45 protein-coding genes and 8 pseudogenes are annotated in these 57,671 nt (G+C 44.6%); 26 read left to right on the top strand and 27 right to left on the bottom strand.

All coding sequences use genetic code 11. From position 1 onward, the window contains the following. Positions 1 to 471: 471 nt before the first annotated feature. Positions 472 to 819: a hypothetical protein gene (locus M1E86_RS20025; RefSeq protein WP_094963218.1), complete on the top strand. Its 348-nt coding sequence runs from the start codon at positions 472 to 474 to the stop codon at positions 817 to 819. A 44-nt stretch (positions 820 to 863) separates the two neighbouring features. Here M1E86_RS20025 and M1E86_RS20020 read toward each other — a convergent pair. Then, positions 864 to 2,876: pseudogene (locus M1E86_RS20020) on the bottom strand (transposase); the annotation flags it as partial. 65 nt (positions 2,877 to 2,941) lie between these two features. Between M1E86_RS20020 and M1E86_RS20015 the strand changes: the two are divergent. Genes M1E86_RS20015 through M1E86_RS20005 form a run of 3 tightly spaced genes read left to right on the top strand, consistent with a single transcriptional unit; the run spans position 2,942 to position 4,919 of the window. Continuing rightward, on the top strand, positions 2,942 to 3,646 hold the full coding sequence (locus M1E86_RS20015; protein ID WP_001067855.1) for an IS6-like element IS26 family transposase: 705 nt from the start codon (positions 2,942 to 2,944) through the stop codon (positions 3,644 to 3,646). Between the two features lie 5 nt (positions 3,647 to 3,651). After that, positions 3,652 to 4,431, top strand: coding sequence for a hypothetical protein (locus M1E86_RS20010; protein ID WP_223307992.1), 780 nt, complete (start codon positions 3,652 to 3,654; stop codon positions 4,429 to 4,431). Between the two features lie 50 nt (positions 4,432 to 4,481). Then, entirely contained in the window at positions 4,482 to 4,919 is a 438-nt protein-coding gene (locus M1E86_RS20005) for a hypothetical protein (protein ID WP_000030933.1), read from the top strand. 84 nt (positions 4,920 to 5,003) lie between these two features. On the opposite strand, the gene M1E86_RS20000 is transcribed toward M1E86_RS20005, so the two are convergent. Beyond that, entirely contained in the window at positions 5,004 to 5,708 is a 705-nt protein-coding gene (locus M1E86_RS20000) for an IS6-like element IS1006 family transposase (protein WP_001067784.1), read from the bottom strand. Between the two features lie 63 nt (positions 5,709 to 5,771). Here M1E86_RS20000 and M1E86_RS19995 point away from each other — a divergent pair. The 4 genes and pseudogenes from M1E86_RS19995 to M1E86_RS19980 form a co-directional block, all read left to right on the top strand. After that, positions 5,772 to 7,622: pseudogene (locus M1E86_RS19995) on the top strand (transposase); the annotation flags it as partial. A gap of 342 nt (positions 7,623 to 7,964) precedes the next feature. Beyond that, positions 7,965 to 9,179 (top strand): chloramphenicol/florfenicol efflux MFS transporter FloR, encoded by a 1,215-nt coding sequence (gene floR, locus M1E86_RS19990; protein ID WP_000214122.1) that lies wholly within the window; start codon positions 7,965 to 7,967, stop codon positions 9,177 to 9,179. Positions 9,180 to 9,206: 27 nt separating this feature from the next. Continuing rightward, a complete protein-coding gene (locus tag M1E86_RS19985) occupies positions 9,207 to 9,512 on the top strand; it encodes a LysR family transcriptional regulator (protein WP_001255015.1) in 306 nt (101 codons plus the stop codon). Positions 9,513 to 9,623: 111 nt separating this feature from the next. Then, a pseudogene (locus M1E86_RS19980) lies at positions 9,624 to 10,028 on the top strand (IS91 family transposase); the annotation flags it as partial. Positions 10,029 to 10,134: 106 nt separating this feature from the next. On the opposite strand, the gene M1E86_RS19975 reads toward M1E86_RS19980, so the two are convergent. The 3 genes from M1E86_RS19975 to sul2 are packed head-to-tail and all read right to left on the bottom strand — an operon-like array spanning position 10,135 to position 12,650. Then, on the bottom strand, positions 10,135 to 10,971 hold the full coding sequence (locus M1E86_RS19975; protein ID WP_000480968.1) for an aminoglycoside O-phosphotransferase APH(6)-Id: 837 nt from the start codon (positions 10,969 to 10,971) through the stop codon (positions 10,135 to 10,137). Beyond that, the gene (gene aph(3'')-Ib / locus M1E86_RS19970) at positions 10,971 to 11,774 is read right to left on the bottom strand and encodes an aminoglycoside O-phosphotransferase APH(3'')-Ib (RefSeq protein ID WP_001082319.1); all 804 of its coding nucleotides are present in this window, start codon (positions 11,772 to 11,774) and stop codon (positions 10,971 to 10,973) included. Before aph(3'')-Ib ends, M1E86_RS19975 begins: the two co-directional genes overlap by 1 nt. Before the next feature lie 60 nt (positions 11,775 to 11,834). Continuing rightward, entirely contained in the window at positions 11,835 to 12,650 is an 816-nt protein-coding gene (gene sul2 / locus M1E86_RS19965; RefSeq protein WP_001043260.1) for a sulfonamide-resistant dihydropteroate synthase Sul2, read from the bottom strand. Positions 12,651 to 12,979: 329 nt separating this feature from the next. On the opposite strand from sul2, the pseudogene M1E86_RS19960 reads away from it, so the two are divergent. Beyond that, positions 12,980 to 13,084 (top strand): annotated as a pseudogene (locus tag M1E86_RS19960) (Arm DNA-binding domain-containing protein); the annotation flags it as partial. Between the two features lie 253 nt (positions 13,085 to 13,337). On the opposite strand, the gene M1E86_RS19955 reads toward M1E86_RS19960, so the two are convergent. The 3 genes and pseudogenes from M1E86_RS19955 to M1E86_RS19945 form a co-directional block, all read right to left on the bottom strand. Beyond that, positions 13,338 to 14,342, bottom strand: a complete 1,005-nt coding sequence (locus M1E86_RS19955; protein ID WP_000427619.1) for an IS110-like element IS5075 family transposase — start codon at positions 14,340 to 14,342, stop codon at positions 13,338 to 13,340. A 78-nt stretch (positions 14,343 to 14,420) separates the two neighbouring features. Next, positions 14,421 to 17,171 (bottom strand): annotated as a pseudogene (locus M1E86_RS19950) (Tn3 family transposase); the annotation flags it as partial. A 41-nt stretch (positions 17,172 to 17,212) separates the two neighbouring features. Further along, positions 17,213 to 17,917 carry an IS6-like element IS26 family transposase gene (locus tag M1E86_RS19945; RefSeq protein WP_001067855.1) on the bottom strand — a complete coding sequence of 235 codons (705 nt, stop codon included), beginning with the start codon at positions 17,915 to 17,917 and terminating at the stop codon, positions 17,213 to 17,215. 137 nt (positions 17,918 to 18,054) lie between these two features. On the opposite strand from M1E86_RS19945, the gene M1E86_RS19940 reads away from it, so the two are divergent. From M1E86_RS19940 to M1E86_RS19910, 7 genes and pseudogenes are all read left to right on the top strand, one after another. After that, positions 18,055 to 19,059, top strand: coding sequence for an IS110-like element IS4321 family transposase (locus M1E86_RS19940; protein ID WP_000427623.1), 1,005 nt, complete (start codon positions 18,055 to 18,057; stop codon positions 19,057 to 19,059). A 277-nt stretch (positions 19,060 to 19,336) separates the two neighbouring features. After that, a pseudogene (locus tag M1E86_RS19935) lies at positions 19,337 to 20,173 on the top strand (Tn3 family transposase); the annotation flags it as partial. Between the two features lie 37 nt (positions 20,174 to 20,210). Next, a complete protein-coding gene (locus tag M1E86_RS19930) occupies positions 20,211 to 20,957 on the top strand; it encodes a patatin-like phospholipase family protein (RefSeq protein ID WP_191901244.1) in 747 nt (248 codons plus the stop codon). Between the two features lie 37 nt (positions 20,958 to 20,994). Next, positions 20,995 to 22,221: an MFS transporter gene (locus M1E86_RS19925; protein WP_024008859.1), complete on the top strand. Its 1,227-nt coding sequence runs from the start codon at positions 20,995 to 20,997 to the stop codon at positions 22,219 to 22,221. 355 nt (positions 22,222 to 22,576) lie between these two features. Continuing rightward, entirely contained in the window at positions 22,577 to 24,064 is a 1,488-nt protein-coding gene (locus M1E86_RS19920) for a SulP family inorganic anion transporter (protein ID WP_024008860.1), read from the top strand. Positions 24,065 to 24,074: 10 nt separating this feature from the next. Next, a complete protein-coding gene (locus tag M1E86_RS19915; RefSeq protein ID WP_024008861.1) occupies positions 24,075 to 24,926 on the top strand; it encodes a universal stress protein in 852 nt (283 codons plus the stop codon). A 607-nt stretch (positions 24,927 to 25,533) separates the two neighbouring features. Then, a pseudogene (locus M1E86_RS19910) lies at positions 25,534 to 26,124 on the top strand (translesion error-prone DNA polymerase V subunit UmuC); the annotation flags it as partial. Between the two features lie 9 nt (positions 26,125 to 26,133). Here M1E86_RS19910 and M1E86_RS19905 read toward each other — a convergent pair. Then, positions 26,134 to 27,302, bottom strand: a protein-coding gene (locus tag M1E86_RS19905) for an IS3 family transposase (RefSeq protein WP_094963256.1) whose coding sequence is annotated in 2 segments (ribosomal slippage) — positions 26,134 to 27,053 and positions 27,053 to 27,302 — 1,170 coding nt in all. Because the reading frame shifts where the segments join, the coding sequence is not laid out codon by codon here. A 71-nt stretch (positions 27,303 to 27,373) separates the two neighbouring features. Between M1E86_RS19905 and M1E86_RS19900 the strand changes: the two are divergent. Beyond that, positions 27,374 to 27,913: pseudogene (locus tag M1E86_RS19900) on the top strand (molybdopterin dinucleotide binding domain-containing protein); the annotation flags it as partial. Further along, positions 27,914 to 28,549: a molecular chaperone TorD gene (gene torD / locus M1E86_RS19895; protein WP_094963254.1), complete on the top strand. Its 636-nt coding sequence runs from the start codon at positions 27,914 to 27,916 to the stop codon at positions 28,547 to 28,549. 54 nt (positions 28,550 to 28,603) lie between these two features. On the opposite strand, the gene M1E86_RS19890 is transcribed toward torD, so the two are convergent. Both M1E86_RS19890 and M1E86_RS19885 read right to left on the bottom strand, forming a co-directional pair. Then, positions 28,604 to 28,846, bottom strand: coding sequence for a hypothetical protein (locus tag M1E86_RS19890; protein ID WP_166268366.1), 243 nt, complete (start codon positions 28,844 to 28,846; stop codon positions 28,604 to 28,606). 109 nt (positions 28,847 to 28,955) lie between these two features. Beyond that, a complete protein-coding gene (locus M1E86_RS19885) occupies positions 28,956 to 29,942 on the bottom strand; it encodes an Rpn family recombination-promoting nuclease/putative transposase (RefSeq protein WP_191901242.1) in 987 nt (328 codons plus the stop codon). Positions 29,943 to 30,256: 314 nt separating this feature from the next. On the opposite strand from M1E86_RS19885, the gene M1E86_RS19880 reads away from it, so the two are divergent. From M1E86_RS19880 to M1E86_RS19870, 3 genes are read left to right on the top strand one after another with little or no spacing between them, the layout of a single operon-like run. Further along, positions 30,257 to 31,036: a class I SAM-dependent methyltransferase gene (locus M1E86_RS19880; RefSeq protein WP_094963186.1), complete on the top strand. Its 780-nt coding sequence runs from the start codon at positions 30,257 to 30,259 to the stop codon at positions 31,034 to 31,036. A 38-nt stretch (positions 31,037 to 31,074) separates the two neighbouring features. Further along, complete coding sequence (locus M1E86_RS19875) at positions 31,075 to 31,611, top strand: GNAT family N-acetyltransferase (RefSeq protein WP_094963187.1); 537 nt, start codon at positions 31,075 to 31,077, stop codon at positions 31,609 to 31,611. Positions 31,612 to 31,649: 38 nt separating this feature from the next. Further along, positions 31,650 to 32,381, top strand: coding sequence for a class I SAM-dependent methyltransferase (locus M1E86_RS19870; RefSeq protein ID WP_172412311.1), 732 nt, complete (start codon positions 31,650 to 31,652; stop codon positions 32,379 to 32,381). A 144-nt stretch (positions 32,382 to 32,525) separates the two neighbouring features. Here the strand turns inward: M1E86_RS19870 and malQ are convergent, their stop codons facing one another. Next, positions 32,526 to 34,613 carry a 4-alpha-glucanotransferase gene (gene malQ, locus M1E86_RS19865; RefSeq protein ID WP_094963189.1) on the bottom strand — a complete coding sequence of 696 codons (2,088 nt, stop codon included), beginning with the start codon at positions 34,611 to 34,613 and terminating at the stop codon, positions 32,526 to 32,528. Between the two features lie 8 nt (positions 34,614 to 34,621). Next, on the bottom strand, positions 34,622 to 37,030 hold the full coding sequence (malP, locus tag M1E86_RS19860) for a maltodextrin phosphorylase (protein ID WP_094963190.1): 2,409 nt from the start codon (positions 37,028 to 37,030) through the stop codon (positions 34,622 to 34,624). A gap of 421 nt (positions 37,031 to 37,451) precedes the next feature. Between malP and malT the strand changes: the two genes are divergently transcribed. Continuing rightward, positions 37,452 to 40,160 carry an HTH-type transcriptional regulator MalT gene (malT, locus tag M1E86_RS19855; RefSeq protein WP_094963191.1) on the top strand — a complete coding sequence of 903 codons (2,709 nt, stop codon included), beginning with the start codon at positions 37,452 to 37,454 and terminating at the stop codon, positions 40,158 to 40,160. Positions 40,161 to 40,410: 250 nt separating this feature from the next. Here the strand turns inward: malT and M1E86_RS19850 are convergent, their stop codons facing one another. From M1E86_RS19850 to malK, 4 genes are all read right to left on the bottom strand, one after another. Continuing rightward, positions 40,411 to 40,743, bottom strand: a complete 333-nt coding sequence (locus M1E86_RS19850) for a DUF2628 domain-containing protein (RefSeq protein ID WP_094963192.1) — start codon at positions 40,741 to 40,743, stop codon at positions 40,411 to 40,413. A 268-nt stretch (positions 40,744 to 41,011) separates the two neighbouring features. After that, positions 41,012 to 41,914 (bottom strand): maltose operon protein MalM, encoded by a 903-nt coding sequence (gene malM / locus M1E86_RS19845; protein ID WP_094963193.1) that lies wholly within the window; start codon positions 41,912 to 41,914, stop codon positions 41,012 to 41,014. A 64-nt stretch (positions 41,915 to 41,978) separates the two neighbouring features. Continuing rightward, complete coding sequence (locus tag M1E86_RS19840) at positions 41,979 to 43,280, bottom strand: maltoporin (protein WP_094963194.1); 1,302 nt, start codon at positions 43,278 to 43,280, stop codon at positions 41,979 to 41,981. A gap of 41 nt (positions 43,281 to 43,321) precedes the next feature. Beyond that, on the bottom strand, positions 43,322 to 44,431 hold the full coding sequence (malK, locus tag M1E86_RS19835) for a maltose/maltodextrin ABC transporter ATP-binding protein MalK (protein WP_094963195.1): 1,110 nt from the start codon (positions 44,429 to 44,431) through the stop codon (positions 43,322 to 43,324). Positions 44,432 to 44,785: 354 nt separating this feature from the next. Between malK and malE the strand changes: the two genes are divergently transcribed. From malE to malG, 3 genes are all read left to right on the top strand, one after another. Then, complete coding sequence (gene malE / locus M1E86_RS19830) at positions 44,786 to 45,976, top strand: maltose/maltodextrin ABC transporter substrate-binding protein MalE (protein ID WP_094963196.1); 1,191 nt, start codon at positions 44,786 to 44,788, stop codon at positions 45,974 to 45,976. A 66-nt stretch (positions 45,977 to 46,042) separates the two neighbouring features. Beyond that, entirely contained in the window at positions 46,043 to 47,581 is a 1,539-nt protein-coding gene (gene malF, locus M1E86_RS19825; protein ID WP_094963197.1) for a maltose ABC transporter permease MalF, read from the top strand. 15 nt (positions 47,582 to 47,596) lie between these two features. Continuing rightward, positions 47,597 to 48,487, top strand: coding sequence for a maltose ABC transporter permease MalG (malG, locus tag M1E86_RS19820; protein ID WP_094963198.1), 891 nt, complete (start codon positions 47,597 to 47,599; stop codon positions 48,485 to 48,487). 300 nt (positions 48,488 to 48,787) lie between these two features. On the opposite strand, the gene arsC is transcribed toward malG, so the two are convergent. From arsC to M1E86_RS19795, 5 genes are read right to left on the bottom strand one after another with little or no spacing between them, the layout of a single operon-like run. Beyond that, positions 48,788 to 49,204, bottom strand: a complete 417-nt coding sequence (arsC, locus tag M1E86_RS19815) for a glutaredoxin-dependent arsenate reductase (protein ID WP_094963199.1) — start codon at positions 49,202 to 49,204, stop codon at positions 48,788 to 48,790. A 10-nt stretch (positions 49,205 to 49,214) separates the two neighbouring features. Further along, a complete protein-coding gene (locus M1E86_RS19810; protein ID WP_166267946.1) occupies positions 49,215 to 50,504 on the bottom strand; it encodes an arsenic transporter in 1,290 nt (429 codons plus the stop codon). Positions 50,505 to 50,558: 54 nt separating this feature from the next. Continuing rightward, the gene (arsA, locus tag M1E86_RS19805; protein ID WP_191901270.1) at positions 50,559 to 52,310 is read right to left on the bottom strand and encodes an arsenical pump-driving ATPase; all 1,752 of its coding nucleotides are present in this window, start codon (positions 52,308 to 52,310) and stop codon (positions 50,559 to 50,561) included. Between the two features lie 13 nt (positions 52,311 to 52,323). Further along, positions 52,324 to 52,689 carry an arsenite efflux transporter metallochaperone ArsD gene (arsD, locus tag M1E86_RS19800; protein ID WP_042847034.1) on the bottom strand — a complete coding sequence of 122 codons (366 nt, stop codon included), beginning with the start codon at positions 52,687 to 52,689 and terminating at the stop codon, positions 52,324 to 52,326. 47 nt (positions 52,690 to 52,736) lie between these two features. Continuing rightward, a complete protein-coding gene (locus M1E86_RS19795) occupies positions 52,737 to 53,072 on the bottom strand; it encodes a metalloregulator ArsR/SmtB family transcription factor (protein ID WP_042847035.1) in 336 nt (111 codons plus the stop codon). Between the two features lie 162 nt (positions 53,073 to 53,234). Between M1E86_RS19795 and M1E86_RS19790 the strand changes: the two genes are divergently transcribed. Beyond that, positions 53,235 to 53,894 (top strand): tetratricopeptide repeat-containing protein, encoded by a 660-nt coding sequence (locus M1E86_RS19790; protein ID WP_206086749.1) that lies wholly within the window; start codon positions 53,235 to 53,237, stop codon positions 53,892 to 53,894. A gap of 162 nt (positions 53,895 to 54,056) precedes the next feature. Here the strand turns inward: M1E86_RS19790 and M1E86_RS19785 are convergent, their stop codons facing one another. The 5 genes from M1E86_RS19785 to M1E86_RS19765 form a co-directional block, all read right to left on the bottom strand. Next, positions 54,057 to 54,428, bottom strand: coding sequence for a hypothetical protein (locus M1E86_RS19785; protein ID WP_042847037.1), 372 nt, complete (start codon positions 54,426 to 54,428; stop codon positions 54,057 to 54,059). Positions 54,429 to 54,486: 58 nt separating this feature from the next. Then, positions 54,487 to 54,969 carry a hypothetical protein gene (locus tag M1E86_RS19780; RefSeq protein WP_042847038.1) on the bottom strand — a complete coding sequence of 161 codons (483 nt, stop codon included), beginning with the start codon at positions 54,967 to 54,969 and terminating at the stop codon, positions 54,487 to 54,489. A 185-nt stretch (positions 54,970 to 55,154) separates the two neighbouring features. Continuing rightward, on the bottom strand, positions 55,155 to 55,586 hold the full coding sequence (locus M1E86_RS19775) for a hypothetical protein (protein WP_144138807.1): 432 nt from the start codon (positions 55,584 to 55,586) through the stop codon (positions 55,155 to 55,157). 62 nt (positions 55,587 to 55,648) lie between these two features. Further along, positions 55,649 to 56,134 carry a hypothetical protein gene (locus M1E86_RS19770; protein ID WP_226617273.1) on the bottom strand — a complete coding sequence of 162 codons (486 nt, stop codon included), beginning with the start codon at positions 56,132 to 56,134 and terminating at the stop codon, positions 55,649 to 55,651. 518 nt (positions 56,135 to 56,652) lie between these two features. After that, the gene (locus M1E86_RS19765; RefSeq protein WP_052219406.1) at positions 56,653 to 57,525 is read right to left on the bottom strand and encodes a RepB family plasmid replication initiator protein; all 873 of its coding nucleotides are present in this window, start codon (positions 57,523 to 57,525) and stop codon (positions 56,653 to 56,655) included. Positions 57,526 to 57,671 lie beyond the last annotated feature (146 nt).

The following is a 57,671-nucleotide window of genomic DNA, read 5'->3' as shown; positions in this document are numbered from 1 at the left end:
TGCTTTTTCCTATGCATGAGAAATTTACCCTGTTGAAATACGCCATGCCATAACCGATATCAGTTCCAACATTACAAATCTAGACCAACATACAATATGATTTAATTAACCCACCGCTGCCACACTGAAGACCTTCTTTACCTACTTTATCGCTGAATTTACCGAATCCCCCGCCTCTTATTTTTTCTCTTTTTTTCTCTCTTTTATCTCTTCTTTTCTCGCGTCTGTCATTCAGGAAGAACTTGCCGATTCCAAATAATGACACCGAACCCAAGCGGGCTTTCATATTATCGCGGAACAATGAGGATAGAGCTCGGGCTGGGTTTTGCCCCAAGCGGAGCGCCGGGGCATGGGGTTATACCCTTTATTGTATGTTGGTCTAGATATTAGGTTATTAAACCTTCTTAATATGACTTTAATTAAAACTGCATTATCATTACTTAAAAATGACAACCTCATCAGGAATAGCAAATGGAACTATTAAAATCAGAAATACCATTCACAATTCATGATAGTGAAATTAGTCAGGGGCCATTTCCAGCAAATGGTTTCCTACCATTATTTGAAACTGATTTTGGCAACGGCGATTACTATGGTTTGTACTGGCCTATCGGTCTTGAAAATGAACGCCTTATAGTTTGCGAACTATTTCACGATGAATGGCGTCTCGCCCCCGTTTTTTCAAATGCGTTAATATTGGCGGAGTGCCTGGAAATGGATAATGACTGTCAGGATGATGATTCAGTGATTGACGATCCCCTGCTTGGGGTTGTGTGCCCATTTCATCGAAAAGTCCAAAGTTTGCTTGTAGCCCTTTGATATCAAGGACTACAGCCGATATATAGTTTAATAATATTAATAGACTATGCCGCTAAGCTTAACGACTCTTCTGAAATAAGAGGATCTAAATTCTCCAGTAATCTTTCCAGTACAATATTATCTTTTTTAAGGCCAAAGGTGTAATTACCGGCCAGCTGTATATGCTGCCATGCGACAGGTGATAACTCAGCTATCATATTCACCGCTTCTTGATTATTTTCACGCGCAAATTTTTCAATCAAACTGGATAATAATGCAGAATTATAATAAATAATGCAGTTAGCAATGATACGAGCACAATCATTCCATTGTTCTATCTGGTAATCATCGCCACCTCTGAATTGATTACCATTAATTGACGCAATTGCACGCCGTAATTGATGGTAAGCCTCACCCCGATTAAGTGCTTGTTGGACAAACTGCCTGAGCATTTTGTCATCAACATAATCGAGAACGTATAAACACTTAATTATTCGGTCATATTCACGAAGAGCCGCTAAGGTGCGATTGTTTTTCTTACTGTTAGAAAGCTTAGTAATCACCGTGCTTTGTGTCGTCGTTTTACGGCTTAATGAACAAATTATCCATTGAATATTTTCCCACTCTTCTTGAATGAGTGATAAGTTGAGCGATTTTTTAAGTTTCAGGGAAAGGATTTCATCATACTCGATCTCAAACAATTCATTAAAAACGTGTTTAAATTTTGCATATCGCGGGGCAAACTGATACCCAAAGAGATCAAGGATAGCAAAGTTTACATTGTTAACGCCATGCGTGTCTGTTGCTAATGTTTTGGGCTGAATATGGCTGGTATTATTATAGAGTAAATCGAATGCGTGGTGAGCCTCATATTCATTGGCTGAAATCACTTTCGTATTTATTGGTACATGATTTGAAACTAATGTGAGTGCTGATACGCCTTTCCTTTTTCGGAAATATTTAGCAGAAAAACGGGCTTTAAATGTATTGATTCGGCAACCATGTTTTTGGCCATCAATACTACCAAATGGGGCACTTTCGTTAATCGTATAATATTTGAAAATGGGGAGTTTTGCTAAAGCATCAGCTATCATATCATTAGCTTCACTCGTTGTTTCAGGCCTAATATAACCATCATTGACGGCTCTAAGCACACCGATGGCTCTAGCTGATATTGATGACATATGATGAACACCATAGTTTGAGCCATTTCCAAATATGCAAGCGAGTAAATCGCCCTCTTTGGCCTTAGTGTTTTTCTTTTTTGATGCGATATTTTTAAATGCATCTAAGTAACCCGTTTTTTGATGAACATAGTCCATAATTTCAATGATCCCCATATGTTGGAGCTGGTTATATATGGGATTATCAATGTCATCTTTCCAGCGTTTATTCGCCAGTTTCCATGTTAACTGATTTGAACGCGGTTGAAGTGTCACGAAATCATTGGCTCCATCATGGATATTGCGACCAATTCGCTCCATTTGGTCTCTCAGTTTTTGCGTTAATTCCGAAAGCGTTTGTTGTATCGGTGTATTGAGCCGAGTTAATCCTGTTTTTTGAATGATGACATGGCTTTTTTTCCACTCGGTGGCTGAAATCAGATCATCGTCTAAACGCTTGTTGCTGGCGCTTTCATTGATGTAAATATTGTTACTCTCAATCATCCGAGCCACTTTTTGGTATAAATAGTATTCAAATCGTTGAGTATTAACCTGTTCATCTATCAGGATAAAAGGTTTATCGTTTTTTAACAGTAACCGCTGATCGACGGTAGAAATGTGCTTATCTTTTTGAAGTTCTGATTTTGCTGTTAATAATTGGGAAGATAGTAGTTGTAATCCTGGTTCGCACTCGATATCAATCGCGAGAAAGAGTGACCTCATTGTATTCGCAATTTTTCTGTATTGTGTATCAATGTATAGCCACTCATAATGGGTTTTATCAAAACTATTCTTATTAAGATGTTGACTTATTAACTGAATTTCATCTTTAGACATCATTGCAAATGCATTTTGGCGAATATCACCAAATTGCGTATTGTCACTGACGTTTTCATCAACAAAGAGGTGTAAAATATGGCACTGTTGCAAATAGTCGGTGGTGATAAACTTATCATCCCCTTTTGCTGATGGAGCTGCACATGAACCCATTCAAAGGCCGGCATTTTCAGCGTGACATCATTCTGTGGGCCGTACGCTGGTACTGCAAATACGGCATCAGTTACCGTGAGCTGCAGGAGATGCTGGCTGAACGCGGAGTGAATGTCGATCACTCCACGATTTACCGCTGGGTTCAGCGTTATGCGCCTGAAATGGAAAAACGGCTGCGCTGGTACTGGCGTAACCCTTCCGATCTTTGCCCGTGGCACATGGATGAAACCTACGTGAAGGTCAATGGCCGCTGGGCGTATCTGTACCGGGCCGTCGACAGCCGGGGCCGCACTGTCGATTTTTATCTCTCCTCCCGTCGTAACAGCAAAGCTGCATACCGGTTTCTAGGTAAAATCCTCAACAACGTGAAGAAGTGGCAGATCCCGCGATTCATCAACACGGATAAAGCGCCCGCCTATGGTCGCGCGCTTGCTCTGCTCAAACGCGAAGGCCGGTGCCCGTCTGACGTTGAACACCGACAGATTAAGTACCGGAACAACGTGATTGAATGCGATCATGGCAAACTGAAACGGATAATCGGCGCCACGCTGGGATTTAAATCCATGAAGACGGCTTACGCCACCATCAAAGGTATTGAGGTGATGCGTGCACTACGCAAAGGCCAGGCCTCAGCATTTTATTATGGTGATCCCCTGGGCGAAATGCGCCTGGTAAGCAGAGTTTTTGAAATGTAAGGCCTTTGAATAAGACAAAAGGCTGCCTCATCGCTAACTTTGCAACAGTGCCGAAAATCTCATATGATCAGAATTACAATCCTGTTGAAAAAGAAGTTACACCTTTTGAAAACTTCAAAAAAGTTCTAGGACGATCAGAAAAGAAAGAATTTTCTACAGACTTCACTTTAGTAGACAAGCAAGAAAAATTGATCAAAGCATATCTGCAAGATCACCGCCACCATATTGAAGATAAGCGGGAGATATACGGAATTAACTCGAAGATACATGCTTTAACTTCAGAGAATCGTACATTCACGAAGGAAGAAATTGTTACCGAGGTTCGTGCGAATCTTAAATCTAAATCTATTTTAGGTGATGAGATCGGTAGCATTAGAGGTATGAAAATTGCAAAAGGTGAGCTTCTCAAACTTGAGGAAGGGTTACAGATCAAGACTGGATTCTTTAAGAAAGAAACCTTTGAGAAGGGAACAGAATTAAAGGTTCTTGATGCCTACAAGATGAAAGATAAACCAATGATTAAAGCTCGAATCAATGATATGGAATATGAGATTCCATTTGAAAAACTTTCTGTTAAGTATTCAGATCGGTACTTCACAGAGTTTAAAGATCAGAGCGCACACCGTTTTACTGCCCGCAATAAAACTGAAGTTTATAGCGAGTACCGTGAGCAGTTATTGAAGCAAAAGATTACTGCACCGGAAGAAAATTTGAATGCTCCTAATCACAAGATGAAGCTGCAAAGCAATCTTAATACTACCCCTAGAAATACACCTAGAATCTAACTTCACCTGGCATAAGCAAGTGAAAATAACAAACCATAAAAGACTTTTTAATGAGTAAAGATGATCATGATAAATTTGTATTATTCCTGATAGTTGTAGGCTTTATCGTGTTAGTTGTTTGCGGTCTTGCGTGGCAGGGAGCAGGCATCTTTAACTTGCCTTTCACAGTGATGCTATGGACTATCATTAGATTAATTATCGTGGTATCGCTTGTATTTATTACTGGAAAATTCGGTCTATCAAGAGAGTTTACTTTCCCCGCAGCAGCAGTAGGTTTAGCTTTTAGTTTATTCCCTGTCCTTGATCATATTGCGTTAGGTTATTCTGCTAAAAATTTCTATGAAACCACTAATTTTATGGGGCAAACGGTTCGGGAATTTGGTGCCAGTAAAATTACGGTCTGGTGGGGTTCGATTTATGCCAAAATAGCCTATGCTAGCCTTGCAGGTTTAATTGGATATGGTGTTAAGGTCGCCACTGATGATTAAAAAAGAAAAACCAACTTGAAGTTGGTTTTTTTGGCACTGTTGCAAATAGAGATTTGAGTCGATGATGTTCCCTTTAAAAAGTACTTAGAGACCGAAAACCCTGTTGATTAGACACACTTCACCCTGAGGCTGACCATAATAAAATGACGATGCTTGTCCTTTACGTAGTGCACGCATGACTTCAATACCTTTAATTGTGGCATAAGCCGTCTTCATAGATTTGAATCCTAATGTGGCCCTGATGATCCGCTTTAGCTTGCCATGATCACATTCAATCACGTTATTTTTATACTTAATCTGCCTGTGCTCAAGGTCTGGTGGACATTTACCTTCCCGTTTTAACCGTGATAAAGCACGTCCATATGTGGGTGCTTTATCCGTGTTGATCACTTGTGGAATTTGCCACTTCTTCACATTATTTAAAATTTTTCCAAGAAAACAATATGCTGATTTGGTATTACGTCTAGAAGAAAGATAAAAATCAATGGTATCGCCACGTTGATCGACTGCACGATACAGATAAGACCATCGTCCATTCACTTTTACATAGGTTTCATCAATATGCCACGAGCTCAGATCTGTAGGATTACGCCAATACCAGCGTAAACGTTTTTCTATTTCAGGAGCATAACGTTGAACCCAACGGTAAATAGTCGTGTGATCAACATTCACACCCCGTTCGGCCAGCATTTCCTGCAGTTCACGATAGCTAATGCCATATTTACAATACCAGCGCACAGCCCAAAGAATGATTTCGCCCTGAAAATGCCGACCATGGAAAGGATTCATATGCTGCACCTTTAGCTAAAACAGTCTTCAGCTTACCATTCGTGGTTATTTGCAACAGTGCCATATATTGATAGTCATCACCTTAAGGTCGCAAATTCAATCAGAAAGCTTTTTATGGCTATTGATATTGTCTATGACAAAGAAACGTCGGTTATTGGACAGCAGATGACTACAAGTAGGAATGATCTTAAGGGTAAGGGTAAGCTCGATACTAAAGATCTAAGAGTAATATACCCATCTGAGAAAAACTACATTGTGAAGGAAGGCATTGTTAATTCGCAACGCTTCGAGTTCCATATGTACAATCGGGTATCCAATAATCTAGAAAATGGCCTTTTTTACTCGTCAGAAAGTGAGCAAAATAAACGACTAGAAGATGATTTAATAGAGCTTAGGGAATGGAATGAGAATAAATCAAGTTTGATAGAAAAAACAGGGCTTGAACGACTGATTAGCCCAATAGAGCAGACTTTAGCTAATTTAGATATAGATTTTAATACAAAGCTGAGTCATGTTAGCCTCAACATAAATTCAGATGCGAATGACTTTGTCAAAAAGCAGCCACAGTCAAATCGGTTACAATGGAGTTTAGCCAGTAAAAAGTGGAAGACCAGCATTGATAATCCGATTTACCGGCAAATAAAAAACACTGGAATAATTGATATCATGAAGTTTGTGAACAATGAAACGGGTTTTTTGTCTGTTTTTAATGCTGTCTCATCCAGAAAAAACACTCTAGAAGCCGATAATAATGATCTTCTTGCTTGTATCTTTGGTAACGGTGCAAACTATGGAGTTCACCGAATAGCGTCTGCGTCAGACCGAAGTATTGGCATACTACGTGACGTCAATGATATGTTTATTCGACCAGATACGACTGAAAAAGCCAATACAGTCATCTCGGATGCTATTGCTGACCTTTCTATTTTTAACTATTGGACGATAAACGAAAAATCACCATTTGGAAGTGTAGATGGGCAAAAGCATACTTGCCGAATCAATACATTCAAAGCACGTTTTTCAGCTAAATACTTTAGAAAGGGAAAAGGGGTTTCCGCAATGACTCTTGTATCTAATCATGTTCCATTAGCAACGACGATCATTTCACCTAACGAGTATGAAGGTCATTTTGCATTTGACCTGTTGTACAATAATGCCAGTGAAATACAACCAAAATCACTCGCAACAGATAATCATGGTATCAATAACGTCAATTTTGCAATATTGGATATATTTGGGTATCAATTTTCCCCACGTTATGCAAAATTCAAAAAAATATTTGATGGTTTGTTTGAAGTGGAACTGGAAGATGAGCAATTAATGATTAGGCTTAAAAAACAGTTTAACTTTAATCTCATTATGCAAGAATGGGAATGCATACAGCACATTATTTGTTCTTTAAGTCGAAAAACAACAGTGCAAAGTACAGTAATAAAAAAATTATCTAATTCAAAACGTAATAATAAGACATTAGCTGCACTTAGAGAATATGATCGAATCATCAAATGCATTTACATTCTCGATTATGTTGATAATAAAACGCTAAGACAATTTGTTCAGCAGGCCCTGAACAGAGGGGAAGCTTATCATCAGTTGAGAAGAGCCATTGCATCTGTTAATGGAAATCAATTCCGAGGTGGGGATGATTATCAAATAGATCAATGGAATGACTGTGCAAGATTAATAGCAAATTGCGTTATTTACTATAATTCAGCACTATTATCAGGCTTAGTTGATAAATTCGAAAAAGAAAATAATCAAAAAGCCATTGATATTCTGACTAATCTGTCACCAGTAGCATGGGGGCACATCCTGCTAGGCGGTAATTATTCGTTTGAAGATAAGGCAGCTATCACAAATTTAAATAACCTTTTAGACGATGTCGACTTACTAAGTGATGATGACGAGATTTGATACTAAAACGTTATCAATCGCGTAAGTGAAGATAAAAAAAAGTATTCGTTTTATTCTGTCTAAATGAATGCTTTTTTATTTTAAATTCAATTAGATAATTATGATTGGTGGGAAGTTTGGGTGAAATGGGCGCAAAACCCCATTGCGAAGCAAAAGATAATCGGATAAAATGTAGCAATTCATATTCGTAAGCGTGGAGTAATCAGATGGGAAATTCCAAGTCAGCAGACAAGTAAGCCGCAACAACCAGTATTGTTGTTGCGGCGCTCTGTAAGGCTAGTCTCATCTGATTGCTGACGAGCAGACGTCGCCCGGTATTCCTTAATCGAGGGTTGATTCGTCATGACCACCACACGCCCCGCGTGGGCCTATACGCTGCCGGCAGCACTGCTGCTGATGGCTCCTTTCGACATCCTCGCTTCACTGGCGATGGATATTTATCTCCCTGTCGTTCCAGCGATGCCCGGCATCCTGAACACGACGCCCGCTATGATCCAACTCACGTTGAGCCTCTATATGGTGATGCTCGGCGTGGGCCAGGTGATTTTTGGTCCGCTCTCAGACAGAATCGGGCGACGGCCAATTCTACTTGCGGGCGCAACGGCTTTCGTCATTGCGTCTCTGGGAGCAGCTTGGTCTTCAACTGCACCGGCCTTTGTCGCTTTCCGTCTACTTCAAGCAGTGGGCGCGTCGGCCATGCTGGTGGCGACGTTCGCGACGGTTCGCGACGTTTATGCCAACCGTCCTGAGGGTGTCGTCATCTACGGCCTTTTCAGTTCGATGCTGGCGTTCGTGCCTGCGCTCGGCCCTATCGCCGGAGTATTGATCGGCGAGTTCTTGGGATGGCAGGCGATATTCATTACTTTGGCTATACTGGCGATGCTCGCACTCCTAAATGCGGGTTTCAGGTGGCACGAAACCCGCCCTCTGGATCAAGTCAAGACGCGCCGATCTGTCTTGCCGATCTTCGCGAGTCCGGCTTTTTGGGTTTACACTGTCGGCTTTAGCGCCGGTATGGGCACCTACTTCGTCTTCTTCTCGACGGCTCCCCGTGTGCTCATAGGCCAAGCGGAATATTCCGAGATCGGATTCAGCTTTGCCTTCGCCACTGTCGCGCTTGTAATGATCGTGACAACCCGTTTCGCGAAGTCCTTTGTCGCCAGATGGGGCATCGCAGGATGCGTGGCGCGTGGGATGGCGTTGCTTGTTTGCGGAGCGGTCCTGTTGGGGATCGGCGAACTTTACGGCTCGCCGTCATTCCTCACCTTCATCCTACCGATGTGGGTTGTCGCGGTCGGTATTGTCTTCACGGTGTCCGTTACCGCGAACGGCGCTTTGGCAGAGTTCGACGACATCGCGGGATCAGCGGTCGCGTTCTACTTCTGCGTTCAAAGCCTGATAGTCAGCATTGTCGGGACATTGGCGGTGGCACTTTTAAACGGTGACACAGCGTGGCCCGTGATCTGTTACGCCACGGCGATGGCGGTACTGGTTTCGTTGGGGCTGGTGCTCCTTCGGCTCCGTGGGGCTGCCACCGAGAAGTCGCCAGTCGTCTAACCGACGACTGGTAGCAGGCCCGCTCCGATGCGGCGCACTAACCATCGAAACCTCGTGAATGTCGGTATCCTGTCTGGCAGGATACCGCTCATTTCCCTTGTTCAGTTCATCGCCGTCGCCGAGCATCTGAATTTTCGGCATGCGGCCAAGGCACTTGGTATCAGCCAGTCGAGCGTCAGCGCGCGTGTGAAAGCGCTGGAGGATAACCTTGGTGTCCTGCTATTTGAGCGCCATGCGCGGGGCGTTCGGCTAACAGACGCAGGCAGGCACTTCATGGAGCGTGTCACGGCGGGTGTCGATCAACTCGATCACGCAGTGAAGACCGCGGAGTGACGGGCACTGGCTGGCAATGTCTAGCAACGGCAGGCATTTCGGCTGAGGGTAAAAGAACTTTCCGCTAAGCGATAGACTGTATGTAAACACAGTATTGCAAGGACGCGGAACATGCCTCATGTGGCGGCCAGGACGGCCAGCCGGGATCGGGATACTGGTCGTTACCAGAGCCACCGACCCGAGCAAACCCTTCTCTATCAGATCGTTGACGAGTATTACCCGGCATTCGCTGCGCTTATGGCAGAGCAGGGAAAGGAATTGCCGGGCTATGTGCAACGGGAATTTGAAGAATTTCTCCAATGCGGGCGGCTGGAGCATGGCTTTCTACGGGTTCGCTGCGAGTCTTGCCACGCCGAGCACCTGGTCGCTTTCAGCTGTAAGCGTCGCGGTTTCTGCCCGAGCTGTGGGGCGCGGCGGATGGCCGAAAGTGCCGCCTTGCTGGTTGATGAAGTACTGCCTGAACAACCCATGCGTCAGTGGGTGTTGAGCTTCCCGTTTCAGCTGCGTTTCCTGTTTGGGGTCGTTTGCGGGAAGGGGCGGAATCCTACGCTAAGGCTTTGGCCAGCGATATTCTCCGGTGAGATTGATGTGTTCCCAGGGGATAGGAGAAGTCGCTTGATATCTAGTATGACGTCTGTCGCACCTGCTTGATCGCGGCCGCGATAGCTAGATCGCGTTGCTCCTCTTCTCCATCCGCGTTCCAAGCTGCGGAAAGGCACCCATAAGCGTACGCCTGGTCGAGCAGGCGACGCGGATCGACGTCCAGCGCACGAGAGAATGCGTCCGCCATCTGTGCAATGCGTCTAGGATCGAGACAAAGGTCGTCTCTGTCAGCCGGATCGTAGAACATATTGGCGGCGCCAAAGCCCACTTCACCGACCAGACCGACGGGATCTATCACCAGCCAGCCGCGACTGGAGAACATGATGTTTTCATGATGCAGATCGCCATGTAGCCCACGCAGTTCCGAGGCATTGCTCATCATTTGATCGGCTATAATCGCCGCGTGGACGTAGTCAGTTTGACAACCTGCGTTTTGATCATCGCGCGCCCGCTGAAACAAAGCTGCAAAGCGATCCCGGATCGGGAGAAGGGCAGAAGGCAGGGGTTCCTCAGATGCGGCATACAGCTTCGCCATTAGTTCCGCTGCAATTTCGGTCGCCTGGTAGTCGCCGTGCTCGGCAACGATGTGAGAGAGCATTCGCTCCCCGGCATATTCGAGCAACATCAGATTGTTCTCACGACCGAGCAACCGGACTGCTCCCCTCCCATTGCGCCATACCAGATAGTCGGCCCCGCGCAGTTCATCAGCAATGTCTTCTATAGGTTTCAATCCCTTGACGATTGCAGGAGTCCCGTCTGGCAATGAAACTTTCCAAACGAGGCTGGAAAAGGTGTCCGCAATGAGAACAGGTTGCGAAACGTGCCAATGAGCAGGAAAAACAGGCGGCATGAACATCAACCCCAAGTCAGAGGGTCCAATCGCAGATAGAAGGCAAGGCGTTCGCGGTCGGGGGCTTCGATCCCCAATACATTGAATAGGACAGCGAAGGCGCGCTCTGCTTCATCTGGCGCTGCCCAGTTCTCTTCGGCGTTAGCAATCATGAGTGCCAAATCGGCATAGCGATCTGCTGTTCCGAGCCGCCCAAGGTCGATCAGACCCGTGCATTGAAGAGTTTTAGGGTCCACCATGAAGTTCGGCATGCAGGGATCACCATGGCAAACAACCATATCGGTGCGCTCTTGGTCGAGCCGCACCGGTAGCTCTCGTTCGACACGAGCCAAAAGATCGAGCTGCGGCGTACTCTTGTCCTCGTCCGGTAAGAAGTCGGGATTGACGGCATTGCGGGACACCACATCAACGGCGCGTCCGAACATTCGCGACAGCCTGCGCTCAAACGGACATTGATCAACCGATAGGCTGTGAACAGCGCCAAGTTGCTGCCCCATTGACGGCCACGCTTTGAGCAAATCCGCTCCAGACAGATCAGCCGCCGGTACTCCCGGAATTGCCGTTATCACCAAGCATGCACCCTCCTGTTCCTCCTGCCAGTTGATGACCTCGGGGCAAGCCACACCTCGACCTTTGAGCCAAATGAGGCGGTCACGCTCTCCAGCGAGCTCACCGCGGCGGGAAGCAGGTGCGATTTTCGCGAAGGCATGCCCGTCACCACGTCGAAAAACAAAATCACCAGATTCTCCGCCTCTGACAGGCAACCAGTCAGAATGCGATTCACCAAAAAAAATATTAGTTCGATTCAATGGAGGTTCCTTCAGTTTTCTGATGAAGCGCGAATATAGAGAAATATCCCGAATGTGCAGTTAACGAATTCTTGCGGTTTCTTTCAGCGCCGCCAATACCGCCAGCCCGTCGCGCAAGGGGCGCGGCTCGTGTGTGCGGATGAAGTCAGCTCCACCTGCGGCGGCGGCAAGCTCTGCAGCGAGTGTCGCGGCCCCGACATCCCCCGGACCACGGCCTGTGAGCGCGCGCAGAAAGGATTTGCGCGAAACAGACAGAAGCACCGGCAAATCGAAGCGCAGCCGCAATTCATCGAACCGCGCCAGCACCGAGAGCGAGGTTTCGGGAGCAGCCCCCAGAAAAAACCCCATGCCGGGATCAAGGACAAGGCGGTTGCGTTTGATACCGGCACCCGTCAGCGCCGCGATGCGCGCGTCAAAGAACGCCGCAATGTGATCCATGATGTCGCCAGCGGGTGCCTCGCGCCGATCTGCCTGCCCGTCTTGCACCGAATGCATAACGACGAGTTTGGCAGATGATTTCGCCAATTGCGGATAGAACGCAGCGTCTGGAAAACCGCGAATATCATTGAGATAGGCCACACCACGCGACAAGGCATAGGCTTGCGTCGCGGGTTGATAACTGTCGAGCGAGACGGGAATGCCATCTGCCTTGAGCGCGTCCAGCACCGGCGCGATACGCGCGATTTCTGTGTCGGACGAAACAGGCGCGGCGTCGGGATTGCTGGATGCCGGACCGAGGTCGATCACATCTGCCCCCTCGGCCATCAGCTTACGCGCCTGCGCAATGGCTGCGTCTGGCGCCAGATACCGGCCTCCATCGGAGAAACTGTCCGAGGTTATGTTGACGATGCCGAAAATGATGAGCGATTTATTCATGGGGGCTTCTATAATAATAATAATCGAGCATGAGTCTCATACGGATGCTCGGGTCGAAAGGGAATCCCCAGGCGAGTAACCTGTTTGCGGTGATCCATTAGCTGCAGGAGCAGAATAGCATACATCTGGAAGCAAAGCCAGGAAAGCGGCCTATGGAGCTGTGCGGCAGCGCTCAGTAGGCAATTTTTCAAAATATTGTTAAGCCTTTTCTGAGCATGGTATTTTTCATGGTATTACCAATTAGCAGGAAAATAAGCCATTGAATATAAAAGATAAAAATGTCTTGTTTACAATAGAGTGGGTATCGGAGACGAAGAAGGACAAGGTACATGCTGACCGATACCAAGCTGCGCAATCTCAAGCCCAGGGACAAACTCTACAAAGTGAATGACCGGGAAGGTCTCTATGTGGGGGTCGCCTCAGAAAACGGAATCTATGGTCACTCCCGTTTTTGCAACACCGATTTTGACGACAAGTTGGCTTGCTTGAATCTATCCGGCGTCTGAATGGGATTTTATTCCCGCGCCTCGATGAGTTCCGCGCCTGATGAACCTCCAGAAAATATACGGCTTCAATGAGCCTTTCCGTTTTACAGGTTCCTCAACAGGCCGGTGGGCCGTTAGTATCATCAATATCAGTATTCGCAAAACCAGATGAATGATTGTTTAAACTGGTGTATTTCTGCCTTTATGCTTCGTAAGTTTGCTGTCGCGCCGTCAGTGCCCAGGCTATTCTGGCCAGCTTGTTTGCCAGAGCACAGGTGACGACAAAGTTGCTTTTCCGACACAACAACTCCCTGACCCAGTCGGCCAACTTGCCAGACTGGTGTTCCAGTTTTTGTATGAATACCCTGGCACACTGAACCAACAAAGTTCGGATCTTTTTGTTGCCCCGCTTGCTAATCCCTAACAATGTCGTCCGACCTCCCGTGCTGTACTGTCGGGGTACCAGCCCTGTTGCCGCCGCAAAGTCACGGCTGCTGGCGTACTGCTTCCCGTCGCCAATCTCAGTTGAAATAGTACTGGCAGTCAGCGTTCCAACGCAGGGAATACTCAGCAAGCGCTGTCCAACCTCATCTTCGTCCAACTTTCGTTTCAACTGAGATTCCAGATCTTTAATCTGCTCAACAAGATAGTGATAATGCTGTTGTAATTTCAGCAGTAACTGGCTGAGATAAAGAGGCAAACTACTGTCCTCAAGAAGGGTACTCAGTCGACTAATAACGGCAGCACCTCGCGGAACGCTGATACCAAATTCCAGCAGAAAAGCATGCATCTGATTAGTTGTTTTCACCTTATCCTGAACCAGGGATTCACGGACACGATGCAGAGCTCGCATTGCCTGCTGAGATTCGGTTCTGGGCTGCACGAAACGCATAGATGGACGTGATGCTGCTTCACAGATAGCTTCAGCATCAACGAAGTCATTTTTGTTGCTTTTAACGAATGGGCGGACAAATTGCGGTGATATCAGCTTTGGAAAATGCCCTAACTCTTCCAGCTTGCGTGCCATAAAGTGAGAACCGCCACAGGCTTCCATCGCGATGGTTGTTGCCGGGCATGTCGCCAGAAATTCGATTAGCTTTGGTCGGGTGAATTTTTTACGGTAAACGGCCTTCCCACGATGATCCTGACAATGAATATGGAAAGAGTTCTTACCCAGATCGATACCAATAAGCGCAATGTTTTCCATGATGGTTCTCCGAATGAAAGCCTGTCCTCAGCATAGTACTGGGAAGGAGGGAGTGACCATCTCATTAAATAAAGCACGCTAAGCCGGTTGCAGCGGTCGTAGCGGCCTGAACTTGCCCGCGCCGATCTTGGCGCTGCTGCGCCAGAGGTAATCGCCGGTGAGGTTGATGTGCTCCCAACCGAGCGGCGACAGGTACTGCAACAGCGCGTCATCAACGGCATGGCCGTTGCCACGCAGCGCGTGCGCAGCCCGTTCCAGATAGACCGTGTTCCACAACACGACGGCAGCCGTTACCAGATTGAGGCCGCTAGCCCGGTAGCGCTGCTGCTCGAAACTGCGGTCGCGGATTTCACCCAGGCGGTTGAAAAACACTGCCCTGGCCAGCGCATTGCGCGCCTCGCCCTTGTTCAGGCCGGCATGCACGCGGCGGCGCAGTTCCACGCTTTGCAGCCAGTCCAGGATGAACAGCGTGCGCTCGATGCGGCCCAGCTCGCGGAGCGCCACGGCCAGGCCGTTCTGGCGTGGGTAGCTGCCGAGCTTTCGGAGCATCAGGGAGGCCGTCACCGTGCCCTGCTTGATCGAGGTGGCCAGCCGCAGGATTTCGTCCCAATGGGCGCGGACGTGCTTGATGTTGAGCGTGCCGCCGATCATGGGTTTCAGCGCGTCATAGGCGGCGTCGCCCTTCGGGATGTAGAGCTTGGTGTCGCCCAGGTCGCGGATGCGCGGCGCGAAGCGGAAGCCCAGGAGGTGCATCAGGGCGAAGACGTGATCGGTGAAGCCCGCCGTGTCGGTGTAATGCTCCTCGATCCGCAAGTCGGACTCGTGGTACAGCAGGCCGTCGAGCACGTAGGTCGAATCGCGCACGCCGACGTTCACGACCTTGGTGTGAAATGGCGCGTACTGGTCAGAAATGTGGGTGTAGAACGTCCGCCCTGGGCTGCTCCCGTATTTCGGGTTGATGTGGCCGGTGCTCTCGGCCTTGCTGCCGGTGCGGAAGTTCTGGCCGTCCGACGATGAGGTGGTGCCGTCGCCCCAGTGCTCGGCGAAGGGATGGCGGAACTGTGCGTTGACCAGATCGGCCAGCGCCGCCCCGTAGGTTTCGTCGCGGATGTGCCAGGCTTGCAGCCAAGCCAGCTTGGCGTAGGTCGTGCCGGGGCAAGACTCCGCCATCTTGGTCAGGCCCAGGTTGATCGCGTCGGCGAGGATCGTGGTCAGCAACAGGTTCTTGTCTTTGGCCGGGTCGCCCGATTTCAGATGCGCGAAATGCCGAGTGAAGCCCGTCCATTCGTCCACCTCCAGCAGCAGTTCGGTGATCTTGACGTGCGGCAGGATCATTGCCGTCTGGTCGATCAGCGCTTGGGCGGTGTCGGGTACCGCCGCGTCGAGCGGCGTGATCTTCAAGCCTGACTCGGTGATGATGGCGTCCGGCAGCTCGTTGGCCGTCGCCATACGGTTGACGGTGGCAAGCTGTGTTTCCAGCAGCGTCAGCCGGTCGTTCAGGTACCGGTTGCAGTCGGTGGCCACGGCCAGCGGCAATTCGCTGGCCTGCTTGAGGCTGGCGAATTTCGCGGGCGGCACCAGGTAGTCCTCGAAGTCCTTGAACTGGCGCGACCCCTGCACCCAGATGTCGCCGGAACGCAACGCGTTCTTCATCTCCGACAGCGCGCACAGTTCGTAGTAGCGCCGGTCGATGCCGGTGTCGGTCATGACCAGCTTCTGCCAGCGCGGCTTGATGAACTCGGTCGGCGCGTCGGCGGGCACCTTGCGGGCGTTGTCGCTGTTCATGCCGCGCAGCACCTCGATGGCGTCGAGCACGTCCTTCGCGGCGGGAGCGGCCCGCAGCTTGAGCACGGCAAGGAATTCCGGCGCGTAGCGGCGCAGCGTGGCGTAGCTTTCGCCGATGCGGTGCAGGAAATCGAAGTCCTCGGGCTGCGCAAGCTTCTGCGCTTCGGTGACGCTCTCGGCGAAGGCATCCCAGGACATGACGGCCTCGATGGCGGCGAACGGATCGCGGCCCGCCTGCTTGGCCTCGATCAGCGCCTGGCCGATGCGGCCGAACAGCCGCACCTTGGCGTTGATCGCCTTGCCGGACGCCTGGAATTGCTGCTGATGCTTGTTCTTGGCGGCGTTGAACAGCTTGCCCAGGATGCGGTCGTGCAGGTCGATGATTTCGTCGGTGACGGTGGCCATGCCCTCGATGGCAAGCGCCACCAGGGTGGCATAGCGTCGCTGCGCCTCGAACTTGGCCAGGTCGGCGGGCGTCATCTGGCCACCCTCACGGGCGATCTTGAGCAGGCGGTTCTGGTGCACCGACCGCTCGATGCCAGAAGGCAGGTCGAGCGCCTGCCACGCTTTGAGGCGTTCGATGTGTTCCAGCATGTGCCGCGAATTCGGTTTGACGGGCGATTGGCGCAGCCAGGCCAGCCAGGTCGTTTTGCCGTTGTCCCGACGCTTGAGCAGATCGTCGAGGCGGCGGCGATGCGCGTCCGACAGCGGTTCGGCCAAGGCATCGTAGATGCGCCGGTTGGCGCGGGTGATTGCTTCGGCGCTCGCCCGCTCGACGGCGTTGAGGGCAGGCAGAATGACCGACTGCTGCCGCAGGTGCTCGATCAAGGTGCTGGCCAGCACGATGCCCTTGTCGGTCTGCAAGGCCATCTCGGTCAGCAACTGGACGGCCTGCCGGTAGTGGCCCATGGTAAAGGGCTGGAAGCCGAACACCGTTTGCAGTTCGACCAGGTGCTCGCGCCGGGTCTGCTCCCGCTGCCCGTATTCGTCCCAGCTTTCGACGCTGACCTTGAGCTGGTCGGCGACCAGTTTCGGCACTGTTGCAAAGTTAGCGATGAGGCAGCCTTTTGTCTTATTCAAAGGCCTTACATTTCAAAAACTCTGCTTACCAGGCGCATTTCGCCCAGGGGATCACCATAATAAAATGCTGAGGCCTGGCCTTTGCGTAGTGCACGCATCACCTCAATACCTTTGATGGTGGCGTAAGCCGTCTTCATGGATTTAAATCCCAGCGTGGCGCCGATTATCCGTTTCAGTTTGCCATGATCGCATTCAATCACGTTGTTCCGGTACTTAATCTGTCGGTGTTCAACGTCAGACGGGCACCGGCCTTCGCGTTTGAGCAGAGCAAGCGCGCGACCATAGGCGGGCGCTTTATCCGTGTTGATGAATCGCGGGATCTGCCACTTCTTCACGTTGTTGAGGATTTTACCTAGAAACCGGTATGCAGCTTTGCTGTTACGACGGGAGGAGAGATAAAAATCGACAGTGCGGCCCCGGCTGTCGACGGCCCGGTACAGATACGCCCAGCGGCCATTGACCTTCACGTAGGTTTCATCCATGTGCCACGGGCAAAGATCGGAAGGGTTACGCCAGTACCAGCGCAGCCGTTTTTCCATTTCAGGCGCATAACGCTGAACCCAGCGGTAAATCGTGGAGTGATCGACATTCACTCCGCGTTCAGCCAGCATCTCCTGCAGCTCACGGTAACTGATGCCGTATTTGCAGTACCAGCGTACGGCCCACAGAATGATGTCACGCTGAAAATGCCGGCCTTTGAATGGGTTCATGTGCAGCTCCATCAGCAAAAGGGGATGATAAGTTTATCACCACCGACTATTTGCAACAGTGCCCTTTATTTAATGAGATGGTCACTCCCTCCTTCCCGGTACTATGCTGAGGACAGGCTTTCATTCGGAGAACTATCATGGAAAACATTGCGCTCATTGGTATCGATCTGGGTAAAAACTCTTTCCATATTCATTGCCAGGATCGTCGCGGGAAGGCTGTTTACCGTAAAAAATTTACCCGGCCAAAGTTGATCGAATTTTTGGCGACATGCCCCGCTACAACCATCGCAATGGAAGCCTGTGGCGGTTCTCACTTTATGGCACGCAAGTTGGAAGAGTTGGGGCATTCCCCAAAGCTGATATCACCACAATTTGTCCGCCCGTTCGTTAAAAGCAATAAAAACGACTTTGTCGACGCCGAAGCTATTTGTGAAGCTGCATCGCGTCCGTCTATGCGTTTTGTGCAGCCCAGAACGGAATCTCAGCAGGCAATGCGGGCTCTGCATCGTGTCCGTGAATCCCTGGTTCAGGATAAGGTAAAAACAACCAATCAAATGCATGCTTTTCTGCTGGAATTTGGCATTAGCGTTCCCCGAGGAGCTGCCGTTATTAGCCGACTGAGTACCATTCTTGAGGATAATAGTTTGCCTCTTTACCTCAGCCAGTTATTGCTGAAATTACAACAGCATTATCACTATCTTGTTGAGCAGATTAAAGATTTGGAATCCCAGTTGAAACGAAAGTTGGACGAAGATGAGGTTGGACAGCGCTTGCTGAGCATTCCCTGCGTCGGAACACTGACAGCGAGTACTATTTCAACTGAGATTGGCGACGGGAAGCAGTACGCCAGCAGCCGTGACTTTGCGGCGGCAACAGGGCTTGTACCTCGGCAGTACAGCACGGGAGGTAGGACGACATTGCTGGGAATTAGTAAGCGAGGTAATAAAAAGATCCGAACTTTGTTGGTTCAATGTGCCAGGGTATTCATACAAAAACTGGAACACCAGTCTGGCAAATTGGCCGATTGGGTCAGGGATTTACTGTGCCGGAAAAGCAACTTTGTCGTCACTTGTGCTCTGGCAAACAAGCTGGCCAGAATAGCCTGGGCCCTAACGGCACGACAGCAAACTTATGTAGCATAACGGCAGAAATACACCGGTTTAAAGAATTACTGATCTGGTTTTGCGAATACTGATATTGATGATACTAACGGCCCACCGGCCTGTTGAGGAACCTGTAAAACGGAAAGGCTCATTGAAGCCGTATATTTTCTGGAGGTTCATCAGGCGCGGAACTCATCAAGGCGCGGGAATAAAATCCCATTCAGACGCCGGATAGATTCAAGCAAGCCAACTTGTCGTCAAAATCGGTGTTGCAAAAACGGGAGTGACCATAGATTCCGTTTTCTGAGGCGACCCCCAGTATTCCGGCTTTCACGGCATCGTTATCCCCGGTACGTTGCGTGACTCTATCTTTGTGCTGGAAGGGCTTCTGGAGCAGCAGACGGGGCTGAATCCGGTGGAGATTATGACGGACACTGGAGGGTCCAGCGACATTATCTTTGGCCTGTTCTGGCTGCTGGGCTACCAGTTTTCGCCCCGCCTGGCAGATGCCGGTGAGGCGGTATTTTGGCGTGCAGATAAAAATGCGAACTACGGGGTACTGGATGAGCTGGCGCGGGGATGCGTTGAACTGTCAAAGATAGAAACCCAATGGGATGAAATGATGAGGGTTTCCGGTTCTCTGAAGCTGGGTACAGTCCACGCCTCAGAACTTGTGGGCTCGCTTTTAAAAAGTTCCCGTCCGTCAGGGCTGGCGCAGGCGATTATGGAGGTGGGACGGGTCAACAAGACGCTGTACCTCCTCAACTACATTGATGATGAAGAATATCGTCGCAGGATACTGACTCAGCTTAACCGGGGAGAAGGCCGTCACGCCGTGGCAAGGGCGATCTGTTACGGCCAACGTGGTGAGATTAGAAAACGTTACCGTGAGGGGCAGGAGGATCAACTGGGTGCGCTGGGGCTTGTCACTAACGCAGTTGTATTGTGGAACACGCTTTATATGCAGGAAGCGCTATCACATTTGCGCAGCGCTGGTGAGATCCCGGAAGACGAGCATATCTCACGCCTGTCGCCACTGATGTACGGTCATATCAACATGCTGGGACATTATACGTTCACGCTGCCGGAAAATATTCTGAAGGGAGAGTTGAGGCCATTAAATTTCAATTCAAACAATGAATTATTGCCTTAACGTGGTTTTTTACACGATTGAACCTCGAACCCCACTAATGGCTCATAATTATTATGATTTTAATTTTTTTGTAGGTGTTTCTGCTGGTTCTACAAATCTTGTTGGTTATTTATCAAAGCAAGTTGGCCGTAGTGAAAAAATCATCAAAAAATATGCTACTAGCTCTGAATTCATTAATCTGAAACGTTATATTAAGGGGGGGCACTTGTGCGATGTCGGGTGGCTGTGGAGAAGCTCATATGACAATGAGCCGTTACATAGACCATTTTTCATGCCGCTTTGGGTAGTGACAACAAATATTACTACGGGGGAGCCCTGCTATTATCAAACTTCGAGTGATAATATTAACCATTCTGCGATCATGGCTTCTTGTGCTATTCCGTTAGTTTATCGTTATTATCCCATGGTTGATGGTATACCAATGACTGATGGAGGGATCGCTGATGCTATTCCTGTCAAGTTTGCTTATCAGCAAGGCGCAAGAGATATTACGGTGATATTATCTCAGCCCTTAGGCTATAGAAAAAAGAAGCCATATATTTTAAAGTGGATGAAATCATTAGAAAAAGAGTATCCTCAATTATATACTGCGATGCTTAAGCGTCATGAAATGTATAATCAAGCGTTAGACTTTATTCAAGCTCCTCCTAAAGATTGCAAAATTAATGTGATTGCCCCCCCACCTTCATTCCCTGTTTCTCGTTTTACTCGATCTAAAGGAAAACTAGAATTAGGGTATCGACAGGGATTGGAAAAAGGTATCTTATTTCTAGAAAACGTATGATTGTTGTTTTCCAATCAATTGATTATTGGAGTGATTTTTGAGTAGTTATTTTCGTTTTATGAGCCAAGAATGGCCGCTTTTAAGCTTTGGCTTTATTACTGTTTTTATCGGTAATATTGGCCAATCATTTTTTTTGAGTTGGTATGGCGCAGATATTCAACAATCACTTAACATTTCTGCTGAGGACTATGGTTTCATTTATGCCATTGCCACGTTGTGCAGTAGTGCCGTCATTTTTATGGTTGGCGGCCTTGTTGACCGTTGGGCTTTGCATAAAGTGGTTATTGTCGTGTCATTTTTACTTTGTGTTTCCTGTTTATTAATGGCGAACATTCAAACTGTGTGGATGTTATTTTTTGCATTTTGGGGACTGAGGCTCGCTGGACAAGGACTCTTTCCACATACCGCGCAAACAACCATGCTTCGAGTTTACACTCACCAAAGGGGGAAAGCGCTTAGCCTTTCTGCTAGCGGAGTTGCCTTCGGTGAAATGGTGCTTCCCATAATTTTAATGACGACTATCGCTTTGCTTGGTTGGAGGTGGAGTTGGTTGATGTTGGCATTGATAGTCATGATTATTTATTTACCAATGGCTTTAACTTTATTAAAAAAGTCGAATACATCTGATAAGAAAAAACCTTTGGAACCCAAAAGCACAAAAACACAAGAGCAAGGGCGTAGAGATGTCGTGAAAGATTGGCGATTTTGGTCGATTATTCCTGCCGTTTTATCCGCTCCATTTATTGTGACGGCCGTATTTATTCAACAAAATTACTTACTGGAACAAAAGGGATGGCCTGCAAGTTTATTAGCGAGTAGTTTCGTTGCATATGGTTTTTTACATTGGGCAAGTTCTATGGTCTCTGGCTCTTTGATTGATCGTTTTCAAGCTAAATCTTTATTACCATTTCTTCCATTACCTTTAATTGCCGGTTTATTAGTCTTAACGTTATTGGATAATTACTGGGCTGCACCTCTATTTATGTCCTTATTTGGTCTAGGCATTGGTAGTTCCAGTCCTGTTATTAGTGCATTATGGGTAGAGATTTATGGGACTCAGCATATTGGAGCAATCCGCTCTATGGTGACCTCAATGATGATCTTTTCTACAGCAGCTGCCCCATGGATATTTGGGATATTTATTGAAAAAGGCTGGACAGCTTCCACTCTATTTGGTTTGTTTAGCGGCCTAACTATGATCGGATTATTACTTCTTATACCTGCTTATCAGTCCTTTAAAGATAAACAGTGTCATAGTGACTAAAAGAGTGTTAAAGATTAATTCATCTAATGATGAAGTGAAAAACCGTTTCTTTTTTGTTCTTACCATATAGACCTTTTGTGATATTCGTGTAACAATTCACACATTATTAATTTTAAAAGGATTGTAAGTTGCATATTACGCCGCCTTAGGCTACCCACCTCTTTCTTCAAAATTGTCACCATTTTGCGTGACTATTATGCCGTTTGCCGGCAGGTACCTTAGTACCATTTATTCTATTAATTTCATTAAATACAATTTCAAAGCAGCATAGTGCGTTCACTAAATTATCTTAGGCTAAATCTGCCTATAGGATCTTGTGTGCATCGATGTCGCTTTCTTTTATGATAGGATTTTCATGTTAGAAAAAATAAAACTTGAATGGTTTTCGAATGTTCGTGGCGATTTGCTCGCGGGTATTGTTGTGGCTTTAGCTCTGATCCCAGAAGCTATTGCTTTTTCTATTATTGCAGGTGTTGACCCTAAAGTTGGTCTTTACGCTTCTTTTTGTATCACTTTCATTATCTCTATTGTGGGTGGCCGCCCCGGAATGATTTCGGCTGCAACGGGTGCGATGGCGTTACTTATGGTCACTTTGGTTAAAGACCACGGTTTAGAGTATTTGTTAGCGGCAACTATGTTAACAGGGGTATTCCAAATCATAGCCGGATATTTAAAACTCGGCAGCTTAATGCGTTTTGTATCACGCTCTGTCGTGACGGGGTTTGTTAATGCATTAGCAATTCTTATCTTTATGGCTCAATTGCCCGAGTTAACCAATGTAACTTGGCATGTTTACGCGATGACAGCAGCAGGGTTAGGAATTGTTTATTTATTCCCATATGTTCCTGCTATCGGTAAAGCGATCCCATCTCCTTTGATTTGCATCATCGTTTTGACAATTGTAGCAAGCGTCTCTGGAATGGATATACGAACTGTTGGTGATATGGGGCAACTTCCCGATACGCTGCCTATTTTCTTATGGCCAGAAGTTCCACTTAATCTTGAAACTTTATTCATTATTTTACCTTATTCATTGGGCCTCGCTATGGTTGGTCTGTTGGAATCAATGATGACCGCCACGATTGTGGATGACCTTACGGATACCAAAAGTAATCGTAATCAAGAGTGTAAGGGACAAGGTATTGCTAACATTGGTGCAGGCTTAATGGGCGGTATGGCTGGTTGTGCCATGATTGGCCAGTCAATTATTAATATTAAATCTGGCGGACGTGGACGATTATCCACCTTAAGCTCCGGTATTTATCTTATCATCATGGTAGTTTTTCTAGATGAATGGCTTAAGCAAATCCCGATGGCAGCGTTAGTTGCAGTAATGATTATGGTAGCAATTGGTACCTTTTCTTGGAGTTCAATTAGAGATCTTAAAAAGCACCCATTATCAACAAATATTGTGATGATAACGACCGTTGTTGTGGTTGTGGCAACGCATAACTTAGCAATTGGTGTTTTTGTCGGGGTGTTATTAGCGACGTTATTCTTTGCCAATAAAATTGGTCGTTTTATGGTGGTAAAAACAGAGTCACCAGTAGATGCAAGCCGAACTTATCAAGTTATGGGACAAGTCTTTTTTGCATCATCAGAGCAATTTATTGAATCATTTGATTTTAAAGAGGTGGTGAATAAAGTTGTGATTGATCTCACTCATGCTCACTTTTGGGATATTACTTCAGTATCATCACTTGATAAGGTGGTGATTAAATTCCGACGCGAAGGAACAGATGTTGAAATTATTGGGATGAGTGAAGCAACAGAAACCATCGTTGATAAGTTTGGTGTGCATAATGATCCTAAAGAAGTCGAAAAGCTCATGGCAGGCCACTAAGGAGAAAGTAATGAATAACGTAATTACCTGTATTGATGGCTCAATCTATGCTGATTCCACTTGCCGTGCTGGCATTTGGGCATCGAATAAATTGAATAAAAAATTGTTGTTGTTACACGCAATTGAGAAAACACCATCAACCCAAGCCGAAGATCTTAGTGGTGCTATTGGCTTAGGCGCTCGTTCATCTTTATTAACTGAAATGGCCAGTTTAGATGAACAAAAAAGCAAATTAGCCTTGGAGTTAGGTAAAGAGATGCTGGAACATGCTTCTCAATTAGCGCAAGCACAAGGTTGTCACACAATTGAAAAAATGCAACGACATAGCGGTATCGTTGAAGCCATTTATGATCTGGAAGAAGAGGCTCGTTTAATTGTGATTGGACGCTCTGGTGAAAGCCATGGTGATAATTTCAATGTGGTGGGCTCTCACATTGAGCAAATTATTCGTCAAGTTCATACTCCTGTTGTTATTGCCAATAAAGAGTTTGCAGCCCCTAAAAGTTTTATGTTGGCTTATGATGGGCGTGAAACCGCAGATAAAGCGGTGAAAACTATTATTGAAGGAGGCTTACTTCATGGTTTGACATGTCATCTTGTCAGTGTGAAAAACAATCAACCTAAACAACAAGAAAAGTTTCAGCAAACCGAAGCTATGCTGAAAGAGAATGGATTTGAAGTATGTTCGAGTTTATTGGAAGGCAATGTATTTAATTCATTGATGGAATATAAATCGAGTCATGATGTTGAAATGCTTGTGATGGGCGCATTTTCACGCTCTAAGCTGGCACAGGTTTTCCTTGGCAGTAATACACTTAAAATGATGGAAAGTACTCAACTACCAATGGTAATTCTTCGCTAAGAAATTTTATTGGTTGTACTATTAGTCCAGCACAATTGAGTGCTGGTCTTTTTTGTCAAATTAAGTGTGATATACCTTATCCCTCCTTAATTCTGGTTCAGAAAATCTTTCCACAGAAGTTTCTGTGCGTTTATTGATGACTCAAGTATCAATGAACAACATGTAAAAATCCGAAGTGCAGTGACACTATTTGCCCCTCAATATCAAGAGTACTTGGTTAAAACGAAAAGGCTAACTCGCAACTCTTGGAATGATCCTGTAATGGCTGCTCTATAAGTTACTGGGTATCAAATGTTTGAGTCTAGTACAGTGAAAGTTGCACGCAGGGTTCTCAAGAAGACGGCTTTTAATAACAAATGTCGTCCACCCGACAAAGTGAATTGTGTTGGTGCTGAGTGAAGATTGTACATTCGATCCCTCGGTACTAAACTTAGTACATCTTAGTAATCCAATTGGTAAAAATTAGACATGTTGATGAATACTTACTATTAAAAATAGACAGCTGATTAAGCTCGGTGATTTTTTTAATATTAGATACTATCAACCTATGAAAGGTAATGGTTAATCGCTTACTTATCTATCTTTGACAGGAATTCTTCGCCAACTGTACGCGCTTTATGCTGACATCAGCAACCGCGTAATGGACACACTATCAGGTTTTGCCCCACGAGTAGAAACATATAGTATTGACGAACAATTCCTTGATATGACCGGTATGCTTAGAAATTTCCCGTTAGAAGATTACGGTCGCAAGATACAACAACGAATTTTGCAGATTGCTCATGTACCTGTCGGTGTTGGTTTTGCTCAAACTAAAACACTGGCTAAACTGGCAAACCATGCTGCTAAAACATGGACCAAAACAGGCGGTGTAGTCGATTTGAGTGCTACTTCACGTCAGAAAAGGCTCATGTCCCTTGTGCCTGTTAATGAAGTATGGGGTGTGGGTAGAGAAATAAGTAACCGGCTAAATGCTATGGGAATAGTTACAGCGCTTGATTTGGCTAGGGCTGAAACAACCATGATCCGTAAAACATTCGGTGTGGTTGTAGAACGCACTGTGAGAGAGCTGAACGGTGAATCTTGCATCGAGCTTGAAGAAGTAGCAAAAACTAAAGAGCAAATCATTTGTTCACGTTCATTTGGAAAAAAAATTGAGCTCTATGAGCATATGCATCAGGCTATCTGCGAGTATTCAGTGTAGTGGTCAACTAAAATTGGCCACGGTTTTAGAGTTTTTCCGGTATTGGTTTTCTGATTCGTTTGGTGGTAATCCACCGTTATATTCATGCGGCCTGACCTCGCTGTAATACCCGACGATATAATCCGTTATTGCATGGGCTGCTTCACTGAAGCTGATGTAGCCGGTCACCGGCACCCACTCATTTTTCAGACTTCTGAAGAAGCGCTCCATCGGACTGTTATCCCAGCAGTTACCACGCCTACTCATACTTTGTTTTATCCGGTATCGCCACAGTAACTGTCGGAACTGCCTGCTTGTATAGTGGCTACCCTGATCACTGTGGAACATGAGCCCGGATGGCTTATTTCGTATTTCCCATGCCATTTTCAGCGCTTTGGTGGTCAGTTTGCTGTCCGGTGAAAATGACATTGCCCAGCCCACGGGTTTCCTTGCGAACAGGTCGAGTACAACGGCCAGGTATGCCCAGCATTTACCGGTCCAGATATACGTTACGTCGCCGCACCATACCTGATTGGGCTCTGTCACTGCGAACTGTCGCTCAAGGTGGTTCGGGATAGCAATGTGTTCATGACCGCCACGTTTATACCGGTGAACAGGCTGCTGACAGCTCACCAGCCCCATCTCCTTCATTAGCCGTCCGGCAAGCCATCGTCCCATCCGGAAGCCCCTGTGTGTTGCCATTACAGCGATACTTCTTGCTCCTGCTGAGCCATGACTGAGGCCGTGCAGCTCCTGAACCTGACTACGTAATACGGCTCTCCTGCCGTCCGGATTGTCAGGCCGGTTTTCCCGGTATCTATAGCTGCTGCGGTGAACTCCGAACACGCAGCAAAGAGTGGCCACAGGATAATGCGCTCTGAGTTTCCCGATCACCGAGACCTGTTCAGGGAGTCTGACATCAAGAGCGCGGTAGCCTTTTTTAATATTTCGTTTTCCATTTCAATACGTTGAATTTTTTTCTTCAGCTCACGTATCTCAATTTGTTCCGGCGTGATAGGGGATGCTTTCGGTGTTTTGCCTGCCCGTTCGTCCCGTAATTGCTTTACCCACCGCGTCAAGGTGGAAAGCCCGACATTCATGGCTTTCGCGGCATCTGCAACTGTATAGTTCTGATCCACAACCAGCTGAGCTGATTCACGTCTGAATTCTGCACTGAAATTTCGTTTTTTCATTAAGGCACCTGTGTTGTTCTGAGGTAAGCATATCACCTCTGTTCAGGTGGCCAAATTTATTAAACCACTACAATCCTATGTGGTTCGAAAAAGCCGAACGTTCCCACGGAGGGCCGGGCTCGAAACACTGGCCATTGCACTTGCAATCAGCCCACCCCGATTTTCGTTTGCATTCCCAGCTATGTGAGTCGCCCGTATTACGTCAATATTATGCCGTCAGTGGAAAAGAACCAGTATTTATCAGCCCTCAAGATGCTAGAGCAAGAGGTATTCACAACGGAGATATTGTCAGAGTATTCAATGAACGTGGACAAGTATTAGCTGGCGCGGTGGTTTCTGACCTATATACCCCCGGTGTAGTACGTATTCATGAAGGGGCTTGGTATGATCCCACTAAAGGTGGCGAAATCAATGCGCTATGTAAATACGGTAACCCAAATGTATTAACACTAGATATTGGTACATCTCAGTTGGCACAAGCCACCAGCGCTCACACTGCTTTAGTTGAAATTGAAAAATATACAGGGCAAATAGATAACGTCAATGCATTTAATGGGCCAATTGAAATGGTAGCTCAATGTGAATATGTCCCCGCACAGCAGGTAAAATAGATGACCAAGTCAACCGCCTTAACGCCGGAACAGATAGCCTGTGTTTATGCATGGCTAGCACAACTATTCTCTCATGAATTAGATACGCAGAAACTCGCTCAAATCCAATCCGCTGAAATGGCGGATTGGTTTTCAACCCTCAAAAGTGAAGCCGCATTATGCACTGAGGTTCAATTATTAGAATCGAAGATAGCTACTTTACATGTCAGACACGATGCACAACTTGAATTGGCTGCTGATTTTTGTAGTTTGTTTTTAATGTCAGATAAACAGTCCGCTTTACCTTATGCTTCTGTTTATCCCCACATGAAGCAAGCAAACGAACACGTTAAATGCTTATTACTGGAGGCTGGGTTACAAAGTCATGACGCATTTAACGAACCGATAGACCATTTATCTATCATTCTTGAACTATTGAGTCATCTGCATTTTTCATCGGGCGAATTGCATTTATCCCTTGAAAAGATTGAAATATTACGCCAAAAGACCTTAGATATGCTACTCCAGTGGCTGCCTGAATTTAACGCTCAGTGTATGCGCTATGATGAATTTGGTTTCTATAGTGCATTAAGCCAATTGTTATACGCGTTAGTTCAATTAGATCAGTGCCCACTTAATTTTGTTAAACCTCGTTGAATACATAATAAATTCAGGATAGTTGAAAGGTAAATATCAACTATCCTGATAAATTTATTGTAATGAAATTAATTCTTCACGACTTAACCCTGTACTTTCCATAATAATTTCCAGGCTAACGCCATTTCTAAGAAAGTTACGTGCCAAGGTAATTCTAGCGTCTTGTATGCCTTCTTTTCGACCTTCTTCTCGACCTTCTTTTCGACCTTCTTTTAGCCCCTCTTCTCTACCTTCTTCTCGGCCTTCAAGAAGCCCTTCTTGGCGACCTTTATTATGTAAGCGTTGCGCTATATTCATGACTGTTTCCTTGTGTTTTTCTGTTTGTTCCTCTAACTTTTGTAAGCCACGTTAAATGCATAATAAATTCAGGATAGTTGAAAGATAACTATCAACTATCCTGATAAATTTATTGTAATGAAATTAATTCTTCACGACTTAACCCTGTACTTTCCATAATAATTTCCAGGCTAACGCCATTTCTAAGAAAGTTACGTGCCAAGGTAATTCTGGCGTCTTGTATGCCTTCTTTTCGACCTTCTTCTCGACCTTCTTCTCGACCTTCTTTTAGCCCCTCTTCTCTACCTTCTTCTCGGCCTTCTTCTCGGCCTTCAAGAAGCCCTTCTTGGCGACCTTTATTATGTAAGCGTTGCGCTATATTCATGACTGTTTCCTTGTGTTGTTCTGTTTGTTCCTCTAACACTTGAATAACGTGTTCAAAGTCAGTCGTATCCCAAGTAGCAAACAGATAATTGAGGATAGTAATCACATCATTGCTGCTATTATAGTGCTTATTAATCGCCTGCGCCAAGAGTGGGAGTACCCGTTGGATCTCATCACGGATATGTTTATGTTTCATTGCCAATTCCATCACAGCAACCTTTCGGTGATTAACCAGTTCATCATCATCAATCACCGTGACATCAACTAATGGAAATGGCTGGGTATATAAATCATTAGCAATATCAGGAAACGGGAAACAGTCAGTCCACAGCTGTGTATAGGGATACGGTGAACGCCCTCCATGATAAAAAAGGACAGGGATCACCGTCGGTAATGAAGTATTCCCTTGCTGCATATGTTGATTCATGGCTAAAAAAGCATAGTGCATTAAGCGCCAAGCCATGAGTTTATCAGGAGTTGATTGGTGCTCGACTAATAAGTAAATATACCCTTGACCTTGTGTTGTTTGCACGGAATACAGCACATCAGATAAACGAGAACGTAATTGTTTATCTATGAATGATGAATTAGTCAGCGACAACGTGTCAAAATCGCATAAAGAGCGGAGATGCTCAGGCAGGTGGATCTCAAAAAAATCCCGAGCATTTTCTATTTGCGCCATAAATCCTTTAAAGGCCGCATCATGTGCAGCAGCGATATTTTTTTCCATCATCCCACCAGCTCCTGTGAACAGATGCCAGTCACAATAAGATAAAATCTCCACTACGTCATTTCAGAATTTATTGCTGAAAATCATCGACTTTAAAGATTAAATGATTTTTAAAGGTGATGAGTTACCGATAAAAAAACAAAAAACATTCAATTTTACAGCCCCATATTTTTCAAATTTAAGTTATCAATAAGCACTCTAGACATCATAGATACCCGTTATATGTAATACAATTCGCACTCATAAACTTGGAAAATGAATTTAACGTAACGAAGCCCCCTGCGTTTGGACTTATCATTAAAAGTGAGATTTTTTCTATGCCTATAGATTTTCATGATGAAAAAAACAAATCGACTTACGCTACTCGTTCAGTAGCTAAAGAATGGATGGATTTCATTGAGAAACAAGTGGATATAAAGAATAAAATCGTTGCAGATATTGGCTGTGGTGGTGGAATATACAGCCGAGCGTGGGCTGAATTAGGCGCAAAAAATGTCATTGGTATTGATTTTTCTGAACATATGGTTAAAACCGCTAGAGAAAAATCGATAGATTATCCACAAACCACGTTCCAACAAGGTAATGCTGAAAAAACAGGTTTAGCCTCTTCAAGTATTGATTTAGTTTTTGAACGGGCGTTGATCCATCATTTAGTAGATTACAATAATAATTTTCAAGAAATTCATCGAGTTCTCTCCGATAAAGGCTACTTTATTATTCAAGATAGAACCATGGAGAATGTTACCCTCCCGGGTGGAGAACAACACTTACGTGGTTTCTTCTTTGAATGCTTTCCCAAACTGATTGACGTTGAAGCTAAACGCAGACCCACTCAGAAACAAGTCGAAACTGAATTACAGCAAAATGGCTTCAAACTTGTTTCCTCTCAGGTTTTTTGTGAGACTCGACGTATTTATGATAATTTTTCTTCACTAGAACAAGATATTAGCGCGCGTACAGGGCGTTCCATTTTGCATGAGTTAGATGATAATCAAATTACCTTTTTAGTGAATACATTACGTCATCATCTATCCCATTTATCCCCAATTATTGAACAAGATTATTGGCATATTTGGGTCGCCCAGAAAAACCGTTGATTCTATTTACTTTTATTTCTAACGTTTTAAGAGACGCTATGACTATCCAATATTTCGGTCGCCATACATCGCAGTTATCGAATGACCAAAAAGAGACTATCTACACTTTGTTATACCAAAGCTTTGACAGTGATTTTTCTCGAGATGACTTTCAGCACGCTTTAGGTGGCATGCATATTTTAGCTTATGACCAACAACATATTGTTGGCCACGTTTCCATTGTTCAGCGCAATATGGCATTAGGTCATCAGCCCGTCACAGTAGGCTATGTCGAAGCTATGGCGGTCTTAGATAACTACCGCCGCCAAGGTATTGGTCGACAACTCATGTTAGAAACTAATGAGATAATCGCTAATTGTTATCAACTCGGGCTGTTATCTGCTTCTGAAGAAGGCCGCCATTTATATCAATCGGTTGGATGGCATGTTTGGGAAGGGAAGCTCTATGAGCTCAAACAAGGCTCTTACATTCATTCCATTGATGAAGAAGGCGGTGTTTTTGGATGGACAAAAGATAAAACAATTGATTTTTCCCAACCACTCTATTGTGACTTTCGCAGTGGTGATCAGTGGTAATAGATTGAAGATAATTGATAACGATGCAGAGACTCCCCATGAAAGAACAAAATATTTATGATGACCCCATTTTCTTTAAAAATTATCAAGCATTAAGAGTCAATGATACAGGTCTTAATGGCATCATGGAAGAGCCGGCACTAAGGGCGCTATTACCTGATTTAAAAGGTAAAATCGTTCTCGACTTGGGATCTGGCTTTGGTGATTTTGCACGGTATGCGCACAGTAAAGGGGCGAAAAAAGTTTACGGTATTGAGCTTTCAAGTAACATGATAGAACAAGCCAAAAAGCTGACCCATACTGATGATATTGAGTATATTCATGCGTCAATGACTGATCCTATGACATTCGTTGAACATTTTGACTTTATTATTTCCTCTCTTGCAATCCACTATATCGAAAACTTTAATCAGCTTGCAAGCGAGGTCTATTCTCACCTCAAAGAGGGCGGGAAATTTATATTTTCGGTTGAACATCCAATGTGTACGGCTCATGCATCTTCATTTATGAAAAATGAGTCTGGTGAGTTTATCTGTATGCCTGTCGATAATTATCAGGATGAATCTATACGTCATACCTCATGGTTTGTTGATAACGTCATTAAATATCACCGAACTGTCGAAAGTTATATTATGGGGTTACTCAACGCAGGATTTGTTATCGATGCACTTAAAGAGCCCAAAGTCATTAATGAAGCCCTATTGGCAAAACCAGAAGCTGAAATTTTTAATCGCTATTCACCTTTTTTAATTATTAGCGCACACCGCTAGCACATTCTTAACAATGGGTAAAATGTTGCACCTTTGCTATCTCGGTGATTGCGTTATACTCGTCGCGGGCAAAAAATAAGAAATGTCGCGTTTTGAATGGATATGCCCCAACAACAGGACATATCCACCAAAAAAAAATAAAAGTTAACTCAAAGGGTTACGTTGTTTATCCACCTCTTCGATTAAGCGATTAACGTGCTGACTGGCAAACATCTCTTCTAAAGTATTCGTGAGCTTACGGCGCCAGTTAGGGTATTCATAACTGGTTCCGGGGATATTTACGGGCTCCTTTATTCCTAACCAATCTTCCGGTTGTAACCCCAATAATGCACTGCTTGAGCCCGCGACAAAACGATGTAATTGCTCGACAAGATCTTGTGATACTTCATCTGCCGATAAATGCCCGTTCGCAAGTGGATTATCCGTGTTTCTCGACCTTAACGCGGTTAACAAGCCCTGTTTTACCGCCTCGCGATCCTGTCTTAGGTGAGCTAACATGTTGGCATCGGGATAAAGACCTAATTGCTCACCCAATACAAAGTCATGCCCTTCCCAATATCCTTTTAGTGTTGCCATATCATGTGTCGATATGACAGCCATCGCTTGCTCCGCCCACATTTCAGGAGGTCGGGCTTGACGTTGGTCGTCATGCTCAAACCACAACACTTTGTATGAAAACACACCATAGTCATGCAGTTTACTGACGATTTCCTCAGGGACGATACCAAGATCTTCGCCAATAACCATGCACTTCATACGCTGACTTTCTAATGCCAAGATAGCCAGAAGATCATCCACGGGATAACGCACATAGGCGCCACGCGCTGCGCTTTCTCCTTCGGGCACCCACCAAAGACGTAATAATGACATCACATGATCAATACGCAATGCCCCGCAATTTTCCATATTTGCACGTATTAAGTCGATAAAAGGCGCATAAGCACGTTCTACTAAGGTGTATGGGTTAAAAGGCGCCACTCCCCAATTTTGCCCTAGCGGCCCTAAGATATCAGGCGGAGCACCAGTAGAGGCTTGAGTACAATATAACTTGCTGTCGAACCACGTCTCAGCCCCTCCTTGGGTAACACCAACGGCTAAATCTCGGTATAAACCTATTGGCATATTGGCATCACGGCAACGTTGCCAACAGTCAGAAAATTGCTGCCATGCCAACCATTGCAACCACGACCAAAATGCGATTTCATCTTGATGTTCTGTGCAAAATTGTTTTACTGATGGAGAGTCTGCATGGCGATACTCCTCAGGCCAAACAGGCCATCCCCAATAAGCTTCGTTTTGCGCCATCAAGGTCGCATGTAGTGCATCAAAGGCGGCTTGCCAATATAAACTCTCACCACGTTCATCGACAAACTGTTCAAAAGCTAAACGTAATGAGTCTGCTTTCTCTCGTAATGAAAATTGTTGCCAAGCAAAGGTTAATGCCGTTAGTTTTAATTCAGTAACCGTCGAATAGTCAACAAGATCACTCGTTCTAGCGGAGTGTAAACGAGCCTGCGTTTCCGCTAAATCCCACCAGCGCTTTCCTTGCTCACTTAATTGAAAGTCAGCAACCGAATCCACATCAATATAGATAATATTGAGCCAACTACGTGAAGATGGGCTGTATGGGCTGGCACTTTCTGGGTTTGCTGGAAATAATGAGTGAATGGGGTTTAAGCCCACAAAGCTACCGCCTCGAGTCGCTATTTCCCCGACTAAATGCTGAAGATCACCAAAGTCACCAATCCCCCAATTACGGTTTGATCGTAATGTATAGAGCTGAATATTCGCGCCCCACAGCTTTTTGCCCTTCTCAATTTCAGCCGGTATATAACAACGCTTTGGTGCCACAATCACCGTACAATGCCATTGCTTTTCTTGCTGCTTAAGGAGCAAACTGTGGTAACCCACAGTAAGATTTGCAGGCAACACTAGCGGATGCCCAGCCAACACATTTCCTTGGTGTTGGCATTGCTGATTTTCCGTTTCAAACACCCATTGAAACTCGCCACTCCCTTGAATGGCGATACTGATTTCATCATTCTCACGAATGACTTTTACGGTTGGCAAAGGCAGACTTTGTTGTTTTAAATGGGGGGCCTCCCCCCCCATAGCATCAAACAACTTTTGCTGGATATCTAATTCAATATCCTGCAACTGACCATAGGCATTAATATAGTTTGCAGCGATGTCTGGCGAGAGCCTTTCAACATTCTTTCTTTCACACTGCATATTCTCTCCTATGCCTCACGCTTTGCTTGCCAAATACGCGCTTGATAATCAGCAATGGTACGGTCTGAACTGAACATGCCGCAGCGTGCTGTATTTAAGATGGCTGTTCGTGTCCATGCATCTTGATCTTGATATAACGTTGCCGCTTTTTGTTGTGCATCAACGTAGCTCGCAAAATCAGCCATCAATAAATAAGGGTCTCCGCCTTCTTTGCCCAGACTCTGTACCAACTGTGCAAAGGCTTGCGTATCACCGTCACTGTAGGTGCCATCTTCTAATTCAGTGAGAACCGCATCCAGTACAGGATTATTTTTACGCCATGTGAGTGGGTCATACCCGTTCGCTTTCAGTTGCTTAACTTCATCAACAGTCAGTCCAAAAATAAATATATTTTCTGCGCCCACTTGTTCTGCAATTTCCACCGTTGCACCATCCAGTGTTCCCATCGTCAATGCCCCATTTAACGCTAACTTCATATTACCCGTTCCTGAAGCTTCTTTGCCCGCCGTTGAGATTTGTTCAGAAATATCCGCTGCTGGGATAAGTTTTTCGGCAACAGAAACACAGTAATCAGGTAAAAAGACGACTTTAAGTTGATCCCCCACAATTGGGTCATTGTTTATCGCTTCAGCAACTTTATTGATGGCATAAATAATATTCTTAGCCAAATAATAGCCAGGTGCCGCTTTAGCGCCAAACAAGAATACGCGAGGTACGCGTGGTGTTGTTGGGTTCTCACGAATATCTTTATACAGAGCAAGTATATGTAATAAATTAAGGTGCTGACGCTTATACTCATGCAACCGCTTGATTTGAATATCAAACATGGCTTGCGGATTGATCACGATACCTGTACGCGCTTTGACAAACTCTGCTAATCGTTGCTTATTACGTTGCTTAATTGCACGGTATTTTTGCTGGAATTGGCGGTCGTCAACATGTTCTTCCAAGACGTTGATCGCTTCAAGGTCATTAGCCCATTCATGCTTAACCGTCTCATCAATTAACGCTGCTAACTCAGGGTTACACTGTTTAATCCAACGACGTGGTGTGACGCCATTGGTGATGTTCAGAAATTTCTCAGGCCATAACTGATTATATTCAGGGAATAAATCTGTCGTGATTAACTTAGAGTGCAACGCGGCAACACCATTAATCGCGAAGCAAGATACGACGCACAAGTTTGCCATGCGTACCTGCCCTTCATAAACCACAGCAACTTTAGGCCAAACCGTCTGGTCAGTTGGCCATTTTTGTTCGACCAATTTTTTAAACCGCTGATTAATTTCATGAATGATCTGCATATGACGAGGTAACAACGGCTGCATAATGCTTTCATCCCAGCACTCAAGCCCTTCTTGCAACAGAGTGTGATTAGTATAAGCAAATGTTTGGCTCGTGATTTTCCATGCGGTATCCCAATCGAGCAGGTGTTCATCCAGCAATACACGCATCATTTCAGGAATAGCAATCGTTGGGTGCGTATCATTCAATTGAATCACTTCGTATTCAGGTAATGACGCTATCGCTCTGCCTTCACGATGGTGACGGCGTAAAATATCCGCAACAGAGCAAGCACATTGAAAATATTGCTGCATTAAACGTAATTGTTTTCCTGCTAAGTGATTGTCATTTGGGTATAAAACTTGGGTCAGTTTCTGCGCGTCTACCCCTGTTTTTTCTGCCTCTAAAAAGTGTCCTTCATTGAATAATTCGAAATTAAATGGTTGAGCATGTGACGCTTGCCATAAACGTAAAGGCTGCGTTTCATTATTCAAATAACCGACAACCGGTAAATCCCACGCTTCACCCTGTATGATAAAAGCAGGTTCCCAACGTGAAACATGACCATCTTGTGTGACGTTGCCACCAATACCTACTTGTACATTTAACTCAGCATTATGTCTAAACCATGGATAGCTATCACGCTGCCAATTATCAGGGGCTTCCACTTGCTTACCATCCACAAATGACTGTTTAAACAAGCCATATTGATAATTCAAGCCGTAACCAATCGCAGGTTGACCAACAGTGACCATTGAGTCTAAGAAGCAAGCTGCAAGCCGCCCTAATCCGCCATTCCCTAATGCCGGATCAACTTCTTCTTCAAGTAAATCACTTAACTCAATATGGTATTCTTTTAATATATCTGCAATTTCCTGGTACCAACCTAGGTTTAACAAGTTATTTCCTGTTAAGCGCCCAATCAGAAACTCCATTGAAATATAATTCACATGACGAAGTGTGGAGGATGTGGATTTTTTAGGATTCGCTGCCAATAACTCAGCAACAGCATGACTAATTGCCTGCCACCATTGGTGGGAAGTCATTTCCTGTTCTGACTCCAGCCCTAAAAATTGCCATTGACGTTTTAGTGCTGCCTGAAATTGTGTTTTGTTGAAGGTAAGATGCGACATAAATAACCAGACCTCATTATTAGTAAGAATGTATTGGCCTAGTATGCAGAGCGCTTTAACCCCCTTCCTCATCCCAGACAAAATTCTATCGGGAGTAGGTAGGAGGAGGAGAAAAATAAAACAAAAAATAAATTAAAATCAAAAAGTTAATTTAAATCTTTATCATTCCTCCTATCCCATCTAACCGTTATCTCAATATTCTTGATCGCCTCATCCCCCCATAAAAGCTTTTCGATATTGTTCTATTGCCTCACGCTAAAAATGCGTTCTAACGAAATCAGAGTAAATTGTGATACTGCGCACCTTTGTCATGATCAATGATCTAACATGCTTGCATAAATCTAGAATCTGATAGAAGTTATATAAAGAACTTTGATATATCACGAGCGAGTACTTCTTCCGTATGGTTACCCCACTGAGTATGTTAATTCCGTCTAAGTTAAGCCGTCCTGTCCGCCATCAAAATACGGTGGTGCGCGAGCGACTTTTAACTTTATTAGGGTCAACAACACATTACCGCCTTATTTTAGTCACTAGCCCTGCGGGGTACGGAAAAACGACGTTACTTTCCCATTGGGCAACCGAGAAACAACATATCGGTTGGTACACACTCGATGATGGAGACAACCAATCGGAACGTTTTGCCCATTATTTAATTGCGGCAATCCAACAAGCCACCCAAGGTTGTTGCCCAAATAGCGAATCAATGGCACAAAAACGCCAATACGCTAATTTAAACTCATTGTTTTCATTGCTTTTTATCGAATTAACACAATGGCAGCACCCCATTTGGCTAATCATTGATGACTATCATCTGATCAATAACCCAGCCATTCATGATGCTATGCGTTTTTTTTTGAAACACCAACCTGATAACCTGACACTTGTTATCTCCTCCCGCAATGTCCCTCAGTTAGGTGTTGCTAATTTACGAGTGCAAGAGCAGCTTCTTGAAATCGACAGTCAGCATTTAGCCTTCACCCATCCAGAAGCCAAACAATTTTTTGATAATCGCCTTGAAATCCCACTGGAAACAAGCGAATGCCAACGGTTATGTGATGATGTTGCGGGTTGGGTTACGGCATTGCAGTTAATCGCCCTATCAGCTAAGCAAGACTCCCATGCAGCAAAACACTCCGCACGTCGATTATCAGGGATTAATTCCAGTCACCTAAATGAATATTTAGTGGATGAGGTTCTCGACAATGTAAATGGGGAAATGCGCCGTTTACTTCTGACCAGTTCATTATTGCGCTCAATGAATGATGCATTAATTGCGCGTATTTCTGGTACGGAAAATGGCCAAATGCAATTGGAAGATATCGAACGCCAAGGGCTATTTTTACAACGAATGGATAGCTACGGTGATTGGTTTAATTACCATCCCTTATTTAGTAGTTTCTTGAGGCAGCGTTGCCAATGGGAACTCGCCAGCGAACTTCCTCAACTGCATCACGCTGCCGCAGAAGGCTGGATGGCACTGGGTTTCCCGAGCGAAGCTATCCACCACGCTCTCGCCGCTGAAAATCCATTAATGTTACGGGACATCCTACTACAGCATGCATGGGAGCTATTCCATCAAAGTGAATTATCATTACTCGAAAGCTCATTACAGGCTATACCGTGGGAAATGCTATTGGATAATCCTAAGCTTATTTTATTACAAGCTTGGTTAATGCAAAGCCAGCATCGCTATGGTGAAGTGAATACTTTATTGGATAGCGCCGAGCGAGAAATGACCAAAGAACTCGACCATGCGCTACGGGGTGAATTTGACGCGCTACGCGCCCAAGTTGCTATCAATAAGGGTAACCCAAATGAAGCAGAGAAACTGGCACACTCCGCGCTCAATTTGCTTCCTGAAACCAACTATTATGGGCATATCATTGCAACATCTGTACTCGGTGAAGTTCATCATTGCACGGGGAATTTACAGCGTTCCCTTAGCATGATGCAAGAAATCGAAGCCATGGCCCATCGCCATTCAACTTGGCACTATGTTCTATGGAGCATGCTGCAACAAAGTGAGATTTTATTCGCGCGTGGGTTTCTGCAATCAGCCTATGATATTCAAGAAAAAGCGTCTGAGTTAATTCATGAACAACATCTAGAACAATTGCCTATGCATGAATTTCTCTTACGTATTCGCTCACAATTAATGTGGGCTTGGGGAAGACTCGAAGAATCGGAAAGTGCAGCACGTTTAGGCATGAAAGTACTGTCAAATTACCAACCTCAACAACAGCTGCAATGTGTTGTTTTAGTTGTACTCAATGCGCTCGTTCGTGGTGATATTGATAACGCTCGCAGTCATTTGCATTTAATCGAAAATTTACTCAGCAATGGGATCTATCATGATGACTGGGTCTCAAATGCTGATGAAGCGAGAGTCATTTATTGGCAGTTAATCAATGATAAAACTGCCGCTGAAAGCTGGTTACAACAAACATTAAAACCCGCTTTGGCAAGTAATCATTTTTTACAACGTCAATGGCGTAATATTGCCCGTGCCCAAATTCTACTTGGTGAATATGACTCCGCGTTTGAAATCCTTGAAGAGTTGAATCTTAATGCGCGCAATTTGGAGCTAGTGAGTGATTTAAATCGCAATTTACTGCTGCTTAATCAACTTTATTGGCAGAAAAATGACAAAAATGCCGCCCAATCGACACTGATTGAAGCCCTTAATCTTGCGGGTCGTACTGGTTTTCTGAGCTATTTTGTCATTGAAGGTGAATCGATGGCGCAGCAATTGCGCTTGTTGCTACAGCTTAATGTCCTTTCTGAACTAGAAAGACACAGAGCACAGCATATTTTACGTGAAATCAATCAACATCATCGCCACAAGTTTGCTCACTTTGATGAAAACTTTGTAAATCGCTTATTAACCCATCCTCAAGTTCCTGAGTTAATAAGAATTAGCCCGCTAACTCAACGCGAATGGCAAGTCCTTGGGTTGATTTACTCAGGTTATAGCAATGTGCAAATAGCCAATGAATTTAACGTGGCTTCGACCACAATAAAAACACATATTCGCAATCTGTATCAAAAACTGGGCGTGCTTCATCGCCAAGAAGCAGTGGCACTCGCTCGCCAATTACTGCAAACCATGGGCTATAATGCGGTTTAAATCGAGTAGAAGACAGGAACACTCCTGTCATCCTCTCACACCACTAATAAAAGAGGCCGCACTAGGCAACCTTGAAAAAATTAGAATGAATAACTCGATAAGCACTTTAACTAAACAATTTAGCTTGCCATGTCAGCATTTTTATTGGATTTATTAAGACTGAGAGGAATGGTGTTGTGACTGATATAGTTCAGGCTAAGTACACTATCATCAGATACTCAGTTCGTGATAACCGCACATTACACCACAATCAAACGTACCCTTGCATTTTTAATCTAAACATATAGTTTTTGTTGATTGTGGCACCTTGATACACAGAATATAAAATTCTAATTAAAAAGATCACCGATGCTAGCCTAGTGTCACCAGTACTTTCTGCAATACCGTTCGCACCAAGCGACAACGTTATAAATATAAGACCAACAACTAACCACAGAGCAAAAGACCCCCACATTTTTCTATACAGATACACCCAAAAACCAAAGAAAAATGCCGTCCATGAGAATCCGTTTTTGACTATAACGGTGTTCGTACCTTTCGTAAACGTTATATATTTAAGGTTAGCATTTATTGAATTATCCATAATTCTTTCATCACATAAGTTAAATTTTACTTGCAATGTACAATAAAAAATAAGCTTATAGCGAGCTTCAGTTCGATTACAACGTATTCACTCTGATCAATCTAGAATCGAATAGGAGACTGGAACACCCCCGTACATACGAAGTTGGTTCATGTTAATGCAGGAACGGCCAGCACAGCAAACAGACAGCACCACGCTCGACGCATCATTAAAAAAGTGCGCATTACGCGCACTTAGAGGACATAGAACAACAACGAGGTATTTAAATTTATGGCTTTTTCACATTTTCAATAAATGTCTTACGTGCCGATTTGGATCCTAAACGTTCAGCTTCATCAAGCAATTTCAATGCACTATCTATATCACCGTTATCAATCGATTTTTTAATAGCCTGATTAAAGTAATCTTCTGTACCGGATAAAATTTCGGCTTGTTTTACTGGCGGAGTAGCCACTGCAACCGATGTACTTGCAGTATCCCCCACAGTGACAGGGGCAACTTTAGGTGAACCAAATAGTGCACCAATCAACACGCTTGAATTCGAATTTGAAGCGACATTTAGCTTTAACTTACCTTGAGTTACGTGCTTAGCGATGGGGTCTGGAATATCAGGCACCGCATTTCCGACACCCTTCGCGTAAGCTTTTGCTGGGTCAATTTGAGTTGTCGTGTTCTTTAAATCATCCGGTGTGGTAAACACCAGTAAATAAAGCTGTTTTTGGCCTAATGCAGGAGTCAGTTTAATTGTGCCACTCAGGCTATCACCTTCCATGACACTGGCCTCTTGATAAGTAAAATATTGGCTAGGGAAATAAGCAAAAGGCGTCATATTTTGGTCAAAAACCAACACATTAGGCGAATACACTTGATGGCGGTTTATTTCGCTATTCAAGTTTATGGTTAACTCACCCATATTGGCAGGAACACTATAAGCAGCAACAGGGCCACTAATATTGGCGAAATTAAGGGATTGCCCTTGTTGAGCTAAATCAATAATTGATTTTTCAGCTGGATTAACTGGTATCCATGATAGTTGCTGTAATGCAGTTGTCGCTATATTGGGTGCTGCTGATAAATCTTGCGGCACGATATTCACTTCTGCGAAACTGATAGCAGGTACCCCCGCCAGCAACCCCATACTTAAACACAGCGCTAAAAGTTTCTTTTTCATTATATTTTTCACCTATCATCGCATTGATAATAAATGGGAAGATATCGCTACCTTCCCTTTGTAATTACCACCAAATTTCCATTTGAGCGCCATAAGTGAATTCGTCATTATCACCACGACTATTGGTTAACGTGCCTTTACCGCTATTATCTCGGAATGCATTATTGGTAATATCGCCGCTGCTATTTTTCGCATAGCCCCAGTTTTCATCCCATTTTGCATAACTTACATAGAAACGAATGGCGGGACGAGACCAAATACTATCTCCGGCTTGCCATTGCTGGGCTAACGTCATTTTATATTGGCTATTATGTGAGCCAACCTCTTGGGATTTCACGTTATCGTACCCAACTTCAAATAATGTGCTCATTATTGGTGTCCACTTGTACATAGGTCTGACACCGACCGTCCACCAATCCGTTCCTTTGCCATTATCCAAGTCGAGTTTTTGGTACATTCCGACATACATTAAGTCCCATTTATCACCGAGGGAAATACCTCCGTGATCAATAAACCGCCATAGCTTACCGTCATTGTTAATACTTGAGCCTTGCGCCACACCTTTCCCTTGAGATGTCATCGCATCCGTTGCGTACTGAACAACAAATTTATTGAAGCCATTGAGAACACTTTGAGTGTGTTCCGCAGTGAACATCCAACCATTTTTTGAGGCATCATTTTCTAAATGGTAACCATCAGAAGGGTTTGCACGCCCATAGTCGATTCCCAGTTCTAGAACACCACCTGGGTTGACTTCAAGGTTTGATAGACGGACATCATAGGTATCATTTGCAGTACGATCTGCATACTTACGTTGCTGATTACTAATGAAGTTGTAGGAACCACCCGTTTCAGAAGCGCGAGTCGCCGCTAACGCCAGTTTTCCGAAACCTAAATCAATATTATCAATCCCTGTGCCTGGACCTGAAATATCCCAATAGTAAAAGTCAATCATATGAATATCGTGACGTTTATAGAAACGCTTACCCGCCCAAATATCAGCTTCTGGTAAACTGTCGATCAGGTTATTCCCTTGCACAAAAACCTCACGAAAAGCGGGGCTAGTGCTTTCCCAGTCATTCTGCTGCGAAACGGAATAAGCGACATTCGTATCAAAATAAAAGCTCTTATCGCCTTCTTTCCATACCTCTTGCCCTAATTTTAACTCTGCGTAAGTTTCACATTCATTACCTAAACGGTATTTACTTTGTGCACCTGTGACTTGAAAACATTTTTGCTCTCCACCGCTTCCCGTCCAACCAATACCAGAACGCGCATAACCGTGGAAATCAACTGCGAATGCCTGTAGTGGAACTGTTGCTGCAAGAATAGCCATAGTTAACGAATGCTTACGCAAAGTTATCATTTTAATACTCCTAGAGTTGCTTTTATTATGTAGGGATAGTGTTAAACGCCCTGTTCTTTATGCAACCGACGACACGCAGTACCATCCTCTCGAAATAGGTGGCAGCGTTCAGGTGGCAGACCAATGGCGAATGAGGCCCCCTCCTCAACTAACACAATATCGTTTTGCCGATATACAAGGTTTTGGGAGATAGCAGGGATCTGAATATAGATTTGTGTTTCATTACCTAACTGCTCAACAACTTGCACAGTCCCCTCTAAAACAATGCTGGCAATGTTGCTCGGTAAAAGATGTTCAGGGCGAACCCCTAAAGACATCCGGCTACCGACTTGAACATTTGAGCTATCAACAGGTAGCCAAATCTTTTGGTTATTGGGTAATTCAACTTGAACTTGTTCTACTGCGGTGGCAGTTACCTTTACAGGTAAAAAATTCATTTTTGGCGATCCAATAAACCCTGCAACAAAACGGTCAGCAGGATAATGGTAAAGCTCCAGAGGCTTACCCACTTGCGCCACTCTTCCGGCATCCAGTACCACAATTTTATTGGCAAGAGTCATCGCTTCTACTTGGTCATGAGTCACATATATCATTGTGCGTTTCAACCGTTTATGCAGCTTGGATATTTCAATACGCATTTGCACTCGCAAAGCCGCATCAAGGTTAGATAACGGTTCATCCAATAAAAATACGTTTGGCTCCGCAACCAAGGTACGCCCAATGGCGACACGCTGACGTTGCCCGCCGGATAGCGCTTTAGGCCGTCGCTCAAGTAAATGAGCCAGTTGCAAAACCTCGGCGACTTGTGTGACTCGTTGGTTTCTTATCGCTTTACTAACACCGGATAATTTCAAACCAAACGACATGTTTTCGGCAACGCTCAGGTGCGGATAGAGTGCATAAGACTGAAAAACCATTCCAACACCGCGTTCTGCAGGTGGTATTTCATTCATTTTTGTTTCGCCGATGAATAAATCACCACTAGTGATATCTTCAAGGCCTGCGATCATCCGCAATAACGTCGATTTACCGCAGCCTGATGGCCCAACAAAAACAACAAACTCACCCTCTTGGATATCGAGATTGATATTTTTCAATACCACGACATCCCCCCACGCCTTAGTCACATTCTGTAACTGCACACTCGCCATACTTCTAATCCTCATGACATCTTACTGTTTGCAAACAAGTATATTTCAATGGCAGGGACTATAACGGATTGTTGAAAATGAATAATCATCCGTCCGTACTTTTTTATGGAGGGAGGAGAAAGAAGGATAAAATTGAACCGTCATGAGAAAATTACGTAAGCTATTGATGATTTTTGGGCGCTAGGCCATGATATTCCACCTGATTGTTGTGACCTTGATTGCAGAAATAGCAATTATGTTAATTAGATCACAATGCAACAGGTGGAGGCGTAGAGTGGGGGATGATGAGAATATCGTTTTGACAACGCAAACTTAAAACAGTACTGCTCTCTATCACAACTACAGGACGGGAACATGAAAACAAAAACTAGCACTCGCCTACTCGTGCTTTCAACATTAATTACAGCAATATTCTCTACCTCTGCATTAGCAAAAATGGAAGAGGGAAAACTCGTTATCTGGATCAATGGTGACAAAGGCTATAATGGTTTAGCTGAAGTTGGTAAGCAATTTGAAGAAAGTACCGGTATTAAAGTCAGTGTCGAGCACCCTGACAAGTTAGAAGAAAAATTCCCTATGGTGGCAGCAACAGGAGATGGTCCGGATATTATCTTCTGGGCCCATGACCGATTTGGCGGTTATGCACAATCGGGTTTATTAGCTGAAATCACCCCTGACCAAACATTTAAAGACAAAGTGTTTGATTTTGCATGGGATGCAACGGTATTTGACGGAAAACTCATTGCCTATCCTATTGCCGTTGAGTCTTTATCGCTCATCTACAATAAAGACTTAGTCCCTAACCCGCCTAAAACATGGGAAGAAATCCCAGCGCTGGATAAACAACTGCGTGAACAAGGCAAAAGTGCCATCATGTTCAACTTACAAGAACCTTACTTCACATGGCCACTCATTGCCGCTGATGGCGGATACGCATTTAAGTCCGTCAATGGCAAATACGATGTTAAAGATATCGGGGTTAATAATGCAGGGTCGGTTGCAGGGCTCTCATTTATCGTTGATATGGTAAAAAATAAACATATCAGCCCAGACACTGACTACTCCATTTCAGAAGCGGCCTTCAATAAAGGCAATACCGCGATGACCATCAATGGTCCTTGGTCTTGGGGAAATATCGATAAAAGCAATATCAATTATGGCGTCGCTGTTTTACCGACCTTCCACGGACAGCCGTCAAAACCTTTCGTCGGTGTTCTCAGTGCTGGGATCAACGCAGCCAGCCCAAATAAAGAGCTCGCCAAAGAGTTCCTCGAAAATTACCTAATAACAGATGAAGGGTTAGAAAGCGTTAATAAAGATAAGCCACTCGGTGCTGTCGCCTTAAAATCTTACCAAGAGAAACTGGAACAAGACTCACGTATTGCCGCTACCATGCAAAATGCGCGCAATGGTGAAATCATGCCTAACATCCCTCAAATGTCTGCTTTTTGGTATGCCGTTCGTACTGCAACCCTGAATGCGCTTTCTGAGCGCCAAACGGTCACTGATGCATTAAATGATGCGCAAAAACGTATCGTGAAATAATTTGCCTAACGACCCCGTTAAGGTTTAGCGGGGTCATCAAGCATTCCATTGTCGAGGAACAACTTCATGGATGTCGTAAAACGACCTCATTGGTGGCAGAACCATTTGGTCAAATGGTCTCTTGTTAGCCTACTTGGCTTATTATCCTGCTACCTTGTGGTTTTAATGTATGCACAAGGGGAATACCTGTTTGCCATTTTAACCCTAACATTGTGCTCCGTGGGGTTATATATTTATGCTAATCGTAAAACCTATGCATGGCGCTATGTATACCCAGGCTTGGCTGGAATGGCCTTATTTGTGCTTTTCCCATTAGTTGCCACAATCGCCATCGCGTTTACCAACTATAGCAGCACCAACCAACTCACCTTTGAGCGAGCACAAGAAGTCCTATTAGATAGGTCATTTCAAACAGGAAAAGCATTAAATTTCAATTTATATCAACGAGATAACCAATGGCAGCTCGTGCTTAAAGATGGTGAGCAATTATTCAGCTCCGCCCCTTTTTCGTTAGATGGTAAACAACAAATTTCGCTAGAAGAAACGCCAAAAGTGCCAGAAGGTGAACGCGCAACACTGCGAACGGTCACGCAAAACAGGCAAAAACTGGCTGATATCACTGCGGTGATGCCTAATGGTGCTAAATTAGTGATTAGCTCTCTACGCCAATTTTCCAGTACAAACCCGTTATACACCTTAGCGGCAGATGGCTTGCTAACAAATAATAAAACTGGGGTTGTTTATCGACCAAATAATGAAGTTGGTTATTATGAAGCAATTAATAATTTAGGTGAATGGACAGGCGAACGCCTTACTCCTGGCTATACGGTCACCGTTAATTGGGACAACTTCGCTCGCGTATTTACGGATGAAGGTATTCAAAAACCCTTTATTGCGATTTTCCTATGGACCATTGTTTTTTCCGTACTGACCGTCGTTTTAACTGTCGCGGTTGGCATGGTGTTAGCCTGCCTAATTCAATGGGAGCAACTTAAAGGGAAAGCAATCTACAGGCTGCTACTCATTTTACCTTATGCCGTTCCTGCGTTCATTTCCATCTTGATATTCAAAGGGTTATTTAATCAAAGTTTTGGTGAAATCAACATGGTATTGAGCACCTTGTTTGGTATAAAACCAGACTGGTTTAGTGACCCAAATACTGCAAGATTAATGATTATTATCGTCAATACATGGTTGGGCTACCCTTATATGATGATTTTATGCATGGGGTTACTTAAAGCCATACCAGAGGATTTATACGAAGCATCAGCAATGGATGGTGCGGGGCCTTTGCAAAATTTCTTTTACATTACGCTGCCCTTATTACTTAAACCACTAACCCCATTAATGATTGCCAGTTTTGCCTTTAACTTTAATAACTTTGTCCTCATTCAACTACTGACGAATGGTGGTCCAGATCGCATCGGAACAACAACCCCTGCGGGTTATACAGACTTACTGGTAAGCTACACTTATCGGATTGCTTTTGAAGGCGGTGGTGGGCAAGAATTTGGTTTAGCCGCAGCTATTGCCACGTTGATATTCTTAATTGTTGGTGTCTTAGCCATTATTAACCTTAAAGCAACCCGCATGAAATTTGATTAACGGAGAAGCCAAACTATGTCGATGGTACAAGCTAAATCACAGAAATGGCGCATTGCATTTACACATTTATTTTTACTGGTTTTTATCGCTGCCATTATGTTTCCACTTCTAATGGTGGTCGCGATTTCATTACGCCCCGGCAACTTTGCAACAGGGAGTTTAATTCCTGAACATATCTCTTGGGATCACTGGCGTCTGGCTCTTGGCTTTAGCATTGAACATGCTGATGGTAGAGTCACTCCACCGCCTTTTCCCGTTTTATTATGGCTGTGGAACTCCGTAAAGGTGGCAGGTGTTACCGCGATTGGTATCGTCACCCTATCAACCACCTGCGCTTATGCTTTCGCACGCATGAAATTTAAAGGTAAGTCTACAATATTAAAGGGAATGTTAATTTTCCAAATGTTCCCTGCCGTACTCTCTCTTGTGGCTTTATATGCCCTATTTGATCGCCTAGGGCAATACATCCCCATCATTGGTTTGAATACCCACGGTGGCGTTATCTTTGCTTATTTGGGCGGTATTGCTTTACACGTTTGGACGATTAAAGGCTATTTTGAAACTATCGATGGCTCACTGGAAGAAGCCGCCGCTTTAGATGGCGCAACACCGTGGCAAGCCTTTAGATTAGTCTTGCTCCCGTTATCCGTTCCCATTTTAGCCGTCGTGTTTATTTTATCGTTTATTGCTGCGATCACAGAGGTTCCCGTTGCTTCATTATTATTGCGTGATGTTGAAAGCTATACGCTCGCTGTCGGAATGCAACAATATCTCAACCCACAGAACTACTTATGGGGCGACTTCGCGGCTGCCGCGGTACTTTCCGCCATTCCAATCACTGTCGTCTTTTTACTCGCACAACGTTGGCTAGTTAATGGCTTAACCGCAGGTGGGGTTAAAGGATAACAGCACAAAAGCGTTGAAGGCATACAGCTTAAGTGGCCTTCAACATGATAAAAACTGCGATTTTGTTACGATAAGCAAACCGGAGATAGCTATTTTAATAGTGACTCTCCGGTCAATATTTGGCGCTCAGTGATAGCTAATCATTCAACTTAATATCGATGCAATCGCCACTCTTGGCGGAATTTCATCAATGACTCAGAATCACATTTATATAAATGTGATTAACTCAGCTCAGCTTAATTTTTCCGTATAGAAACAAGCATTCAATATAAATCGATTAGCCTATAAACAGTTCCCCGCTTATTTACCTTGCTTATCAATCACAACCTCACCATCTTCTTTGATAAAATCACTTTGTTGCCTATTTGGTAAAATATCTAATACCACTTCAGAAGGCCGGCACAACTTTACGCCTAGTGGAGTGACGACAATCGGCCGATTAATCAGAATCGGGTACTGCAACATAAAATCAATGAGTTGGTCATTTGTATAGTTATCTTGTTCTAAATTTAATTGCTCATATGGTTCAACATTTTTTCGCAGTAATGCCCTTACCGTGATTTTCATATCGGCAATAAGTTTTACTAACACATCCTTAGTCGGCGGCGTGTCAAGATAGTAAATAATCGTTGGCTCAACACCACTATTGCGGATCATTGCAAGGGTATTGCGCGAAGTACCGCAATTGGGGTTATGGTAGATGGTGATATCATTCATTGGGTTACCTTTAATTTAATAGTGAAAGTCGGAGCACTAGCGCAACAAGTGTGACTATGAGCACCGGGATCGTCATGATAATCCCTGTTTTGAAATAATATCCCCATGTAATGGTCATGTTCTTTTGTGATAAAACATGAAGCCACAACAATGTCGCCAAACTCCCTATTGGTGTGATTTTAGGCCCCAAATCGGCACCAATCACATTGGCATAAACCATTGCTTGTTGGATTAACCCCGTCGCGTCACTCCCTTCAATAGATAGCGCACCAATTAATACCGTTGGCATGTTATTCATTATTGAGGATAAAAATGCAGTGATAAATCCCGTACCAATTGTTGCTACCCATAACCCTTTATCCGCAAGGTAATTGAGCGTTTCAGAAAGATAATCGGTTAACCCTGCATTTCTTAAACCATAAACAACCAAATACATACCTAAAGAGAAAATGACGATTTGCCACGGTGCACCACGTAAGACTTTTTTGGTATTAATCGTTTGGCCTCTGGCTGCAATCACCCAAAGAATTAAGGCGCCAATAGCGGCAATCGCACTAACCGGAATCCCCAAAGGCTCTAAAACAAAAAAACCAACCAGTAATAACACCAGTACTAACCAACCCGCTTTAAAGGTAGTCATATCCTTAATGGCTAAAGTCGGTTCACTCAGTTTGGTTACATCATATTGTTTAGGAATATCTTTACGGAAAAACCAATGCAACATCACGAGTGTTGCAACAATTGCTGCAATATCTACTGGCACCATAATCGATGCATATTCAGTAAATCCAATATTAAAGAAATCCGCAGAAACAATATTAACGAGGTTCGAGACAATCAGCGGCAAGCTTGCTGTATCTGCGATAAACCCTGCCGCCATGACAAAGGCTAACGTCGTGCCTTTATTGAAACCAAGCGCAAGTAACATTGCAATCACAATGGGCGTTAATATCAATGCCGCACCATCGTTGGCAAATAAAGCAGCCACCGTTGCACCAAGTAACACAATATAGCTGAATAACAGTCTTCCTTTACCCCCGCCCCACTTGGCAACATGTAATGCCGCCCATTCAAAGAAACCACTTTCATCTAAAAGTAGGCTGATAATAATGACTGCAACAAATGTCGCTGTGGCATTCCACACAATATTCCAAACTATCGGAATATCTTGAAAGCTAATGACGCCAAAAATAAGGGCTAAAACGGCCCCTGCCGTAGCACTCCAGCCAATACCCAGTCCTTTGGGCTGCCAAATAACAAAGGTGATCGTTAAAATAAAAATGAATGCGGCAATAAACATAAAAACCTCATGAAAAGGTGCTTTTCCGCACCTTTTATTTTTAGAAAATAAAACTTATTCTGCGAGCTGACTTAATGCAGATATCCCCACAGGCTCTGTTTCAAGCAAAGGAACAATAGCAACACGTTTTGCCAATGTTGATGTCACCTTTTCAATCTGAGCGACTTCCTGTTCTGCTCTTGAAAGTAACAATGGTGATGTTGTTTCCGTGATAGATAGACTGTTATTGATCACCCACGCCCACGGATGTATATCTGCCCGTATTAAATCATTTTGTAAGTTCTCCGCCTCAAGCACAGGCGTAGTTTCAGCGAGTGTCGTAATAATAACTTTGGTGCGTTCAGGATCTTGTAATTGCATCATCGGTGTTAAATAGTGGCCTTTTTCGCCCATTTTTTTAGCAATTTCTTTATGGTATGCCCCTGTTGCATCTAGAAGTAATAATGTATGTCCAGTCGGCGCAGTATCCATGACGACAAAACGTTTACCCGCGTCTCTAATGATGCGAGAAAATGCCTGAAATACCGCTATTTCTTCTGTGCATGGAGAGCGTAAATCTTCCTCTAGTAATGCACGCCCCTCTTCATCTAAATCTTTCCCTTTGGTTTCTAAGACATAATTACGATAACGCTCAGTTTCAGCGATAGGGTCAATTCGGCTAACTTGAAGATTGGGTAAAACACCATTGAGGGTTGATTCAATATGCGCAGCTGGATCAGATGTGGTCAGATGTACATCAAGCCCTTTTTCTGCCAATTTAACTGCAATTGATGCCGCAATCGTTGTTTTCCCTACACCACCTTTGCCCATTAACATAATCAGCCCATGCTGTTGCTGAGATATTTCGCCAACCAGTTCTGACAAGGTAGGTAAAGAAATAGGTTGTTTTGTCGGAGTAATAGTTGGAATTTGTGGCATCTCATTAGATAACAACTGCTTCAGTGCATCGACACCCACCATATTGATATTTTGTAAATAAAGAATATCGACAGGTAACGAGCGTAGTGCTTCAGGCATAGACTCTAATGCCGCTTGTTCACGAGAGTAGAGCGCATGGGATAACTTATCATTTTCAGTCACCGCCGTTTCAGGGAAAACACCATTGACAATTAATTGCTGATTTCTGATACCCAGAGATGACAACTCGCTATAGGTTCTCGCAACCTCTCTCAATGCCGCTGATTGAGGTCGTGCAACTAATACTAACCTTGTTAGTGATTTATCACTCAACGCTTCCACCGCCATGCTGTACTGTTCACGTTGTTTATCAAGACCAGACATTGGCCCTAAACATGACGCACCATCAGGATTATCAGTAATAAAATCACTCCATGCACTCGGGAGTTGTAATAAACGGATGGTATGCCCCGTTGGTGCGGTATCAAAAATGATATAGTCAAATTGCTTTGTAATTTCGGTATTGGTTAACAACCCAGTAAATTCATCGAAAGCTGCAATCTCTGTGGTACAGGCACCTGATAGCTGTTCCGTAATACTTTGAATTACCGCTTCAGGTAAACTTTCTTTGATTGGATTAATAATTTTGTTTCGATATTCTTCAGCGGCAGCTTGAGGGTCTATTTCAATAGCAAATAAATTTGGAACCCATGTTATTGGCTTAATATTGTTGCCTATCGATTGAGAGAATACTTGCCCAACGTTAGAAGCTGGATCAGTGCTCACCAGTAAGACTTTTTTCCCTTTTTCAGCCAACTTAATTGCGGTCGCACAAGAAATAGAAGTTTTACCCACACCACCTTTTCCAGTAAAAAATAAATAATTAGGTGTGTTATCTAAAAATTTCATTTTATTGCTCCTGTTAACAACACGTTTTACCATTACCACAACACGATTTAACAATTTCGGCTTTTTCAATATTCGGCCGAATACCAAACCATCTTGCTAGCTCATGTCGTTTTGGGTATCGACCAGTCAGCACAATCTCACCATCAAGAATCAATAGTGGAAGTGACTCGGCGCCTGCGGTTTCCAAAAATGTTTTTGCTTTTGTGTTGTTAACGAACTCCATAGGCTCTTGCGCTAAATTAAAACGCCTTATACTTGCCCCTTGTTTTTTTAACCAATCCACATCTGTTGCGAAGTCTACCAATGCTTGATCGACTTCGGTTCCGCAAACACCAGTGCTACAGCATAATGCGGGATCAAATACTTCTAATTTTTTCATATCTCAACCTTATATATGTTTTTTCGAATATGTTAACTTAAAAATTTTTATATAGAACAGCTACTCGCAGGTTCTTTTGTCTCTAAGCTTTTGAGTAAATCTGCAACTCTATTTTTCTCTGTGGCATAGGTGACATCAATGATACTTTTCACCCACGGTAGTAATGCTGGAGATAATCGATAATGAACCCATTTACCATGTTTTGAATCGAGCAAAAGACCCGACTCTCTAAGCATTGCTAGATGTCGAGAAGTCTTTGGTTGCGATAAATTCAAGGCCGTATAGATGTCGCAAACACACAGTTCACCAGATGCTTTTAGCAGTAGCACGATATCCAGTCTGGTTTGGTCGGCTAAAATTTTAAACAGCAGTAGTGGTTCCATACTTTCTCCTATATTTAATGTGTGTAAGATATACCAAGGAAATACATTCGTCAAAACATATATATTGGCCTATGAATTATCTAAACGAACGCTATCTTTATTTATTGATAATTCCTTACTGAGGAAATTAGAACCTTTAATTTTTCAATGTAATAGTATCAAGTGTTAATACTGTCGTATAACACACTATCTGTAGCCCTTGATATTACAGGGCTAGGAGCAAACTTTGGACTTTTCGATGAAATGGGCACACAACCCCTGCTTGCCGTTAATTTGTTTAAGCAATCACAGCATTTTCGCGAAAAACAAAAGATCGAGGATGCAATTCATTACGGCCTAATGGCCTGTAATTCATTCACAGAATCCAGCGAATACTGGCTCGCTTTAGCCGGTTTATATCAACAATCGAAAAATAGACTTCTGAGTATCAAAGCCGCCTTAAATTCTTATGTGTCGAACTGGGGATTCGGAGTACCGCATGACAAAGTGCTTTATTTTTTGAAGCAAGGCATGGATTTTTCAGAGCTCAGCTCAGATCCTGTTATTCAAAAAGTCACTAGTGGTGGGCTTGACTTAAATTTCGGCGGCACAAAAACCAATCATAACTACCCGATGATGAAAGAATGCATCGACGCATATTTCTCTCTTAACCAGCCAGTCACTGCCCTAAAGTTATATCAGAATTATGCGTTCTCCATGTACACAGAGACAAGTGCATTTCAAGAACGCTATGATTTTCGAATTGAGGAATGGAAGTCTGACTTTAAAGCTTTATGCCTGAAATATCTGAATGACTCCAGATCTGAAGTTACATTAAAGTGATGTATGGCTAGAAACAAAAATGCCGCATGATTAGTGCGGCATTTTGCTGGTGGCTTAATCTACCCCGCTCTGGGGGAACCCCTCGCGCGGCGCGTCCCCTCAGACACGCTCGCTACTTCAGTTGCCATCAGCATATCACACCGATCGCCGATCGCAGATTTTTTATACCTTTTCTTTCTGCTTCAGCTTTTCGTACAGAGCCATATGCCACTGGTAAGAGTCCGTTCCAACATGCTCGATGATCTCGTGGCATTTCAGTTTATTCATTCTGCCGAACTGGGTCGGTATGCCCATTTCTAACAACACGCATTCTGTCGCATAATGCTTAGCTTGCTTCGTGTCTTCAGTGTTGACAGTTGGCAGCATACAGCAAGTCAAAAAGACCGACAAAGCCAAAAGAAAAACAAAAAACGTCGGGACCAACAAAAAACCCAGCCTATCCCTATTCCAGAAGTAAACAAAAAACACAGCACTGGCAACTGTAATACCCAACGAAATCAAGCTCGGTAATTCTACCGATTCAGCCATAATCATCCGCAAACTCCTTCGGATTTCACGTAGCGCGATCGAAAGTGACCACTTTACGATGCATTCACTCGGTTTCTTCTGGGATCACTGCGAGCGGCAGATCACTGTGAACAACCTGCCAGCATTTAGCGAACTTCAACCGCAGCACTCTCTCTTGACAAACCAAGACGGTGTCTTCGCTGTCACGTAACGCCACCAGTTTTTTACCCGCCTGCATAGGCGTAAACCTGCCCGACACACCCGATAAAACATGTTTACTGCCTGCCAGATGAATAACGGTGTTATTGCCATCAAAGGCACGGATCAGTGAATAGCGATATGGCCCTTCAAAATAAACCGGCTGTACCAGTTGCTGCTGCTCCCCTTCGACCAGAGAATTAACAAAAAACCGGTCCAAATTCATGCGTAATTTTTTTACGCCGGTCGGATCCTGATTTGCCACTGAAGATGGCACCACAAAATTCACCGATTGCATTTCTGCCGAAACAACCTGAGCGGAAACGGCCATTGCCACTACAGATACGATTACCCTGATCATGATTTTCATATGCTCAACTCGTTTGTAAAACCCTTACGGGTGGCGGTCGCCGTGCCGGTTACCCCAACAATGGATAATTATCCTGGTATACCGACTACCTTCAATTTATGGGCTTTTAGGTTTCCTCCCTGTCAGCCCGTGGAAACGTCATCCTGATTATCGTCTGTAAATTTGTGATAATCAGGGCTGTGACTTTACAGCGGTGTTTCTTCATTTTTCGGCACAAACAGCACACATGAACCGTTGCCTGATTGCACCACCTCCGGCGAGCAAGCGTATGTTTCCTTTGTAGAGGCGAAGACAGTGAATGCCCAGCCACCAGGAGGCATGTTGCCTTTTCCAGGACTGAGCCAATCCACCTGCCCTTTCAGTTCGTATCGGCTTCCGTCGTAAATAACGACGGTGTGCAGCGACTGGTCAACGGAAGTCACTTCCTCAACCAGGAATAATTCGACCGGGCCATCATGGACGTGATGTTTGATTTCAGAATACGGCCGAGTTTCCACAGGGCTTGCACCGATCTGATTAATGCGAGAGTCCTGTTGCTGATCGGATGTATCGACTGAGGCATGGAGCTCTGCTGTCAACATGAGCATACCAGCCAGAAGCAGGAATGGCTTTTTCAACACTTACCCCCTTTTATCGCTCCCCCACGGAGCACAAACAGAAAGTTTGCCCCTCAGCAAACTCACTGTTTTTTGATACTGACCGACTGACGCATGATTGCCAACACATCACTGGCTGACATTTTCCAAGCTTCAGCTTGACGTCGCAGTACAAAAGCGCCCAACTCTATTCGCCGAGCATGATCTAACATGAATGTCATTGTATTCCCGGCTTCAGAGATCGTCATGCCGCAACCCACTGACCCATTGTTATTTACCACAAAGCCTTTGTTTTTGTTCGCGCCGTGGAACTTAGCACGCATTTCTTTTTCAAGCCCGAATAAAGCGCCGCAAAATGCGGTCAATTCATACCGGGACAGTTGTATCGTGATTTTCTGATCCCAGAGCACATCGCGCCCTTCCAATGTCATGGGTGCCATCGAGATATTCAGCGTCAGAAAACCTTCTTTTCCTTCGGACTGCACGTATTGAACATCCAATGCCGTCCGCTTTTTTTCATCGCGCTGGCGATCAGAGTACAGCTTCAGCTGTTCACCAAATTGATTCATAATTCCTCCTGATACCATAGTATCCCCAGCCAAGCCCGTGACGAAATTTTCGCCACCAGGTCAAAAGGTGAGATTGAACGGGTAGTTTTATTGTTTTATTGCATTCAGACCATGCCCCGAATCTCACCAAAGTGAGTTTGAGCGGGAAATATATACTTAGTTTCGGTGAGTTTGAACGGGAAATATAGTCTTGTTGATCAAGGCCTGACGAAAAAGGTGTGATTGGATGGGATGGCAAGGGAATAATGTTGATTTTTTACCCTGTTTTATGTCCCTACAGCCCGCTTCTTGTCTAAAACTCCTGAGTTTGTTCTCTTTTTAACCGATCAGTTCCCGCTATAACACACTTTATCGCTAGGTTACCCGCTACGACTCACTTTGGACAGGACGCATACCCACCACAACTCACCTTTCTCAAGCTTACTCCTATCAGAATTACCCGTTCAAACTCACTCTTTCATTCGTTTTGTTTACCAAATAAAAAACCCGCCTTTCGACGGGTTTCCGATATGACTCGCTTAATCCAACGTCGGGTTTCGGTTGTGAACATGCACGACCGAGTCCCGTCCAGCCTTGATGACCTCGTATTGCAAATAGCCAATACTATTCAGTTCGTTGAGAGCGTCGGTGATTTTACGGTTTTGGTCTGCGACCCTACCATTCATCATCAAGCGTTCACGAAGCCTCGACATTTGGATTGGCGCAGGCTGTCGTGGCAACGCTTCGAAATAAGTATACAGCGCCTGGGCTGTCTCATTTCTCGGCAGTGCCATTAGCGGCTTGCGTCGTAACAAACTTAAGTGGTCATTGCTGTAGAGCTCCCAAAGGCGCTCATCTGCTTCCAGTACAACCAGATCATCGACAACATCAAATTCTGCCTTCAACAGCAAGCCTGTTACCAAAAACTTCTTGGTACCTGGCGTTGTGAATGTGATGGTCTTTGCCCTGATTCGAGTTAACGAGTCGGCTATCTCCTTACGCAATTTCGAATCTAGCCGCTTCGATGGATACCCGCAGAACTGCGAGAACTCGCTGAATTTAACCTTGATCTTATTTCCATGCAGAGCATCAGGACATGCGCTAAACGCATGGATAATCCCCAACCAGCAACGAAAATCAATGAAATAGTTAAGCTGTGGACCGGTGATCACCACGTTGGTGTAGCCTTCACTACGGGCATACTCCAGGTAGCTGAGCGATTCGCTCGCGTCCAACGGCTTACCAACCTTTCCTTTCGATCGGATATTCGGTGTAAACACGCCAAGCCGCAATAACGAGACGGGTTGAACACTCGAACTGTTTGTTATTGTGAGTTTCCTGTGTGACGAATTTTCGTCAGCAGGTATCGCATCCTTGAATAACAGGATGTTATTACTACAATTTTGTTGCATCAAACCATAACCCCTCATGGTTGTGAATAAAAACTCGGCTTTCCCCTTTCAGACTCACCGAGTTTCCCACTGTACCACACCCAAATCCCATCCAAACTCACTTTCTTCCCTTTCAAACTCACTTTCCTCCCTTTCAAACTCACCTC

It is taken from the genome of Providencia sp. PROV200 (assembly GCF_049901995.1).
GTDB classification, from domain to species: Bacteria; Pseudomonadota; Gammaproteobacteria; order Enterobacterales; family Enterobacteriaceae; genus Providencia; species Providencia rettgeri_E.
This window is presented reverse-complemented; position numbering and strand designations above follow the sequence as displayed.

Excerpts from the sequence above, each read along its gene's own strand:
- M1E86_RS20025 (WP_094963218.1), top strand. The coding sequence starts at position 472 with ATGGAACTATTAAAATCAGAAATACCATTCACAATTCATGATAGTGAA.
- M1E86_RS20015 (WP_001067855.1), top strand. The coding sequence starts at position 2,942 with ATGAACCCATTCAAAGGCCGGCATTTTCAGCGTGACATCATTCTGTGG.
- M1E86_RS20005 (WP_000030933.1), top strand. The coding sequence starts at position 4,482 with ATGAGTAAAGATGATCATGATAAATTTGTATTATTCCTGATAGTTGTA.
- M1E86_RS20000 (WP_001067784.1), bottom strand. The coding sequence starts at position 5,708 with ATGAATCCTTTCCATGGTCGGCATTTTCAGGGCGAAATCATTCTTTGG.
- floR (WP_000214122.1), top strand. The coding sequence starts at position 7,965 with ATGACCACCACACGCCCCGCGTGGGCCTATACGCTGCCGGCAGCACTG.
- M1E86_RS19985 (WP_001255015.1), top strand. The coding sequence starts at position 9,207 with ATGCGGCGCACTAACCATCGAAACCTCGTGAATGTCGGTATCCTGTCT.
- M1E86_RS19975 (WP_000480968.1), bottom strand. The coding sequence starts at position 10,971 with ATGTTCATGCCGCCTGTTTTTCCTGCTCATTGGCACGTTTCGCAACCT.
- sul2 (WP_001043260.1), bottom strand. The coding sequence starts at position 12,650 with ATGAATAAATCGCTCATCATTTTCGGCATCGTCAACATAACCTCGGAC.
- M1E86_RS19955 (WP_000427619.1), bottom strand. The coding sequence starts at position 14,342 with ATGGAAAACATTGCGCTTATTGGTATCGATCTGGGTAAGAACTCTTTC.
- M1E86_RS19945 (WP_001067855.1), bottom strand. The coding sequence starts at position 17,917 with ATGAACCCATTCAAAGGCCGGCATTTTCAGCGTGACATCATTCTGTGG.
- M1E86_RS19940 (WP_000427623.1), top strand. The coding sequence starts at position 18,055 with ATGGAAAACATTGCGCTCATTGGTATCGATCTGGGTAAAAACTCTTTC.
- M1E86_RS19930 (WP_191901244.1), top strand. The coding sequence starts at position 20,211 with ATGGCTCATAATTATTATGATTTTAATTTTTTTGTAGGTGTTTCTGCT.
- M1E86_RS19920 (WP_024008860.1), top strand. The coding sequence starts at position 22,577 with ATGTTAGAAAAAATAAAACTTGAATGGTTTTCGAATGTTCGTGGCGAT.
- M1E86_RS19915 (WP_024008861.1), top strand. The coding sequence starts at position 24,075 with ATGAATAACGTAATTACCTGTATTGATGGCTCAATCTATGCTGATTCC.
- torD (WP_094963254.1), top strand. The coding sequence starts at position 27,914 with ATGACCAAGTCAACCGCCTTAACGCCGGAACAGATAGCCTGTGTTTAT.
- M1E86_RS19890 (WP_166268366.1), bottom strand. The coding sequence starts at position 28,846 with ATGAATATAGCGCAACGCTTACATAATAAAGGTCGCCAAGAAGGGCTT.
- M1E86_RS19885 (WP_191901242.1), bottom strand. The coding sequence starts at position 29,942 with ATGATGGAAAAAAATATCGCTGCTGCACATGATGCGGCCTTTAAAGGA.
- M1E86_RS19880 (WP_094963186.1), top strand. The coding sequence starts at position 30,257 with ATGCCTATAGATTTTCATGATGAAAAAAACAAATCGACTTACGCTACT.
- M1E86_RS19875 (WP_094963187.1), top strand. The coding sequence starts at position 31,075 with ATGACTATCCAATATTTCGGTCGCCATACATCGCAGTTATCGAATGAC.
- M1E86_RS19870 (WP_172412311.1), top strand. The coding sequence starts at position 31,650 with ATGAAAGAACAAAATATTTATGATGACCCCATTTTCTTTAAAAATTAT.
- malQ (WP_094963189.1), bottom strand. The coding sequence starts at position 34,613 with ATGCAGTGTGAAAGAAAGAATGTTGAAAGGCTCTCGCCAGACATCGCT.
- malP (WP_094963190.1), bottom strand. The coding sequence starts at position 37,030 with ATGTCGCATCTTACCTTCAACAAAACACAATTTCAGGCAGCACTAAAA.
- malT (WP_094963191.1), top strand. The coding sequence starts at position 37,452 with ATGTTAATTCCGTCTAAGTTAAGCCGTCCTGTCCGCCATCAAAATACG.
- M1E86_RS19850 (WP_094963192.1), bottom strand. The coding sequence starts at position 40,743 with ATGGATAATTCAATAAATGCTAACCTTAAATATATAACGTTTACGAAA.
- malM (WP_094963193.1), bottom strand. The coding sequence starts at position 41,914 with ATGAAAAAGAAACTTTTAGCGCTGTGTTTAAGTATGGGGTTGCTGGCG.
- M1E86_RS19840 (WP_094963194.1), bottom strand. The coding sequence starts at position 43,280 with ATGATAACTTTGCGTAAGCATTCGTTAACTATGGCTATTCTTGCAGCA.
- malK (WP_094963195.1), bottom strand. The coding sequence starts at position 44,431 with ATGGCGAGTGTGCAGTTACAGAATGTGACTAAGGCGTGGGGGGATGTC.
- malE (WP_094963196.1), top strand. The coding sequence starts at position 44,786 with ATGAAAACAAAAACTAGCACTCGCCTACTCGTGCTTTCAACATTAATT.
- malF (WP_094963197.1), top strand. The coding sequence starts at position 46,043 with ATGGATGTCGTAAAACGACCTCATTGGTGGCAGAACCATTTGGTCAAA.
- malG (WP_094963198.1), top strand. The coding sequence starts at position 47,597 with ATGTCGATGGTACAAGCTAAATCACAGAAATGGCGCATTGCATTTACA.
- arsC (WP_094963199.1), bottom strand. The coding sequence starts at position 49,204 with ATGAATGATATCACCATCTACCATAACCCCAATTGCGGTACTTCGCGC.
- M1E86_RS19810 (WP_166267946.1), bottom strand. The coding sequence starts at position 50,504 with ATGTTTATTGCCGCATTCATTTTTATTTTAACGATCACCTTTGTTATT.
- arsA (WP_191901270.1), bottom strand. The coding sequence starts at position 52,310 with ATGAAATTTTTAGATAACACACCTAATTATTTATTTTTTACTGGAAAA.
- arsD (WP_042847034.1), bottom strand. The coding sequence starts at position 52,689 with ATGAAAAAATTAGAAGTATTTGATCCCGCATTATGCTGTAGCACTGGT.
- M1E86_RS19795 (WP_042847035.1), bottom strand. The coding sequence starts at position 53,072 with ATGGAACCACTACTGCTGTTTAAAATTTTAGCCGACCAAACCAGACTG.
- M1E86_RS19785 (WP_042847037.1), bottom strand. The coding sequence starts at position 54,428 with ATGATTATGGCTGAATCGGTAGAATTACCGAGCTTGATTTCGTTGGGT.
- M1E86_RS19780 (WP_042847038.1), bottom strand. The coding sequence starts at position 54,969 with ATGAAAATCATGATCAGGGTAATCGTATCTGTAGTGGCAATGGCCGTT.
- M1E86_RS19770 (WP_226617273.1), bottom strand. The coding sequence starts at position 56,134 with ATGAATCAATTTGGTGAACAGCTGAAGCTGTACTCTGATCGCCAGCGC.
- M1E86_RS19765 (WP_052219406.1), bottom strand. The coding sequence starts at position 57,525 with ATGCAACAAAATTGTAGTAATAACATCCTGTTATTCAAGGATGCGATA.